We start from the raw sequence: 56,582 nt of genomic DNA on the forward strand, positions 1-56,582 counted from the left end.
TCAGAAGGGCTCTCTCGTTCTACGCCACGCTCATCTCGGCCACACGCCCCGGTGGATCAGGGCTGACCCGGGCTTGGGAATGCCGGGAGATGTGCGACCATTGAAGCCTGCACAGAACCATCTGAGCCCAGGGAGTCACACGATGACCGAGCAGGTCGACACCACCGCGTCGCAGGTCCGCACCGACAGCATCAACATCTCCGATGCCGCTGCCGCGAAGGTCAAGAGCCTTCTCGAACAGGAGGGCCGCGACGACCTCCAGCTCCGCATCGCGGTGCAGCCCGGCGGCTGCTCGGGACTGCGCTACCAGCTGTTCTTCGACGAGCGGAACCTCGACGGCGACATCGTCACCGACTTCAACGGCGTCTCGGTCGTCGTGGACCGGATGAGCTCGCCGTACCTCAACGGTGCGGTGATCGACTTCGTCGACACCATCGAGAAGCAGGGCTTCACGATCGACAACCCCAACGCGACCGGCTCGTGCGCCTGTGGAGACTCCTTCCACTGACCGCGCGCGTGACGACAGCAAGCGGCCCCCACCGTCCGACGGTGGGGGCCGCTAGCTGTTTGTGCGAGAGGCGTCAGTCGAGGTGCAGGTGCAGCGCTGCCCCGAGGCGGGCGGCCGCGTCACTGACCGCGATGGTCGGCTTCTTGACCTCGCGCGGGTAGTCCTCGAACAGGATGCTCGGTGCGGGCTTGGTCGCCGCGGCGGCGGTCCGCTCGGCGACGGTGCGGCGCTGGGGGAGGTGGAGCGCAGCCTCGACTGCGTGGCAGTCGGAGGTCATCTCGGAGGTGGTGGCGGCGTCGTCGTACGCCAGGCGCTGGTAGGTCATGCTCCTCACGCTAGGTGTTACTGACGGGTCGCCCCAGCAGTACCGACGGGTAGTGTTCGCGATGTCCGTGAACCTCCCCACATCCCCCTGAGGTACCCCGTGTCGCTGCTCGTCACCGGCTCCATCGCCACCGATCACCTGATGTCGTTCGGCGGCAGGTTCTCCGACTCGCTGGTGGTCGACCAGCTCGACAAGCTGTCGGTGTCGTTCCTCGTCGACGACCTCGAGGTACGCCGGGGTGGGGTGGCGGCCAACATCTGCTTCGGGCTCGGCTCGCTCGGGCTGCGGCCGGTGCTCGTCGGTGCGGTGGGCGAGGACTTCGCCGACTACCGGTCCTGGCTGGAGCGGCACAACGTGGACTGCGACTCCGTGCACGTCTCCGAGACCAAGCACACCGCCCGGTTCGTCTGCACCAACGACGCGACGATGGCGCAGTTCGCCTCCTTCTACCCCGGCGCGATGAGCGAGGCCCGCGACATCGAGCTCAAGCCGGTCGCCGAGCGTGTCGGCGGCGTCGACTTCGTGCTGGTCGGTCCCAACGACCCCGAGGCGATGCTGCGCCACACCGACGAGTGCCGCGAGCGCGGCTACCCGTTCCTCGCCGACCCCTCGCAGCAGCTGGCCTTCGGCGACGGCGAGATGATCCGCCAGCTGATCGACGGGGCCGAGATCCTGTTCTCCAACGAGTACGAAGCCGCCCTGATCGAGAAGAAGACCGGCTGGTCGGCCGAGGAGATCAGGTCCCGCGTCGGGACCTGGGTGATCACGCTGGGCGCCAACGGGGTTCGGGTCGAGCGCGACGGCGACAAGCCGGTCTACGTGCCCGCCGTGCCCGAGGTGGAGAAGGTCGAGCCCACCGGCGTCGGTGACGCGTTCCGCGCGGGGTTCCTCGCCGGGCTGGCCTGGGACCTCTCCTACGAGCGCGCCGCCCAGCTCGGCTGCCTGCTCGCCGTCCACGTGGTGGAGAAGGTCGGCACCCAGGAGTACACCCTGCACCGTTCCGCCTTCCTGGACCGCTGCGCCGAGGCGTACGGCGCCGAGGCCGCTGCCGAGATCGGTGCGCGGGTCCGGACGCCGAAGCCGTAGCCGGGCCTCAGTGCAGTCGACGGACCCGGTAGCACGGGGTCCCGTCGGCGGCCACGGACTCGCCGAGGTACTCCTGCCGGCGCATCCGGCACCACGCCGGTACGTCGGACCGGGCAGCCGGGTCCTCCGCGACGACGCCCACCGTCTCGCCGACCGCAACCTCGCCGATGCGCTGCGAGAGCCGGATCACCGGCAACGGGCAGCGCAGCCCACGGCAGTCGAGCTCGAGGTCGACGACCTCCGGACCGCTCACGAGACGCCCACCCGGTCCCGCAGCCGGGCCACGACCCCGGGGAGCACCGTGAGGAACCGGTCCACCTCGGCCTCGGTGGTGTCGCGGGTCAGCGAGACCCGGACGTTGCCGTGGGTCAGCGCTCCCATCGCGGCCAGCACGTGCGAGGGGGTCATCGTCGAGGCCGTGCACGCCGAGCCGGAGGCGACCCCGAACCCCTCGCGGTCCAGCTCGGTGACCAGCGCCTCGCCGTCGACGTAGAGGCAGGAGAAGGTCACCAGGTGCGGGACCCGGTCGACCGGGTCGCCGACCACCTCGACGTCGGGCACCGTCGCGGCCACGCGCTCGCGGATCCGGTCCACGAGCGCGTGCTGGCGGGCGTTGACCTCGTCGCGCTCGGCCAGCCGGGCCTGCAGCGCGGCCGCGGCGGCCAGGGCGGCCGGCACGTTCTCGAACCCGCTGGCCCGGGGGTCGGCCCGGTCGTCGACGGGCAGCGGCGGCCGCCAGCGGGCCCCCTTGCGCACCAGCAGCACCCCGACCCCGGCGGGTCCGCCCCACTTGTGACCCGAGGCCGCGGCGACCTCCCAGCCCTCAGGCAGGTCGGCCCGCCCCGCGGAGGCGGCGAAGTCCACGAACACCGGCACTCCGGCGTGGCCGGCCACCGGGAAGATGTCGGCGAGCGGTTGGTTCGTGGCGACCTCGTGGTTCGCGGACTGCACGGCGAGCACGGCGGTGGGCTCGGCGAGGGCGTCGGCCACGTCATCGGGGCTCACCCGGCCGGCGTGGTCGACACCGACCGTGACCGCCGTACCCCCGGACCTGGTGGCCCACCATCGGCCGGCCTGGATCACCGAGGAGTGCTCCACGGCCGAGTGGACCAGCCGGCGCGCCACGCGGGTCCGGCCCTCGAGCAGCCCGAGCAGGCCCAGGTGCACCGCCTGGGTGCCTGAGCCGGTGAACGTGACCTCGTCCTCGCGGACGCCGAGCGCTGCGGCGACGACCGCGCGGGCGTTGTCGAGCAGCAGCCGGGCGTCGCGGCCGGCGTGGTGCAGGCGCAGCGGGTCGGCGTAGCCTGCGTCGAGGGCCGCGAGCAGCACCTCCCGGGCAGCCGGATGCAGCGGCTCGGAGGACGCCGCGTCGAGGTACCCGGTCGTGCCGGCCGCGGGAAGCCCGCCTGGATCGCCCACAGCGTGAACATACCGGTGACCGGCTGCCGCACGCGCGTGCGGCAGTAGTAGGGTTCGGTCTCGACCGTCGTATTTGAGAGAGAGGCTCGTTCGTGGGTCTGCAACTCCCCAAGCGTGGCCAGGGTTTGCGCGCACGCGTCGGCGCCATGCTGCTGGTGCCGGCCGGACTGTTGGTGCTGGGTGCGTGCTCCCAGGAGGACCAGGACCAGATCGCGCGCCTGGCGATGCCCGAGCCGGCCACCGACCGGGCGCCGCTGATCGATGACCTGTGGCGCGGTGGATGGCTCGCCGCCATGATCGTCGGCGTCATCGTCTGGGGCCTGATCCTCTACGCCGCGTTCAAGTTCCGCCGTCGCAGCGACGACGAGATCCCGGTGCAGACGCGCTACAACCTGCCGATCGAGATCCTCTACACGATCGCTCCGGTCGTGATGGTGCTGGTCTTCTTCTACTTCACCGTGCAGACCCAGGACGGCGTGCTCGCCGAGGCGTCCGAGAACGGCGAGACCGACCACACGATCAAGGTGGTCGGGCAGAAGTGGTCGTGGACCTTCAACTACATGGAGGAGGACGCGGTGGACGGCGAGACCGTCCACGTCGTCGGCACTCCGGCGGAGATGCCGACCCTGGTCCTGCCGGTCGACGAGACCGTGACCGTCGAGCTCTCCTCTCCCGACGTGATCCACTCCTTCTGGGTGCCGTCGTTCCTGATGAAGATGGACGTCATCCCCGGTCGGGACAACAGCTTCTCCTTCACACCGACCCGTGAGGGCACCTACGCCGGCAAGTGCGCCGAGCTGTGCGGCACCTACCACTCGCGGATGCTGTTCAACGTCGAGATCGTGAGCGCGGCGGAGTACGACGAGTACCTGCGCGGTCTGCAGGAGCAGGGCGACGTCGGTGTCGTGCTCGGTGGCTCCGACGCCACCACCCCGGCCGGCGGCAACCCGGACGACGTGCACGACGACGAGACTTCTGAGTTGGGAGACCAAGAGTGAGCGGCGCAGCATTCGAGGCGCGCGGGACCTACGCGGAGCGTAAGCCCCTGGGGCAGCAGGTCGTCCGTCTGCTGACGACGACCGACCACAAGCTGATCGGCAAGATGTACCTCGTCACGTCGTTCGTGTGGTTCCTGCTCGGCGGCATCATGGCGCTCGTCATCCGCTCGGAGCTGGCCTTCCCGGGCCAGCAGGTGGTCAACGACGAGACCTACAACCAGCTGTTCACCATGCACGGCACGATCATGCTGCTGCTGTTCGCGACCCCGCTGTTCTTCGGGTTCGCCAACGTGATCATGCCGATCCAGATCGGTGCGCCCGACGTGGCGTTCCCGCGGCTGAACATGTTCAGCTACTGGCTCTACCTGTTCGGCGGGCTGATCGCGGCCTCGGGCTTCCTCACCCCGGAAGGTGCGGCCTCGTTCGGCTGGTTCGCCTACACGCCGCTGTCCAACGAGGTGAACTCGCCCGGCGTCGGTGGCGACCTGTGGATCATGGGCCTGACCCTCGGTGGTTTCGGCACGATCCTGGGCTCGGTCAACTTCATCACCACGATCATCACGATGCGTGCGCCGGGTCTGACCATGTTCCGGATGTCGATCTTCAGCTGGAACACCCTGGTCACCAGCCTGCTCGCCCTGATCGTGTTCCCGATCCTCGCCGGCGCCCTGCTGATGCTCGAGGCCGACCGGCTGCTCGGTGCGCACGTGTACGACGCCGCGAACGGCGGGCCGATCCTGTGGCAGCACCTGTTCTGGTTCTTCGGGCACCCGGAGGTGTACATCATCGCGCTGCCGTTCTTCGGCATCGTCACCGAGATCATCCCGGTGTTCTCCCGCAAGCCGGTGTTCGGCTACGTCGGTCTGGTGGCCGCGACGCTGGCCATCGCGGCGCTGTCGGTGGCGGTCTGGGCGCACCACATGTTCGTCACCGGTGCGGTCGACCTGCCGTTCTTCTCGGCGATGACGTTCCTGATCGCGGTGCCCACGGGTGTGAAGTTCTTCAACTGGATCGGCACGATGTGGGGCGGGTCGATCTCGTTCGACACCCCGATGCTCTGGGTGATCGGCTTCCTGACCACCTTCCTCTTCGGTGGTCTGACCGGTGTCATCCTGGCCTCGCCGCCGCTGGACTTCCACGTCTCGGACTCCTACTTCGTGGTGGCCCACTTCCACTACGTGGTCTTCGGCACGGTGGTGTTCGCGATGTTCGCCGGCTTCTACTTCTGGTGGCCGAAGTTCACCGGCCGGATGCTCGACGAGCAGCTGGGCAAGATCCACTTCTGGCTGCTGTTCATCGGCTTCCACACCACCTTCCTGGTCCAGCACTGGCTGGGTGTCGAGGGCATGCCGCGCCGCTACGCGGACTACCTGCCCGGTGACGGGTTCACGGTGCTCAACCAGGTGTCGACGGTGGGCTCGTTCCTGCTCGCCGCCTCGATGTTCCCCTTCTTCGTCAACGTCTACCGCTCGGCGCGCTCGCCCGAGGTCGGTGTCGACGACCCGTGGGGCTGGGGCCGCTCGCTGGAGTGGGCGACCTCCTCCCCGCCGCCGCGGCACAACTTCGTGCGGCTGCCCCGGATCCGTTCGGAGTCCCCGGCCTTCGACCTCCACCACCCGGAGATCGCGGCCCTGGAGATGGCCGAGAACGAGGCGCTGCGGCACGAGGCCGACGCGGTCGACGCCCCGGACGTCACCGGGCGCAAGGCGCACCTGGAGGAGCAGATGGGTGGCGAGTCCGTCGAGGACGTTGTCGACGACCACAACAAGCGTGACGAGGACGGCCGCTGATGAAGATCGAGACCTACATCTTCGGGATCAACGCGGTCTTCTTCACGCTGGTCGCCCCGGCGTACTGGTTCATCGCGGAGGACCCGACCGGCACCGCCGCGCTGGTGATGACCGCGCTGCTGACCGCGCTGGTGACCTTCTACCTCGGGTTCCACGCCTCCAAGATGGACCCGCGTCCGGAGGACACGGGCACCGCGGAGATCGCCGACGGCGCGGGTGAGCTCGGGTTCTTCCCGCCGTTCAGCTGGTGGCCGTTGTGGGCCGCGGCCACGGCCGCGCTCGCGTTCTACGCGCTCGCCTACGCCGCCTGGTGGCTGTTCGCCATCGCGCTCGGCCTCGCGTCGATCGCGATCTCGGGCTGGATCTACGAGTACTACCGCGGAGAGCACGCGCACTGATCACCCGCTCGTGAGCGGTGGCGTCCCTCGGGGCGCCACCGCTTCGGCGTTTTTCGGGACCGCGCAGTTCTGTTGTTACCGTGGTGGGGCAGTTGCCGTACACCTCACCGGGGGACTCCTTCCATGACCAGGCCCGTCCTGCCTGTCCGACCACGTCACGCAGCCGCCGCCGTGCTGGCCGTGGGTGCGCTGGTGCTCGCCGGCTGCACGAACGACGACGGGGCGACGCAGGCAGCGGGTGACGGGCCCCAGCGGGCCGCTGTCACCGCGCCCGGTGCCGCGGACCCCGAGGTCACCACGAGCGTCGACAAGCTGGCCGGACCGGTCCCGGTGGACGAGCTTCTCGAGGTGTCCGTCGAGGACGGCACCCTCCGCAAGGTGGTCGTGCGCGGCGCTGGACAGCCGCTGGCGGGTGCGCTGACCGCGGACGGCGAACGGTGGGAGGCCACCGACCGGCTCGAGCCGGGGGAGCGCTACCGGATCCGGGCGGTGGTGGAGGGCGCCGGAGGCAGCAGCACCTTCCGTTCGGCGTTCCGCACCCAGGAGCTCTCCCTGGACCAGCAGACCTACCCCTCGATCGCGCCGCTGCAGGGCGAGACCGTGGGTGTCGGCATGCCGGTGATCGTCCAGTTCGACGTGCCCGTCACGGACCGGGCGAGCATCGAGCGGCACCTGACGGTCACGAGCACCCCGCGTCAGGCCGGATCCTGGCACTGGGTCTCGGACACGGAGGTGCACTGGCGTCCGAAGCGCTACTGGGAGCCCGGCACCGAGGTGACCGTCGACGCGGACATCAACTCCGTGCCGGCCGGCGACGGGATCTACGGCCAGGTCAGCCGCACCGTCTCCTTCGAGATCGGTGACTCGGTGATCAGCAAGGTCGACGTGGCCGCGCACCGGATGAAGGTCTTCGTCAACGGTGACCTGGCCCGCACCATGCCGATCAGTGCCGGGAAGCCCGGGTTCATCACCCGCTCCGGCACGAAGGTGATCATCGAGAAGGTGCGCGACAAGGTGATGGACGCCGCCACCCTCGGCATCGCGAAGTCGGACCCGGAGTACTACCGGCTCGACGTCGAGTACGCGATGCGGGTGACCTACTCCGGCGAGTTCCTCCACGCGGCTCCGTGGTCCGCGAGCTCGCAGGGGGTGGCCAACGTGAGCCACGGCTGCGTCGGGATGACCACCGAGAACGCCGCCTGGCTGTTCGGCATCACCAAGCGCGGGGACGTCGTGGAGGTCACCGGCAGCGACCGGCAGATGGGCCTCTACAACGGGTACGGCGACTGGAACGCCTCGTTCGAGGAGTACGCCGAGGGCTCGGCGCTGTAGCCGGAGCGACTCAGGACACGTCGGGATTGTGGCGCGGGAGGATCACCCGCACCGACGTACCGGGCCCGGGACCGCTGGCGATCTCCAGCCGTCCCTCGCAGGCGCGGGCCGCGGCACTGACCACCGAGAGGCCCTGGCCGGTGCCGTGCCCGATCCGGCCGAAGCCGGGGCCGTTGTCGTCGACCTCGATCCACACGGTGTCCCGGGTCGCGCCGAGCCAGACCACGATGTCCCCGTCGTCGCCGGCGGCGCGTACGGCGTTGTCGATCATGTTGTCCACGGCCCGATGCAGCAGGAGCGGGTCGCCGGAGACCAGCGGCGCGTCCTGCACCTGGAGCTCCACGCGGACGCGGTGGCTGAACCCGGCCACCCGCACGCAGTCCTCGACCAGCTGGGACACGTCGAGCACCCAGTGCTGCGGCTTGACATGGACCGTCGCCCGCTCGAGCAGCTCGCCGGCGTGCGTCAGGGTCTGGTGCAACAGCTCCAGCCGGCGCCTGGTCTCCTCGTCGAGGTCACGGTTCTTCGGCATCTGGGTGAGCAGCAGGCCGGCCGTGACGCACTGGCGCAGGTCGTGGCAGAGCGTGGAAAGCTCGTCGGCGGCCTGCTCGTTGTCCCCCGAACGCTGCTCCGGCACGTGGCCCATGTCGTCCCCCCGCATCGTCTCCCACGCGCCCGGCCGCGACGCCGTGCTGCCCTGATGGAACCCCGTCCGGGCACGTTCGGCCCCGGTGTCCTCCTGCGTGCATGCCCCCGCCCAAATCGCTCTCTGCACGGCCGTTCTCCCTCCTGACCGGCGTGAAGCCGGGTGCCAGGTGCTGGCGAGTGTGTAACGACATCTGGTCATCGGACCACGTCCTGTCCTCCCCACAGGACAGTCAGGTTAGGACGCTGCCGCCTCTCCGGGATCGACCATCTTGGGGAGGTTGGTGGGCGACCTGTTGGTGACAGCCGGTGTTGGTGCTCGGGCCGGCATATCGCCAACATGGGGGAAGACCTCGAGGTCACGCGGCAACGACCATGGGGTTCGGGCCGCTGCGCGGTCCCGCAACGGCTCGCCAGTCGCGCGGTGCCGGGGCGTCAAGGTCGGGTGGCGAGTCCACCCGGTCCCCGTTCCCGGTGCCACCCACCCGGTGTCCCGCGCCCCTAGCCCCCCACTTCCGGGCGTGGGTCCGGGACGGGGCGGCTGGCGAGCTTCGCGGCCCATGCCCTTCCCCCATGTCGCTTTCCCCGGTCCTTCGGTCAGCGCTCCGAGCTGACCCGAGCCCCCCAGCCCGCGTCCCTCGCCAGCGCCACCGCGGCGAGCTGGGAGCCCACGCCCAGCTTCGCCAGGATCGACTTGACGTGGGTGCGCACCGTCGCCTCGGAGACGAACGCCTCCCGCGCCACCTCGCGCACCCGCCGGCCCTGCACCAGCTCCCGCAGCACGTAGGCCTCGCGAGGGGTGAGCCGGTCCAGCCGGGAACGCCGCTCCTGGTCGTCGTGCTGCGCCTCGCGCCACAGGGTGATCAGCTGGTCACGGCGCATCCGCGACATCACCGGCAGTCCCTGGGCGACCCGCTCGATCACCTCGATGATCACGTGCAGCGGCGTGGACTTGTTGAGCACCGTCAGCGCCCCTGCCGCCACGCACGCCCCCCAGCGGGCCGGGTCGGTCCAGGCGGTGAGCACCACCACGCGGCAGCCGGACCGGGTCAGCGGCCCGATCAGGGCGCCGCCGTCCCCCGCCTCGCCCAGGTCCAGGTCGAGCAGCACCACCTGCGGCTGGCTGGCCAGCACCGACGCGAGGAGCCCGCCCTGCTCCTCGGGGACGGGGGACAGCGGGACGCTGGTCACCTCGAACCCCTCCGGAGCCAACGAGACCAGCAGTGCCTCGGCCAGCAGGGCGTGGTCCTCCACCAGGGCGACCCTGGTCGCCGCTCTCATCGGCCGTCCCCCGAGTTCCCCCCGGGCGGCCATCGCTCGTTCTCCGGCATCGGCCGGGCCCTCAGATGTAACCCCCACATGTGGTGACGGTACGTCGTCTGTCCCCCGAGATATAGGGGACGAAGCGGCCCTACCGCGAATTGGGTAGTCGATCTACCCGGAGTGAGGGTGGGGGACCACCCAGGGGAGGGGCCAGCAATAGCCCGATGCGGCCCCTGCCTGCTTTGCCGGTCCGGCGCCCGGACCGGCTGGGCCCGTCGCCCCGATGGCAGCCACGGACGATTGTCCCCGACAACACCCAAAACAGGGGACGTCAGGCGCCGCCGGAGTTCTTACGTTGACTGTCAGCTTCACGGTGGAGCAGGCCATGAGAATCCTGGGGAGTCAACGATGGAAGAGATCGACGTCGCCGTCATCGGAGCCGGCCCGCACGGCCTCGGCACGGCAGCAGAGCTGCGCCGCGCCGGCGTGGAGGTCCGCGTCATCGGGGAACCGATGTCGTTCTGGCACGCCATGCCGGAGGGTATGTGGATGCGGTCGCGCCGGAGCGGCAGCTCGATCCTGCGGCCCGAGGGCCCGTTGTCGATGGAGGGCTACGTCGCGGCGACGGGGATCACGGTTCCCCGCCACCCCACGCTGGCCGAGTTCATCGACTACGGCATGTGGTTCCAGCGGCAGGTCGCCCCGGACGTCGACCGCCGGCGCGTCGTACGCCTCGAGCGCGACGCCGAACGTTTCGTGCTCACCTTCGACGAGGGTGAGCGGCTGCGCGCCAACCGTGTGCTGGTCGCCGCCGGCATCGAGCGGTTCGCGCACCGGCCGGCGATGATGAAGGCGCTGCCCAAGGGAACCGCGTCGCACGTGGCCGACCACCGCAAGCTCGACGGCTTCAAGGGGCAGAACGTCCTGGTGATCGGTGGTGGGCAGAGCGCGCTGGAGTCGGCGACCCTGATGCACGAGCAGGGTGCGGACGTCGAGGTGCTCGCCCGGGGCAAGCAGGTCTTCTGGTTGCACGGTGACGGGCTGATGGACTCGCTGGGGCCCTTCGCGCCCCTGTTCTACGCCCCGACCGACGTCGGCCCGATCGGCATCTCGAGGCTCGTGGCGACGCCCGACGTGTTCCGCCACGTGCCGCGCAAGCCGTTCGACGTGATCTCGGCCCGGGCGATCCGTCCAGCGGGCGCCTCCTGGCTCAAGCCGCGGATGACCGAGATCCCGATCACGGCCGGCACGTCGGTGGTGCGGGCGGAGGCCAACGGCGACGGGCTGCGGGTCGAGCTCTCCGACGGAACCCGGCGCAAGGCCGACCACCTGCTGTTCGCGACCGGCTACAAGATCGACGTGAAGAAGTACCCCTTCCTCGAGCGCGACCTGGCCAACAGCATCAGGTGTGTCGACGGTTACCCCGTGCTGCGTCGCGGCATGGAGTCCTCGGTGCCGAAGCTGCACTTCCTCGGCGCCCCGGCCGCACGGGACTTCGGCCCGGTGATGCGGTTCGTGGCCGGCAGCTGGTTCACCTCGGGGGCGGTGACCAAGGTGGTCGTCAAGCGGCGGCAGCGCCGCAGCATCGACCTCGGCCGGCGGGTGCCCGCGGCCGCTGCAGGTGCGTGATGTCGCTGACGCGACCCGCGCGGCGGGCACGGGTGGGGAGCCCGGGCGCGACGGCCGGGGCCCTGGTGATCGGTGGCGACTACCAGGGGCTCGGCATCGCCCGGAGCCTCGGCCGTCGCGGGATCCCCGTCACCGTGCTCGACGACGAGCTCTCGATCGCGGGGGCGTCGCGGTACGTCCAGCGCAGCCACCGGGTCCCGGCGCTTCGGGAGGCCGGCGAGACCGTGGACGCCCTGATGGCGACCGGCGAGCGGCTCGGCCTGCACGGCTGGGTGCTCTTCCCGACGCGGGAGGAGATCGTGGCTGCCATCTCGACGCACCGGGAGCGGCTGAGCAGCATCTACCGGGTGCCGACCCCGCCGTGGGAGACGGTCCGGCGGGCCTGGGACAAGCGCGAGACCTACACGCTGGCCACGGACCTCGGGGTCGCGGTGCCGCGGTGCTGGTTCCCGCGGTCCGTGGCCGACCTCGCCGAGGTGGACACCTCCGCTCCGGTGGTCATCAAGCCGGCGATCAAGGAGAACTTCTTCTACGCCACCAGCGCCAAGGCATGGCGTGCCGACGGCCCCGAGCAGCTGCGTGAGGCCTACGCACGGGCCTGTGAGGTGATCGACCCGGCCGAGATCATCGTCCAGGAGATGGTGCCCGGCGGCGGCGAGGGCCAGCTCGCCTACTGTGCCTTCTTCCGGGCCGGGGAGCCGGTCGCGTCGATGACCGTGCGCCGCCGCAGGCAGCACCCGTCCGACTTCGGCCGGGCGAGCACCTTCGTGGAGACCGTCGAGCTGCCCGAGATCGAGGAGCCGTCGATCCGGTTCCTCCGCGCGATCGACTACTACGGGCTGGTCGAGCTGGAGTACAAGGTGGACCCGCGGGACGGACGCGCCAAGCTGCTCGACGTGAACGCGCGGACCTGGGGCTACCACTCGCTCGGCGCCGCCGCCGGGGTCGACTTCCCGGCGCTGCTGTTCAGTGACCAGGTCGGGGAGCCGGTCGAGCCGGTCCGGTCCCGCGCCGGGGTGCGCTGGATCCGCTGGGCCACCGACCTGCCCAACGCGGTCAAGGACGTGATGCACGGGGACCTGCGGGCCGCCGACTACGTCCGGTCGCTGCGCGGCGTCGACGTCGACGCGGTGTGGTCGGCCCGTGACCCGCTGCCCGCCCTTGCCGAGCTCGGGCTGCTGCCGTACCTCGCCATCCGGCGAGGCCTGTGAGAGAGAGCCGGGATGTTCACCTCGACCGATCCGTTCCCCTTCTTCGACTACTTCCGGGCCCCGTACGAGGTCGCCCGGGACGACGTCGGCGACCTGCCCCGCGGGGTGGGCAGGCTCACCCCCACGGACCGCGGGAGCGGCCCCTTCCCGTCGCTGTACTGGTGGCGGGCGGGGGCCGCACCGCACCAGCCGTGGCGGGTGCGGACCGGCAGGTTCTCCCTCGCCGGGTTCGACCTGGTCTGCCCGGTGCTCCGCGAGCTGCCGGCCGGACTCGCCGAGAGCAGCGGCACCGGCACGCAATGGCAGGTCGTGGAGCCGATCCTCGGTCCTGACGGGGACGTCGTCGCCTCGGTCCGGCGCGACGAGCTGGGCAATGTCTTCCTGCCCTTCGACCCCGGTGAGGCGATGACCTACCTGTGGTCGGAGCGCTACAACCGGCTGGGTGCGGCCCGGTGGACCGGTGCCGCCCGGCGCGTCATGGTGCAGGGCTACTACGCGTTGCGCCCCTTGCTGCCGCGCCGGGTCCAGATCAGGTTGCGTCGGGGGTACGCCGCGCGCGTCGACCTGCCCGAGTTCCCGCGCTGGCCCGTCGAGCACAGCCTGCACGACATGTACGACTGGCTCTGGCGGCTGCTCGCGGACGTCGCCGGTGAGCCGGTGCCGTACCTGAGCCTGTGGCCCGACGGGAAGCAGGCGGCGTTCGTGCTCACCCATGACGTGGAGACCGCCGTCGGACGCGACGCGATCGAGGACCTGCGTGCCCCCGAGCGTGAGCGTGGTCTCAGGTCGTCGTGGAACTTCGTGCCCGAACGGTACGACGTGCCGGACGAGCTCGTCCGCGCCCTGCAGGACGAGGGCTGTGAGATCGGCGTACACGGCCTGCGTCACGACGGACACGACCTCTCGTCGCGGCTCCAGCTCAGGAGGCGGCTGCCGGCGATCCGTGCGGCCGCCGACCGATGGGGGGCAGTCGGGTTCCGGTCACCGGCCACGCAGCGGCGCTGGTCGCTGATGCCGCGGACCGGCTTCGACTACGACTCGACCTACTGCGACACCGCTCCGCACGAGCCGGAGCCGGGCGGGAGCTGCACCTACCTCCCGTTCTTCAACCAGCAGCAGGTGGAGCTGCCGATGACGGTGCCCATGGACCACACGATCTTCGAGATCCTGGGCCACACCGACGGCGAGGTGTGGAGGCGAAAGACCGCCGAGCTTCGGGCGCGCAACGGGATGATCCTGATCCTGACGCACCCCGACTACACCGGTTGTCCCGGGCTGCTCGAGGCGTGGGACGAGCTGCTCGACGACCTGGGCGAGGACCAGACGGTCTGGCAGGCCCTGCCCCGCGAGGTCGCCGTCTGGTGGCGTGACCGAGCCGCGTCTCTGCTGGTCCGCGGAAAGGACGGCTGGCGTGTGGACGGGCCCGCACGGGGCCGCGCCCGGGTGAGCTTCGGGGGCGCCCATGACGACCGACTGCCGGACAGCCGGGCTGGTATCCAGGAGGAGGGGGAGCAGCGTGTGGATCAGCGTGTCGCAGGGTGAGGAGGACGCGGCGAGCGGCCGCCGGCGCCGCCGGGCCGCGCACGTCGCGGTCGTGGTGGAGAACGTGTCGCTGGCCGACGACAACCGGCTGCAGAAGCAGTGCACCGCCCTCGTCGAGGCCGGGCACCGGGTCTCGGTGGTCACCCGCCGGGACCCCGCGAACGAGCCGCTTCGGCACGTCCCCGGGCTCCGGCTCGTGGAGTACCCCGCACCACCGGACGGCGCCTCGACCGTGGGCCACCTCAAGGAGTACGCGATCTCCCTGCTCTGGCAGGTGCCCGCCCTGCTCCGGCTCCAGCTGCTCGACCGCGTGGACGTGCTCCAGATCTGCCAGCCGCCGGATCTCTTCTTCCCCTTTGCCAGGGTGATGCACCTGCTCGGCGGGCGCGTCCTGCTCGACCAGCGGGACCTGATGCCCGAGACGCTGCTCCAGCGGTACGACGACCCACCGGCGGCCGCCATGAAGGTGCTCGGCTGGCTGGAGCGGCAGACCCAGCGCGCGGTCGACCACAGCGTGACCGTCAACGAGCACCTGCGTGCACGGCTCGTCGGGCCGGGAGGGGCTCCCGAACGGGTGTCGCTGGTGTTCAACGGCCCGATGCTGTCACGCGTGGACGAGGCACTGGCCGACCCGATGCCGCAAGAGGGGCACCGCCACTTGGTCTGCTGGGCCGGCAAGATGGGCAAGCAGGACCGGGTCGACCAGGTCCTGCAGGTGGCCTACCACGTCGTGCACGAGCTCGGCCGGCGCGACTGCGGTTTCCTGCTGGTCGGCAACGGCGAGTGCCTCGAGGAGCTCCAGGCGCTCAGCACCGAGCTCGGCCTCGACGAATGGGTGCGCTTCCCCGGCTGGCTCTCGGAGGTTGAGCTCTACCGCTACCTGGCGTCGTGCGACGTCGGCCTGGACACCTCGCTGCAGGAGGAGGTGACCCCGGTGAAGGCGATGGAGTACATGGCCGTGGGGCTGCCGGTGCTGAGCTTCGACGTGGAGCAGACTCGCGCGCTCGTCGGTGATGCCGGCTTGCGGGTCGCCTCCGGTGACGTCGAGGTGATGGCCAAGGAGCTCGTCGCCCTGCTCGACGCGCCCGCAGATCGGCGGCGCATGGGGGAGGCCGGCCGCCGCAAGATCCGTGAGGAGCTCGCCTGGGAGCGGCAGGCCGAGGTGTACCTGTCGGTCGTCGAATCGCTGACCGGCCGACCGGGGCGTGGAGCTAACTGACCGTTCCGCGAACGTCCGACGCGACGGGCCAGGCGCCGGACTGCCGAGTGGCTGTCACAACCGTTCAGATGAGCGATCGTGACAGCCACTCGCGATGAACCGTCCCGGGTCTGGTGCACACCTCCGATGTGAGTGGAGGATGTGTCATGAGCGGTAGGGCGCAGGGCAGCAAGTACAGCCCGCAGACTCGGGAGCGGGTGGTGCGGCTGGTGCTGGAGCAGTCAGATCAGTTCCGCAACGAGTTCCAGGCGTGTGCGGCGGTTGCCGAGAAGTTCGGGATGCATCGCGAGACGGTGCGCCGGTGGGTCCGGGAGGCCCGGGTGGCCGCCGGTGAGCTGCCGGCCCATCCTGATGAGAAGGACCGCCAGATCGCCGAGCTGCGGCGGGAGAACGCCGAGCTGGCGCAGACGGTGGAGATCTTGAAGGCAGCGACGTCTTTCTTCGCGCGGGAGTGCGACCCGCTACCCCCGTCGTCTGCCAGTTCATCGCCGAGCACCGGGACAGGTTCGGAGTCGCACCGATCTGTCGAGCGTTGAGGACCCACCTCGAGCTCCAGATCGCTCCTCGCACCTACTACGCCTGGCTGGGGCGGGGCCCCTCCAAGCGCGCCTTGTGGGAGACAACGATCACCGAGATCCTGGCCGGCTACTACGAGCCCGACGAGCACGGCCGGCGCAAACCGGAGTCGTTGTACGGGTCCTTGAAGATGTGGGCACACCTGCAACGCCAAGGGATCCAGGTGGCGCGGTGCACCGTGGAGCGGCTGATGCGCAAGAACGGCTGGCAGGGCGCGCGCCGCACCAAGAAGGTCCGCACCACCATCGCCGCCGCTGATGCCGGCCGGGCGCCGGACCTGGTGGACCGACAGTTCAGCGTCGAGGCACCGAACCTGCTGTTCGTCGCCGACTTCACCTATGTCCGCGTCCGCGCCGGATTCGTCTACACCGCCTTCGTCGTCGACGCCTTCGCCGGCACCATCGTGGGCTGGGAGGTCGCAGCCAACCCCACCGCGACGATGGTCGAACAAGCACTCGCCGACGCCCTGGAGACCCGGCGCCGCCAACGACGTCCGGTCACTGCCGGTGCGGTGCACCACTCCGACGCCGGAACCCAGTACACCTCGATCGCCTTCGGGCACGCCCTCAACGAAGCCGGCCTGGCGCCCTCGATCGGCAGCATCGGCGACGCCTACGACAACGCCCTGGCAGAGACCACCATCGGGCTGTACAAGACCGAGTGCATCGCACCCCGATCACCGTTCCACCAAGGCCTGGACACCATCGCCGAGGTCGAAGTCGCCACCGCCAACTGGGTGCACTGGTACAACACCAGCCGCCTCATGCACCGACTCGGCCGCCGGCCACCCCTCGAAGCCGAGAACGACTACTACGATCAACCCACCACGGCACCCGCCGAGGTGGCAGTCATATGACCAGGTGCGCATCAAACCCGGGACGCTTCAGCATGTCCGGGCGTCACAACCGTTCAGATGAGCGATGGTGACGGCCACTCGGACGGCCATTCGGCATGCTCGGGCATCACAACAGGTCAGCTGACCCGCTTTGAGCGGGCCCGAACCCTGTCGGGCTGGTTCAGCCGTAGGGCTCGTGGTACTCCTCGCCCCACTCGGGGTCGAGCCAGATTCGGTCGTCGAGCAGCTCGCGGACCCGGGCGATGTACTGGTTGGCCTCGGGGACCTTCCAGGACCCGGCGTACCAGGTGCCGACGCAGCCCCAGATGTCGCCCGGCTCGTAGTCACCGGTGCCCGTGTTGCTCAGCCAGCGCAGCCAGCCCTCCTGGCAGCCGCGGAGGAACCCGCCGATGTAGTCGAGCGCGAAGGCGGTGGAGTCCCGGTTGAACGGGAAGGTGCCGTTCTGGTTGAGCTTCATCTTCCCCCAGGCGGGATCCTGCCAGGACATCACACCGACGATGGAGAAGGTCTTGGGACAGATCCCCGGCGGGTAGTCCTCGGTGTAGTCGTGGCCGTACTTGCTGATCTCCCGGCAGAAGATCCGACCGGCAGGACTGGGCTCGGTGAAGTAGTCGCCACAGCCGCGGGTCTCCACGCAGATGCCGGTGCTCGGGTCGACGACATGGTGGAACCAGGTCGACTCGGTGGCGGCGATCGCGCGCAGCAGGTTGTCGGAGAGCCCCCACTTGCACGCCGCCCACTGGATGTTCTCGTCGGTGGTGCCGGTGTGCTGGCCGTTGACGCGCTGCAACATCCAGGTGTTCCAGCGCTCGTCGTAGCTGCCGTGGGCGCCACGAGGCCGGGCCCGGAAGGCGGCGCTGACCGCCTCGGGGTCCGGCATCGTGTTGTTGGCCCTGCGGTTGCTCGGCCGCGGTTCCCAGTCCGAACGCCGCACACGCTCTGCACAGTCCTCGTCACCGGGGAGGTCCTGCCAGCTGCCTGCAGGCAGCGTCTCGAAGTACCCGTCCCACTTCGGGTGCGCCGGGGCGGGGCCGCCCTCCTCGGCGGCGGGTACGTCGGGTAGGTCGACCTCGAAGCGGACCATCCCGAGCGCCAGCACGGCGCTGAGACCGGCGACCGTCGCGACGGTCATGAGCGGCCGGAGCAGGCGGCGGCGGTGCCGCCGCCGCGCCATCTTGTGACTTCCCATGGACTTGGTCATTGCGCCGGTGCCACCACCTCGGTCGCGGGCTTGACTGCTGCGGGCTTGGTCGCCGCCGCCCGCCGACGGACCCGGGCCGGCTGGTTGGTCACGCAGCCGACGACCTTGTCCGAGACGTGGCTCAGGCAGGCCGCGGCCTCCCGGGCCGAGGCGCGCGAGCCGTGTGCGAGGTCGACGACGAGGACGACCCGGTCGGCGACGTAACCGAGCAGGCCGGCGTGGGCGGAGCTGAGTGCAGCCGGAGCATCGATGATCACGATGGAGTCCGCGGCCAGAGACCAGACCAGCAGCTGCAGGTCGTCGAGGCTCTGCGGGTGAGCGGAGGCCTGGTCCGGCGACGACCCGGCCGTCAGCACCCGCAGCCCCGGTACGGCGGTCTCGTGGAGCGCGTTCTCCGGCACCGCCAGACCCGCGAGCAGGTCGCTGAGCCCGGGGGAGCGGGGCACGCCGAAGCTCTCCTCGATCGAGGAGCTGGCCGGGTCCGCCCCGACCAGGACCACCCGCCGACCCATCCGGGCCAGGGCCACAGCGGTCTGCCGCGCGATGGTCGAGGTGCCGGCGTGCGCGCTCGCCCCGGTGATCAGCACGGTGAACTCCTTGCGGCTCTCGACCAGCCCCGGCACCCGGCTGGCGAGCTGGGCGAACGCCATCGCCATCTCCGGGTCGGCCGCCAGCGTCGAGCGTGCTCGCTGTTTCGACAGGTGCGGCACCGAGGCGAGCACGGGCAGCCCGGTGCGCGCCCCGGCGTCCTCCACCGTGCGCAGCCGGCCGGCCAGCCGGTCCCACCCGAACGCGGCGCCGAACCCGAGGCCGAGCCCGCCGACGACGGCTGCGCCGAGGATCAGCGCGTAGTCGGGGGTCACCGGCTCGTCGGGCAGGGAGGCGGGCGTGATCAGCCGGGCGATCGGCCGCTGCTCCCCGTCGTTGCGGTAGCGGACGTAGGTCTCGCTGAAGGCACGGGCGCCGATGTAGGCCTCACGTGCGGTGGGCGCCGTGTAGGTGAAGTCGAGGACGTTCGCGTCCACCGGGACGGTGACCTCGATGTTCTCCTCGGCATCCGGTGCCGCGATCCCCAGCTGTGCGGCCGCCCGCCGGACCACGAAGCCGGAGCTCGCGACCTCCTGCTCGGTGGGCATCGCGGCACCCAGGATCGAGCCGCTCTGGGTGATGGTCGGGTTCACCACCACCTGGGCGTAGGCCTCGTAGGTGGTCTTCGACATGGTCAGGAGTGAGGCGGCGGCGACGGCGAGCAGCGTGCACACCAGCATCAGCCAGATGTAGGTGCGCACCAGGCCGTGGGAGCGCTGTCCCTTGGAACGACGGATCCTCATGGTCGTGCCTCCTGGGCGATGTCGGCGGCCACGCTCGGGCTCGCGGGTGGGTCGGGCTGGACCAGCGCCAGTCCAAGAACGGCGTACAGGGCGTCGGCGAAGCCCCGGTAGGTGATGTGGGGGTCGAAGACCATCAGCACGACGACCACGACGACGGCGGCGTAGGCGGCCAGCGCGGCCACCGAGCTGTAGGAGCTCAGGGACCGGTTCAACGTCCGCATGGTCCGGAGCGTCACCACGACGAACCAGACGAACGCCCCGGCGAGGAAGACTCCTCCGCCCCAGAGCAGCCACGTGTATCCGCTCTCGATCCACACGAAGCCGAACGCGCCCGGGGCAGGTGCGCGCGCGGACGGCCGGACGCCGAAGATCGGGTTCGTGCCGCTGAACAGGTCGGGCCAGAAGTAGGTCTCGAGGTTGTACCAGCGGACCAGCCAGCTGCGCGGGATGCCGTGCATCGACTGGAACTCCTCGATCCGGTGCTCCACGGTCGGCCAGAGGACGTAGATGACCACCGGCAGGATGAGCACTCCGTAGCGGAGTAGGTCGAGCCGGCCGAGCAGCGCCGCGAGGGTGACCATGGCGATCATCAGGCCGAGCGCGCTGGAGAACTCCGCGGCGGCGAAGACGGCCATGATGTAGACGACCGCTGCCGGCGCCAGGAGCAGCGCAGCCTTGCGGTCCTTCCACCACAGTCCGATCGCGAGACCCAGGTTGAGGATCGTGAAGTCCGCCGTGGCGGCGGGCAGGCCGATCGTGGAGCCGGCGCGGGGGTCGGCGAAGACGTCGGTGTAGCCGAAGCTGGCGTACCAGGGCATCAGCAGCTCGCGGACCCCGAACAGCCCGAGGGACTGGGCGATCGCGATCCCGCCCACGATCGTGGCCACCGAGAGTGAGATGGCGATGCAGATCCTGACCTGCGCCTGCGTGCGGACGGTGTAGCGGACCAGGGCGAAGACCGCCAGCGTCTTCCACATCACCGCCGCATGGGTGATGTCGTCCATCTCGACAGTGCGTCCGCGGACCACCATGAAGACCAGGGGAAGCACCGAGCTGGCCAGTGCCATCGCGAGCAACGTGGTCGCGACCGGACTGAGGGAGAGCCGGGGGATCCGGACGTCGAGGCGCAGGAGCAGGACCGCCCGGGCGACCAGGATCGCGATCAGCAGTCCGAGGAGCGCCTCGTTCGGACGCAGCATCGGCACCAGCCGGTCGCGGTCGATACCGACGACCAGCGGGGTCGCGGCGATCAGCACGTAGGCCGCCGTGACCGGCCGCCAGACCACCACGGCCACGAGCAGCGCGCCCACCACGCCGGCGAGGGCGAGGACGGGGGAGAGTGCGGCCAGCGCACCGATGCCGGTCGCGGCCAGCATCGCCAGGAGCACGACGGACACCCCGCTGAGCCAGGCAGACCGGCGCGACCGGCTCCCGGGGTGTCCCAGGAACAGGGTCGGCGCGGTCACGAGGCTCATGGCTGGTCGCCCTCCACGGCCACGTTGCCGGCTCGCTTCGAGCGCAGCCCCTCGGTGAGCCACGTCAGCTCGGCCGAGCGGAGCAGCACGTGCACGGCACCGTAGACGAGAGCACCGCTCACCGTCCCGGCCAGCACGGCGGTGATCTGTCCAGTGCGGCCGTCGATGGTCGAGGTGGCCAACCGGGACACCAGCGCGACCACGGGGACCATGACGGCGGCCGCTCCCGCGGTGCGCAGGAACGACGGCCAGAACCGGTGGCTCGTCGGACCGCACGAGCGTCGTACGCGCATGAAGAGGTGGGCGCCCCCGATGACGGCGGCCACGGCGTACGCCGCACCGAGGAGGGCGACGACGGGAGCGTCGTCGACCAGCAGCACGGGCGTGGCGAGCACGAGGCACACCGCGGCCTGCAGGGCCATCGACACCAGCGGCACCCCGGCCTGACCGCGGGAGTAGGCGGCCTGCGTGGAGACCACGAACAGGGTCTCGCCGATCAGACCGAGCGCGATCGCGGCGAGCGAGCCCGAGACCATCGACACGCCCTCGGCGGTGCTCATCTGGCCGGCCGCGACCGTCTCGGCGAGCGGGCCGGCGAGGACGACGTACCCGCAGGCGGCCGGGACCACCAGGAACAGCGCGAGGCTGACCGCCCGGCCGAAGGCGTCGGCGAACAGCCGGTCCTGCTCGCCGCCGTTGAGCCGCGCCAGCCGGGGGAGGAGTGCCAGCCCCACCGGGGCGGCGGCCAGTGCCAGCGGCAGGTGGTAGAAGTTCATCGAGATCTGCAGCGCCACCGTGCCGCCGGCGACCCGGCTGGCGAGCACGAGCAGGAGCAGGACCTGCGCGGCGAGCATCCCGGACTGCAGCAGCGCGCGGTTGGCGCGCGAGATGACCGTGCGCACCTCCGGGTCCCGCCAGCCCGCCCGGGGACGGATCGACACCCCGAACCGCCGCGCACCCCACCACTGCAGGGCGGCGTGCACGGCTACGGCTGCGGTCGATCCCAGGCCCAGGACGAGCATCTCGCCGGTGGGCACCGTGGCGCCGCTGCCGTGGTCGACCCCGTAGACCGCCGCCACCGCTCCCAGCACGATGACGACGCCGAGGTTCTCCACCGCGGGGGCGGCCGCGGCCAGCGTGTAGCGCCGGTGCGCGTAGCTGACCGCGGTCGCCGAGGCGATCACGGCGTAGAGGAACACCTGCGGCACCGCGAGCACGAGCAGCAGCCGGGTCTGGGCGACCTGGTCGGCCGCGACCGCGCTCGGCTCACCGAGCGCGGCCAGCTGCAGCAGGAGGGGTACGGCGAGCACCGCGACCGGCGCGGCCACCAGCAGCGCCGTCATGGCGACACCGAGGAACCCGCCGCTCACCCGCGAGGTGTCGCCGGGACGGCCCGAGTCGATGTAGCGCACCAGTGCAGGCACCAGCAGGGACGACAGCAGCGACCCGGCGAGGAACCCGTAGAAGATCAGGTTCGGCACCGAGTTCGTCAGCTGGTAGGCGTTGCCGAAGAAGGTAGGGCCGAGCACCGCGCCGATCATCACCACGCGGATGACACCCGTGGCCCGGCTGACCGACGTCCACAGCCCCACGGTCACCGAGTCGCGTGCGGTGCTCGAGGCGCTGGTCAGCTCGTCGTCGGCTGCCACCGCCTCCAACGGCTCGGATCGAGCGGTCATCGAGCACCGCCACGGAGCAGGGCCGGGACCGTGCGGAGCATGATCACGATGTCACCGAGCAGGGTCGCCTGGTTGACGTACTGCACGTCGAGGTGCAGGCCCTCGGTCATCGTCAGCCGGTTGCGCCCGCTGACCTGCCACAACCCGGTGAGCCCCGGACGCACCGCGTGACGCTGGTGGGCCCAGACGGGGAACATCTCCACCTCCCACGGCAGTGCCGGCCGCGGACCCACCAGCGACATGTCTCCCCGCAGCACGTTGACCAGCTGCGGCAGCTCGTCGATCGACGTACGCCGCAGGAAGGCGCCCACCTTGGTGACGCGCGCGTCGCCGGCGAGCTTGTAGAGCCCCTGCTCCGCCTCCACCTCGCCGGCCAGCAGCCGCGCCACATAGGTGCGGTGCACGTCCTCCGGGCTGCGGTCGTGCATGGTGCGGAACTTGTAGATCTCGAAGGTGCGTCCGCCGGCGCCGACCCGCTCCTGGCGGTAGATACCGGCCCCGGGGCTGGTCGTGCGCACCGCAAGGTAGGCGACCGCGAGAAGCGGGACGAGCAGCACCAGGAGCACGGACGCCGCGAGGACGTCGAGCATGCGCTTGGCAGCGGGGTAGAGGCGCAGACCCCAGGGGAGGGCGAACCCGGCCTGGGTCTCTCGGGCGCTGGTCTCGGTCATGGCACCGGCTCCGCGCGGTGGGCGCCGTTCACGATCGGCCGCTGCTCGGGCAGCTCCTGCTTGAACCGGAACCGGTTGCCGATGTGGGACTGGTTGCCGTCGACCCGGCGCGCGATGTCGGTGAGGTCCTCCACCCGGCCGCGCACGACGGCGGGGTTGCCGTAGGCGACGACACCGGCGGGCAGGTCCCGGGTGACCACGGACCCGGCGCCGACGATGGTGCCGGCGCCGATCCTGACGTAGGGGAGCACCGTGACGTTCACGCCGAGCTGGGCGCCGGGACCGATCCAGGGGCCCGACATCCGCTTGGCGGACTCCTCCTGGCCGGGGTAGAGGTCGTTGGCGATCGTGACCCCGGGAGCGAGGAAGGCCCCGTCGCAGATCTCGGTGAACTGGGCCACGTAGCAGTTGCTGTGCACCTTCACCCCGTCGCCGAGGACGCAGCCGTAGTCGATCACGGTGTTGCTCCAGACCGACACGTCGTCACCGATCAGGCACTCCTCGCGGACCACGACGTTGTGGCCGGACTGGAAGCCGTCACCGATCCGCGTGCCGCCGTAGATGATCGTGCCGCTGCGCAGCCGGGCGTTGCGGCCGAGGGCGGAGTCGGCGTCCACGTCGCGGTCGGGCTGGTAGCCCAGCAGCACGGTCGCGTCGCTGACCAGACCACCGCCGACCGACATCCCGGCCCGCATCAGTCGGCCCTCCGGGGTGCGACCGCGTTCAGCCGCTCACAGACCCGTGCGACGTCGGCGAGGTCGAGGTGGGGGAACATCGGCAGCGAGACGATCTCGTCGGCGGCCGCCTCGGCCACCGGCAGCGGCCCGTCGGCGAAGCCGCGGTAGGCCGGGGTCAGGTGGCACGGGGTCGGGTAGTGCAGCCCCGTGGCGATCCCGGCTGCGGCGAGCTCCTCGCGCACCCGGTCCCGCTCGAGCACGCGGGCCACGGCGAGGTGGACCGCACCCACGGAGCCCGGGGTCTCGGCGAGCAGCGGCGCGACCGTCGGGTCGAGGAGCGCCCGGTACTGGTCGTAGCGCACCCGGCGCGCGGTGTTCCACGCCTCGAGCCGGCGCAGCTTCGCGGACAGAACGACGGCTTGGACCGAGTCGAGCCGGCTGTTGGTGCCGAAGCCCTCGTGCTGGTAGTGGCCCGCCCCGGAACGGCCGTGGTCGCGCAGGCTGCGCAGCCGGGCGTCCACCACCGGGTCGGAGGTCACCACGGCACCGGCGTCCCCGAAGGCGCCGAGGTTCTTGCCGGGGTAGAAGCTGGAGCAGCCGGCGACGCCGTACGACCCGGCGCGGCGTCCCCGCCAGGTGGCGCCCTGCGCCTGTGCGGCGTCCTCGACCACGCGCAGGCCGAGCCGGTCCGTGGTGGCGAGGATCGCGTCCATGTCCGGCATCTGGCCGTAGAGGTGGACCACCATCACCGCCCGGGTCGCCGGGGTGACCGCGGCCTCGATCGCCTCGGCCGTGATCAGCAGCGTGCCCGGGTCCACGTCGACGAACCTCGGCCGGGCGCCGGCGAGGACGACGGCCTCGACGGTGGCCACGAACGTGTTCGTCGGCACGATCACCTCGTCGCCCGGCCCGATGTCCAGGGCACGCAGAGCGAGGTGCAGCGCGTCGGTCCCGTTGGCCACCCCCACGGCGAACCGGGTGCCGCAGAAGGCCGCCCAGTCCTCCTCGAAGCGCGAGACGACCTCGCCGCCGACGTACTGGTTGCTCTTGGTCAGCTGCGCCCACCCCTCGAGAACCTCGTCCCGGACCTCGTCGGTCATCGGGCCGAGGTCGAGGAACGGCAGCTGTGTCACCGTCTGAGTCATGATGCCCCCCTTGTCCTTCACCTGAGTCACAGCGCAAGCCGGTCGGCCGGCCCGGCCTGCCGCGGGATCTTCACCTCGGCCGGAGCGACCGCGAGGCTCTCCCGCAGCTCGTCGATGCGCACGGCCCGCCCCTCGCGCATGGAGATCTGTGCGGCCTCGAGAACCTCGACCACCGCCAGCCCGTTCTCACCATTGGTGAGCGGCTCCATGCCGGTCTGGACGCAGTCGACGAAGTGCTCGTCCTCGACCCGCAGCGGCTCGTTGACCACGAGGTACGGCGCCACGATGTCGCCGTAGCGGTAGGACATGGGCGGCGAGGTCAGGTCCTCCTCGGCCTCCCCGCTGGTCATCGCCTGCACGCCCTTGTCGTGCACCTTGATCCGCTGCTCGGCGTCGAGGTCGTCGAAGACCACCATCTTCTTGCTGCCGACCAGCGTCACCCGGCGCACCTTGCGGGGGTCGAGCCAGCTGACGTTGACGTTGGCGAAGACGCCCGGCTCGTCGTAGTACAGCCGCATGTGCGCGATGTCCTCGAGCCGCGGGTGCGCGTTGCGGGATGCCCAGCACTCGATCGAGGTCGGCTGGGTGCCGAGCACGTAGTTGAGGATCGAGATGTCGTGCGGGGCAAGGTCGAACAGCACGTTGACGTCGTGCTGGTAGAGGCCGAGGTTGAGCCGGGCCGTGTCGAGGTAGTACAGGTCTCCGAGCTCCCCGTCCTGGACCAGGTCCCGCAGGCTCCACACCGCCGAGTGGTACTCGAAGGTGTGCCCGACCATCAGGGTCACCCCGGCGGCCCGAGCGGCGTCGACCATCGCGCGGCCCAGGGCGGTGTTCACCGACAGCGGCTTCTCCACCATCACGTGCTTGCCGTGCCCGATCGCCTGGAGGGCGAGCGGAGCGTGCGTGCTCGGCGGGGTCGCGATCACGACCGCGTCGATGTGGGGCAGCGCCTGCTCCAGCGTCTCGAAACGGCGGATGGTCGGGAAGATGCGAATGATCGCGTCGCCGCGCTCCGCGCTCGGCTCGATGACCGCGACCTGGGCGACCGACTCGAGCGACATGAGGGCACGCACGTGCTTCGAGCCCCAGTAGCCGCATCCCACGACTCCGACGCGGAGTCCCTTCTGCTCTGACATGTCTGTCCCCTTCATCGAGTACGCCGTCACGACGACCGCGCTGAACTTTCCGTCCGGGTGGCCGTCGGTCGGAGATCGGTCCCCCCGGCTCCGCCGACAACGGCAAGGTATGTCGGGGGGATCGGGCGCCACATCACCCAAACTGGGCAGCCGCGGCCTCGAAGTGCGGACACGAAAAGACGAGGGCCCCCGACTCGGATGAGTCAGGGGCCCTCGTCGTGGGCTTCTACCTCAGTGCTTGCGCAGCTCCTCGCCGTGCACCTCGTGGCGGCCGTCGAACTGGTGGCCATCGGCCGAGTGCGCCTCGCCGGCGTGGACCTCGAGCTCGTGCTCGGCGTGGTGACGCGCCGCCTCGAGCTCCTCGCGCGTGGGCTTCTGGACCGCGTCGGCGAACCAGAACCGCGAGAGCCGCGAGCGCAGCCGGTCCTTGCGGGCGCTGGGGGAGGGGATGCCGTTGGCGTCCTCGCCCTGCGGCAGCTCGTAGACCTCGTCGCGGTCACGCGCGGTGAGCGTGTAGGCCTCGGCAGCGTTGATCGGCAGGTGCCGCTCGGTGTACTGGCCCTCCGGCGAGCGCATGATGACACCCGTCTCGTAGCCGTGGAGCAGCTTCTCCTGGTCGTGACGCTGGAGCGAGATCGCCCACCGCCGGGCGATGATGAACGCCAGGATCGGTCCGAGGATCACCGCACCACGCATGAAGTAGGTGATCTGGTTGAGGTTCAGGTTGAAGATCACCGCGATGATGTCGTTGCCGCCCGCGGCCCAGAGCAGGCCGTAGAAGGTCATCAGCGCGACCATGAACGCGGTCCGGTTCGGAGCGTTGCGCGGACGCTGCAGCAGGTGGTGCTCCCGCTTGTCGCCGGTGATCCACTGCTCGATGAACGGGTAGAGCATCACCACGGCCAGCAGCACCACGGGCACGATCGCGCCGGGCAGGAAGACGCTCAGCGGCAGCGTGAACCCGCCGATCTCCCACTCCCACGCAGGCATGATGCGCAGCAGGCCCTCGGCGAAGCCCATGTACCAGTCGGGCTGCGAGCCCGCCGTCACCTCGGCCGGGTTGTAGGGGCCGTACTTCCACACCGGGTTGATGCTCAGCAGCGCACCCATCAGGGCGGTGGTGCCGAACACGATGAAGAAGAAGCCACCGGCCTTGGCGGCGTAGACCGGCATCATCGGGTAGCCGACGACGTTCTGCTCGGTCCGGCCGGGGCCGGGCCACTGGGTGTGCTTGTGGTACACGAGCAGCAGCATGTGGGCACCAATCAGCGCCAGCAGCAGGCCCGGGATCAACAGGATGTGGACCATGTAGAGGCGCGGGATGATGTCGTCGCCGGGGAACTCGCCGCCGAACAGGAAGAACGACAGGTAGGTGCCGATCACCGGGCTCGACTTCATCAGGCCGTCGGCGATGCGAAGACCCGTGCCCGAGAGCAGGTCGTCGGGGAGCGAGTAGCCGGAGAAGCCCTCCAGGATGCCCAGCAGCAGCAGGACCGTGCCGATCACCCAGTTGAGCTCGCGCGGCTTGCGGAAGGCGCCGGTGAAGAACACCCGCAGCAGGTGCACGAACATCGCACCGATGAAGAGGTTCGCGGCCCAGTGGTGCATCTGCCGCATGAGCAGACCGCCGCGGACGTCGAAGGACAGGCCGAGCGTGGAGGCGTAGGCCTCGGACATGTGCAGGCCGCGATACTCCTCGTAGGAGCCCTGGTAGATCACCTCGGCCATGCTCGGCTTGAACCACAGGGTCAGGAAGACACCGGTGAGCAGCAGGACCACGAAGCTCCACAGCGCGATCTCACCGAGCATGAACGACCAGTGGTCGGGGAAGACCTTGCGGAGGTTCTTCTTCGCGGCACCGGCGATCCCGAGGCGCTCGTCGGCCCAGGTCGCGACACCGCCGATCTTCGACGGCTTCTCGGCAGCCGCGGCCGTCTTGGCGTTGGTCTTGATGGCCATCGTCACTCACCACGTTCCCAGTAGCTCGGGCCCACGGGCTCGAGGAAGTCGCTCATCGCGATCAGGTAGCCCTCGTCGTCGACCCCCATCGGCAGCTGCGGGAGCGCGTGGCCGGCGGGGCCGAAGATCACCTTGCCGTTGTCGGCCAGGTCGAAGGTCGACTGGTGGCAGGGGCAGAGCAGGTGATGGGACTGCTGCTCCCACAGCGAGATCGGGCAGCCCACGTGGGTGCAGATCTTGGAGTAGCAGAGGATGCCCTCGACGCCCCAGTTCTCGCGGCCCGCGGCGGGGGTGATGTCCTTGGGCTGCATTCGGACCAGGATCACCGCGGCCTTGGCCTTCTCCGCGATCACCTCGTGGCCGTGCATCACCGGCTCGCCCTCCTCGTCGGTCTCGAAGAAGATGGCGGGCTCGGCGTTGATCAGCTGGCCGATCTCGACCTCGTCGGGGCGGATCGGGGTGCCCGAGACGTCGTTGACGATCCGCATCCCCTTGCGCCACACGGTGCGGGCGAGCGCGTCACCCGGCAGCGGGCCGAGGTCGCGCAGCGCGACGATCGCCGGCAGACCCAGCATGGCGAGCGCGCCGATGAGGGAGTTGCGGATCAGCGGGCGGCGGGTGATGCCGGAGTCGGCGGTGCCCTGCCCGAGGGCCTCGAGGGCGGTGCGGCGGTCCTCCTCCGACGAGCTCGCCGGGTGGCGGTACTCGACGATCTCGACGTCGCTCATCAGCTTGCGCGCCCACTGGATGGCACCGACGCCGATGAGCAGCAGGGCGAGGCCCAGCGAGAGGCCGAGGAACAGCGTCGAGGCGCCCAGACCCAGGAAGGTGTCGGGATCCTCGGCGCCGATGTCGAAGCTGAAGTAGGCGACGACGAACAGGATCGACATCACCGCGGCGAGACCGAACATCGTCGCGACCTGCCGCTCGGCGCGCTTCTCGGCGGCCGGGTCCACATCGGTGGGACGCGGCTCGTGAGGGGGCAGGCCGGGGTTGTCGAGCGGCTCTGCCGGGATCGGGGCGTGCGGGTCGACGACGGCCTCGTCGTTGCCCGGCACCGGCATGTTGCTGCCGTCAGGGGTGTGGGTCACGCCTTCTTCCTCTTCTCGGACTTGGCGGTGTGCGCGGCGATCCAGACGGCGAAGCCGACCAGGCCGCCGATGCCGACGAGCCAGGCGAACAGGCCCTCGCTGACGGGGCCGAGGGCGCCCATCGAGAAGCCGCCGTAACCAGGGTTCTCCTCGAGGCTCTTGAGGTAGGCGATGATGTCGCGCTTCTCCTCGGGCTTGAGCACGTCGTCGGAGAACACCGGCATCTGCTGCGGGCCGGTGAGCATGGCCTCGTAGATGTGCACCTCGTCGACGCCCTTGAGGGTCGGGGCGTACTTGCCGCCCGGGAGGGCGCCACCGGAGCCGTCGAAGTTGTGGCACGCGGTGCAGTTGGTGCGGAAGAACTCACCGCCGCGGACGACGGCCTCCTCACGCTCGTCCTCGGGGATCTCGTTCGGGTCGTACTGCTCGGCGGTCGGGATCGCGGGACCGGGGCCGAGAGAGGCGACGTAGGCGGCGAGCGCGCGGGTCTCCTCCTCGTTGTAGACGCGGTCCTTGCGCGGGGCCTGGACCCCGGGCCGGGCCATCGGCATGCGCCCGGTGGACACCTGGAAGTCGACCGCGGCGGCGCCGACACCGACCAGCGACGGTCCGTACTGGGTGCCGTCCTTGGCGACCAGGCCCTCGGCGTTGCGCCCGTGGCAGGAGGCGCAGCCGACGAGGAACAGCTCACGGCCCTGGTCGACGAGCGACTGGTCGGAGGCGAGCTCGTCGGTGGCCGAGGCGGGGGACAGCACGGCGTACGCGCCACCGGTGAACAGCAGACCCATCAGGAGCACCACGACCCCGGCGAGGGGGCTACGGCGCTTGGCTGAGAGGCGAGCGCTTAGGAATCGCACGAAGAGTCCTCGTCTACTTGATCAGGTAGATGGTCGCGAACAGGCCGATCCACACGACATCGACGAAGTGCCAGTAGTAGGACACGACGATGGCGCTCACGGCCTGCTCGTGGGTGAACTTGCGGGCCATGAACGTGCGGCCCAGCACGAAGAGGAAGGCGATCAGACCGCCGGTGACGTGCAGACCGTGGAAGCCCGTGGTCAGGTAGAACATCGAGCCGTAGGCGGTGGAGGACATCGTCACGCCCTCGTGCACCAGCTCGGCGTACTCCAGCGCCTGGCCGCCGATGAAGATCGCGCCCATGACGTAGGTGAGCACGAACCACTCGCGCAGGCCCCAGCCCTTGATGTTCATCAGGCCGCCGGTGCGACCCACCTGTCCGCGCTCGGCGGCGAACACCCCGAGCTGGCAGGTCACCGAGGACAGCACCAGGATCGTCGTGTTGGCCGTCGCGAACGGCACGTTCAGCTTCTCGACCTCCGCGGCCCACAGATCCGGCGAGACGGCGCGGATCGTGAAGTAGGCAGCAAAGAGCGCCGCGAAGAACATCAGCTCGCTGGAGAGCCAGACGATCGTTCCGACGCTGACCATGCTGGGACGGTCATGGTGCCCGTGCAGACGGGATGCAGGAATCACAGTTGCTGTCGCCACGCGGGACATTATGTCGGTAACCCTCCGCAGAAGACATCCGCCCCCCTTACTTTGGTCCTCCCGTTTCGCGGACCTTGGTCCTGAGCCGCGGTTCTGCTGCCCGTGGTTCGACTCGTCCCGGCGTCCGGACTGCTCCGGGCGGCGCCTAATCTGGTGGCGTGCGTGCCGTCACCGGCGTGGAGGAGCTCTCCGGCCTGCCCCCGTTCGACCTGTCCGCCGTCTTCAGCGAGTGGGGGATGGACCCGTACCTGTTCGTCCTCACGGTCTGGGCCGTCGGGCTCTACCTGTTCGGGGTGTGGACGCTGCACGCGCGCGGCGACTCCTGGCCGCTCGCGCGGACGATCAGCTTCGTCGTGCTCGGCATGGGCAGCTTCTACGTCGCGACGTCCTCGGGGCTCGCGGCGTACGACACGGTCCTGCTGAGCGCGCACATGGTCCAGCACATGATCCTGTCGATGGCGGTGCCGCTGTTCCTGGCTCTGGGCGCACCGGTCACCCTCGCTCTGCGCACGCTTCCCCGGCGGCCACGCGCCTGGTTGCTGGCGGTGCTGCACTCCCGGGTGGCCCGGGTGCTGTCGTTCCCGCCGCTGGCCTTCCTGCTCTTCGTGATCAGCCCGTGGGCGCTGTACTTCACCGGCTGGTACGACGCGTCGCTGCGATCGACGTACGTGCACGAGATGATGCACATCCACCTGGTGCTGGTCGGGTCGCTGTTCTTCTGGCCGCTGGTCGGCGTCGACCCCGTGCCAGGACGCGTGGGCTACCCCTTCCGGCTGCTGATGATCTTCCTCACGCTGCCGTTCCACGCCTTCCTGGGCACCACGATCATGGACCAGACGGAGCTGATCGCGGGGGACTGGTACCGAGCGCTGCCGATGGACTGGCTCCCCGACCCCGCGGACGACCAACACCTGGCCGGCGGGATCCTCTGGGGCTCCGGCGACGTGGTGGGCCTGCTGTTCTTCGGCGTGCTGTTCGTGCAGTGGGTGCGGGAGTCGATGCGGGAGGCCCGGCGCGAGGACCGCCGGCTGGACCGCCTGGAAGCGCAGGGCTCTGCCCCGGGCAGGGGCCACGACGAGTAACATCGGGCGCGTGACCGATGCGACCACCGCCCCCCAGGCTGCCCGTCCCTTGAAGGTCCTCGTCTACAGCGACGACGTGAACACCCGCCAGCAGGTGATCATGGCGCTGGGCAGGCGTCCGCACCCGGACCTCCCCGAGCTGGAGTACGTCGAGGTCGCGACCGAGCCCGTCGCGGTGCAGCAGTTCGACGCCGGCCAGCTCGACCTGGCGATCCTGGACGGTGAGGCGACGCCCGCTGGTGGCATGGGCATCGCCAAGCAGATGAAGGACGAGATCTACCAGTGCCCGCCGATCCTGGTGCTCACCGGCCGCGCCCAGGACGCATGGCTGGCCACCTGGTCGCGCGCGGACGCTGCGGTGCCGCACCCGATCGACCCGATCCTGCTCGCCGAGGTCGTGACGCGCCTGCTGAAGCCGCGTGTCGCCCTGGCGCACTGAGTCCCGGACGGGACCGATGACCGCCGCGCACACCTGGCCCGAGGTCCTCTCCGCCCTGATCGGCCGCCGGGACCTGACCGGTGCTCAGACCACCTGGGCGATGGGGGAGATCCTCTCCGGCGAGGCGACCCCGTCGCAGATCGCCGGTTTCGCGGTCGCGCTGCGGGCCAAGGGGGAGACCGTCGACGAGGTGGAGGGCCTCGTCGAGGCGATGTACGCCCATGCCACCCCGCTGACCGTCCATGGCCGCGTGCTCGACGTCGTCGGCACCGGCGGCGACCGCTCGATGTCGGTGAACATCTCCACGATGGCCGCGATCGTGGCCGCCGGGGCGGGCGTGCCCGTGGTCAAGCACGGCAACCGGTCGGCCTCGTCGAAGGCCGGCAGCGCCGACGTGCTCGAGGCGCTCGGCGTGCGGCTGGACCTGCCGGCGGACAAGGTCGGCCACATGGTGGAGCAGGTCGGGATCACCTTCTGCTTCGCGGCCTCGTTCCACCCGGCGCTGCGCCACGCGGCCGTGCCGCGTCGTGAGCTCGGGGTCGGCACCACCTTCAACTTCCTCGGCCCGCTGGCGCACCCGGCGAAGCCGCAGGCGCAGGCGATCGGCTGTGCCGACGCGGCGATGGCACCGGTGATGGCCGGCGTGTTCGCCAAGCGCGGCGTGGACGCCTGGGTGTTCCGCGGTGACGACGGGCTCGACGAGCTGACCACGACCACCACCTCGCGGATCTGGGCGGTGACCGACGGCACGGTAACCGAGCACGTGCTCGAGCCGCTCGACTTCGGGATCTGGCGCGGCACGGCCGAGGGGCTGCGTGGCAAGGACGCGCGGTTCAACGCCGACGTCGTACGCCGGGTCATGGCTGGCGAGCAGGGACAGGTGCGGGATGCCGTCGTACTCAACGCCGGGGCGGCCCTCGCCGTCCATGCCGCCGAGCCGGGCTCCCTCGAGGAGAGGCTGACGGTCGGGATCCAGCGTGCCCAGGAGTCGATCGACACCGGATGCGCCCGCGACGTCCTGGAGCGCTGGGTCGAGGCGAGCCGGCGCGCCTGACTCGCCGGTTTCATGCCTGGCCCACCGGTGGGTAAGGATGAGCGCGTGACTGGACACAGCTTCGAGCTCCTCGAGCTCGCGCGGGCCCGCGGGGTCGCCACGGAGTACTGGGACTGGCGCGGGAACCACGTGCAGGTCCCCGAGGAGACGATCGTCGCCGTGCTGGCCGCGATGGACGTCGACGCGTCGTCCCCGGCGGCGGCAGCCGCGGCGCTGGAGGCCGAGCGGGAGGCCCGCTGGGCGCGGACGCTGCCGCCGAGCGTGGTGGCGGTGCAGGGCGAGGAATCCACGTTCTGGGTGCACGTCCCGCACGGCTCGCCCGCCGAGGTGTGGATCGAGCTCGAGAGCGGCACGCTGCAGCGCGACCTGCAGCAGGTGGAGAACACCGAGACCCCGCACGAGGTCGCCGGGACCCTGGTCGGCGAGGCGTCGTTCCGGTTGCCGCCGGACCTGCCGCTGGGCTATCACCGGCTGTGGGCACGCTCGGCCGACGAGGAGAGCTCGTGCACGCTGATCGTCACCCCGGCCTGGCTGGGTCTTCCCGAGCAGCTCGGCGACCGTCGCGGCTGGGGCTTCGCCGCGCAGCTCTACAGCGTCCGCTCGGCCGAGTCGTGGGGGGTCGGCGACCTCGTCGACATGACCGACCTCGCCGTGTGGTCGGGGGCCGAGCTGGGTGCGGACTACTTGCTCGTGAACCCGCTGCACGCCGGTGAGCCCACCGCGCCGATGGAACCCTCGCCGTACCTGCCCAAGTCGCGCCGGTTCTTCAACCCGCTCTACCTCCGCGTGGAGCGGATCCCGGAGTACGCCGCGCTGTCGGCCGCCGACCGGGACGAGGTGGACCGGATCGGCGCATCCCTGCGCAAGTCGCTCGACGGGGTCGACGCCATCGAGCGCAACCCCTCCTGGACCGCCAAGCTGGAGGCGCTGCGGCTCGTCCACGCCGCGCCACGCACGGCAGGCCGCGAGGTCGACTATGCATCGTTCTGCCGACGCGAGGGGCACAGCCTCCGGGACTTCGCCCGCTGGAGCGCGCTGGCCGAGGTGCACGGCTTCGACTACCGCGAGTGGCCCGAGGAGCTGCGGCACCCCGCCTCGGAGGCGGTGACGCAGTTCGCCCAGAAGCACGCCGAGCAGGTCGACTTCCACATGTGGCTGCAGTGGGTGATGGACGAGCAGCTCCAGACCGCCCAGGCCAAGGCCGTCGCCGCCGGGATGCGGCTCGGGGTGATGCACGACCTCGCCGTCGGCGTCTATCCCGGTGGTGCCGACGCGTGGCGGTTGCAGGACACCTACGCGACCGGCATCCAGGTCGGCGCGCCCGCCGACGCCTACAACCAGCTCGGCCAGGACTGGGGTCAGCCGCCGTGGCGTCCCGACCGGCTCGCCGAGCTCGGCTACGGCCCGTTCCGGGACCTGATCGCCGCCGTGCTGCGGCACGCCGGTGGGGTCCGGGTCGACCACATCCTCGGTCTGTTCCGGCTGTGGTGGGTGCCCGTGGGCAACTCCCCGCACGAGGGCACCTACGTCTACTACGACCACCGGGCGATGGTCGGGGTGCTCGCGCTCGAGGCGAAGCGGGCCGGCGCCGTGGTGGTCGGTGAGGACCTCGGCACCGTCGAGCCGTCCGCCCGCGACTACCTGCGCCAGCGCGGCATCCTCGGTACGTCGATCCTGTGGTTCGAGAACGGGTCAGACGGCAGGCCGCTGCCCGCCGAGCACTGGCGGGAGTACTGCCTGGCTTCGGTCACCACCCACGACCTGCCGCCGACCGCCGGCTACCTGGCCGCCGAGCACGTCCGGCTGCGTGACTCGCTCGGTCTGTTGACCCGGTCGCTGGAGGAGGAGATCGCCGCCGACGAGGCCGACCGCGGTGCGTGGCTCGACGAGGTCCGCTCCCGGGGGCTGCTCGGGGACGACCCGTCGGTGGAGGACACCGTGCTCGCGCTGCACGAGTACCTCATGCTCACCCCGGCCCGGCTGCTCTCGGTGGCCCTGCCCGACGCGGTCGGTGACCGCCGTACCCAGAACCAGCCGGGGACCACCGATGAGTACCCCAACTGGCGGGTGCCGCTGGCCGGGCCGGCGGGGGAGCCGTTGATGCTCGAGGACGTCCTGCGGTCCTCGCGTGCGACGCGGCTGGCGGACGTCGTACGCCGGAGGGGCTGAGCCCAAGGCGGCACCGAACCGGTGCTCGGCCGGCTAGAGGCGTCACCTACTCGGTGATGTCCGCTTGCGCTCTCTCGGATACCGCTGAACCGGACGGGGACGGCACGCGCTCGGGCAGGATCCTGTGTGCGACGAGAAGACCGGCTGCCACGGCGAGCGTCAACAGGGTGCCGATCAGCAGCGGTGCCTCGCGAAGTGCGAGCCAGAGACTGTTGTCGGTCCACACCTCTGGCAAGTCGACGAAGAGTCCTTCGATGACGGCTCCGATCAGCATCGCGGCCGCCTGCAGCGCGAGGACAGGTGGCAACAGGGCGCGTGCGAGCCTGCCGGCATAGGGGACGGCAAGCACCAGCGCCGGCGTCATCGCGGCGAGCAGCTCGAGGCCGTGCCGGTAGCCGTAGAACCCGACGCCGCCGGCGAAGTGGTTCAGCCGGAGCTGGAAGAACGTGTAGACGACTCCGCCGAGAAGGAGGAACAGGGCCCAGTCCGGGAGGCTTCGTCGTGCCCGCAACAACGCCGGCAGCAGGACGAGGACCACCGGTGTCCACACCAGGAACCCGCGGTCGGCGGACACGAGGAATCCGAGGTAGTTCGAGAGCTGCTCCTGACCTAGCTCGGCTCCGGCACCGGTGGCTGCACGCTCGATGACCGCGTCGGTGTAGGCGCCGCCGAGGGACCACCTTCCGTGCACGGTCCGGTTCCAGACTGCAAGTGCGCCGAGGCTGGCGAGCGTGGGCAGGGCGACCGCCAGTGCAATCTGCCAGCGGCGTCGGGTCCAGGCGACGCCCAAGCCCAGGACGGCAGCGATGAGGGCGACGTGCGGACGTCCCCACATGGCGATGCCGAGGGCCAGACCGGCCCACCACCAGCGGTTGCGTGCAGACGCGTAGGCGGCGCCTACGATCCCGAGCTGGGTGACCGGATGGGTCCACAGACCGTTGGCGGAGACCGTCCAGGTGGGCGTGGCGAAGGCGAAGGCCAGGGCCCCCGCTGATGCCAGGCGGAGACTCGTGCGCGTGCGCAGCGCCAGGAACATCAGGGTGACGGCACCGGCACTCAGGGCGGAGGCTGCAAGTCCACCGGGGAGGAGAGAGAAGTCCGCCTCCGTGGCGCCGTCGGCCAGGATCCAGTAGAAGGGCACCCCGGCGAGGATCGGTCCGGGCATCCGCTGGGCCGTGACGTGACCGTTGGCCGACGGCGAGAGCCACTGCCCGTTGGAGTTGTCACCGTCGAAGTCGGTGTGCGTTCCGTCGATCTGCTCGACGTCGAGTCCGTCGAACCACGGCGTGCCTGCCGTGGCGATCCGCCACGCGCCCGCCGAGGCGGCGTACGCGTCGGTGTTCACGGCCTCGCGCTCGGTGGTGAGGGCGTAGACCGAGAAGGTCCCTAGAAAGAGGAGAAGAGGGAGCAGCAGATGACTCTGCTGTCTCGCCACGCGTCGCAGCTCAGTCAAGGCCGAGGGAGAACGCCGACTCGAGGTCGTGCTGGGAGTAGGTGCGGAACGCGATGTGCGTCTCGGTCTCCAGCACGCCGGGGACCTTGTTGAGCCGGTCGGCCACGACCGCGGCGACGTCCTCGTGCTGGCGGACCCGGACGAGCGCGATCAGGTCGATCTGGCCGGTCACGCTGTAGACCTCGCTGACGCCCTCGAGCGCAGCGATCTGCTCGGCCACCTCGGGGATCCGGGCGACGTCGGCCTTGACGAACACGATGGCGGTGATCATGACCGCCACGCTATCGGACTGTGCGCCGCACATGCCCTGGATCGGGCGGCTGTCACAGGTCGAGGACGAAAACGTCGCCCTCACGGCGGAAGCCGACCTTGTCGTAGTAGGGCGCGACCATGTTGCGCGGGCTGACCACCCGCCGGTAGCCGTCCTCCTTGAGCAGGCCGCTGCGACGCCACACGAACTCGCCGGGGGAGAAGTCGCGGAACCGCGGGGTGACGTAGTCCAGCTCGATCTGGGCTGTTTGCTCACCAGCGTCGCGGACCAGGACGACGCCGACGGTCTCGTCGCCGCGCTGCACGAGGTAGGCGCTGCGGCCGGCGTCGGCGCCGTCCCAGACGAGGTCGGGCTGGTGGGCGAGGATGTCGGCGCTGTGCACGCGCAGGACGTGGCGGAGGTACTCGTCGTTGGGACCGACCTCCAGGACCTCGAAGACCTCCGGGTCGTGGCGGTCAGCGACGAGCCTGCGGATGAACCAGGCGTTGATCCCGGTGAGCACGAGGTTCATCGCCACCATCGGCCAGATGCCTAGCAGCCAGTTGAACACCACCAGGATCGCGCAGGCGATGAGGTTGAGGACCCGGAACCGGAGGACGCGCGCCTGGGCGAGCGAGAAGACCAGTAGGGCCGATCCGGCCCAGCCGAGTGCGTCGAGCCACGTCATCGGGCAAGGCTACAAACCATGACGAACCGACCTCGCACCGGAGCCGCTCACCGCGTCGGCTGGTGCACCGGGCGGAGGGGGCGCCGGTCCTCGAAGGGCACCAGCCCCGCCTTGGACTCGTTGACCGCGTCGTGCAGCCGCAGGTGCTTGCGAGCGCCGCCGAGCGGGCTGCTCCACTCGCCCTCGACGTGGACCAGCCTCACGCCCTCGGACTCCAGCCAACGCAGGATCTTCTCGCTCTCCTCGGCGGTCGTCGCAGGTGTGGGGCCGGGGCCGGGGGTGACCGTCTCCGCGCCGGCACGCAGCTGCTTGACCCACTCGCCCGCGTGCGCGCCGGGCGGGATCACGCCGGCGGCCGCGAGCCGGCCATGGCGGACGACGTGGACGCTCCACCTGCCGTCGTCGTCGCGCCGGGCAGCGACCAGCTCGGCGCAGCGGGTGAGGGCGTGCAGGCGCTGGGTGCGAGCGGCGGACCTGAGGAATGCCGCGAGCCGGTCGCGCACGGTGCCGGCCTCCTCGAAGCGCTCGGTGGTGGCCAGGGCCGTCATCTTCGACGTCAGAGCGGTGATCACCCGATCGGGGCCGGCCACGAGTGCGGTGCGCAGATCGCCGACCACGCCGTCGTACACCTCCGCGGTGACGCTCCCGTCGCACGGGGACAGGCACCTGCCCATCTCCCCGAGCACACAAGAGCTCCGGGACGGCTGCTTGGGCATCCGGCCGCTGCACTGACGGATCGGGAACGTCTCGTGGAGTGCCGCGACGGCGCGCTCGGCGACCTTCTTGGAGCCGAAGGGGCCGAGGTACTCCGCGCCGTCGTCGAGCACCTGCCGGACCAGGGACAGCCGTGGCCAGGGCTCGACGGTGACCTTGACCCAGTGGGCCCGCTCCGGGAACCGGGAGCGGCGGTTGTACTTCGGCTTGTGCTCGGCGATGAGCCTCAGCTCGCGGACCTCCGCCTCGAGCGCCGTCGCACACTCGATGCCGGTGACCGACTCCGCCAGACCGACCATCTCGCCCATCCGGGACCGGGTCTCCGAGGCGGTGAAGTATGACCGGACCCGGGTGCGCAGGTCCTTGGAGGTGCCGACGTAGAGGACCCGGTCGCGGTCGTCGCGGAAGAGGTAGACGCCGGGGGCGTGGGGGAGGGCCTCCGCGAGGTGGCGCTTCTTGCGCTGCGCCTGCGAGACCCGCGAGCTGAAGGTCTGCAGCTCCTCGAGCGTGTGCACCCCGAGACCGCCGAGCCGGGCGAACAGCCCGTGCATCACGTCGACCGTGGCGCGGGCGTCGGAGAGCGCGCGGTGGTTGGGCGTGGTCGATGCGCCGAACAGGGCCGCCAGGGAGCTGAGCTTGCAGTTCGGGGCGTCGTCCCGGGTGATCACCCGGCGGGCCAGCCGGGCGGTGTCGAGCACCTCGAAGGCCGGCCAGGGGCGCTCCTGCTGGGCGGCGAAGTGCTTGAGGAAGCCGACGTCGAACGGGGCGTTGTGGGCGACGAGCACGCAGCCCTGGGCGAACTCCAGGAACTGTGGCAGGACCTGCTCGATGCCGGGCGCGGTCGCCACCATCGAGTCGGTGATGCCCGTCAGCACGGCGATGAACGCCGGGATCGACTGGAACGGGTTGACCAGGGTCTGGAACTCGCCGAGGATCTCGCCGCCGCGGACCTTGACGGCACCGATCTCGGTGATCATCGAGCCGCCGGCGGCCGAGCCACCCGTGGTCTCGAGGTCCACCACGCAGAACGTGATGTCACGCAACGGCCGGCCGAGCTCGTCGAAGCTGCGCTGGCTCTCCCAGCGGGTGGCAGCGGAAGCGGCGGGGGCGACGCTCCCGGGGTGCGACATGGCCGTGCTGCTGCTCATGGTCGTGACGCTAGACGTGGCCACCGACCATTTCGGGCAGGCACGCGCAAGTACGATGGATTGCGCCGGACCAACCGATCTCGTACCTCACCGAGGAGCACCCTGTGGCCGTATCCCTGCCCGACGCGAACACCCGCTGGCGGTGCGGCGGCTGCGGCAACCTGACCAGGTTCGACGTGACGCGCACGCGGCGCACCACCGAGTTCTGGCACTTCGACCTCGCCGGGGAGCACCAGGTGGAGGAGACCAGCACCTTGGGCGAGGACGTCGAGTCGGTGACCTGCCGCTGGTGCGGCCGGTCCGACGCGATCGAGCTCGTCGACCGCACGGAAGCCGACGCACCCACTTCGTGACAGCTGCCGAGGCCAGCGGCTCGCCCGAGGGGAGGGACGACGTCCCGATCACGGAGCTGGAGGAGCCGACCGACAGAGGACTCGAGGGTCCCCTGCCCGACGTCGTGCGCACCCGGGTGATCGCCCTGGCCGCCGACGCTCTCGGCGCGCTGCCCGCCGACCAGCTGCCGGCCTCGCTCAAGCGTGTCGCGTCGTTCGCGCCAGGGCGGCGCGGCAAGCTCGCCGGCACCCAGATCGCCGGGGTTCTCGAGACCGACGAGGGGTTTCGGGAGCGGATCGCCGGCCAGGTCCGCGCGCACGTCCCCGACCTCGCGCAGGCGTTGGACCGGGGGAGCGCCCCGGCAGCTGCCGACCCGGTCGAGCTCGCCGCGGTCGCCTACCTGCTGCGGCCGCCCGGGTGGACGGACGTGGTAGAGCGGGCCGCCGACGTGGCCGACGCCGAGCGGCAGGTCTCCGCCACCCGTGAGGTCGGCAAGCAGGTCGAGCGGCTGCGCCGGCAGCTCGACGACGCCGTGGCCGAGCTGCGGGAGACCCGTGAGCGCAACCGCCAGCAGGTCTCGGTGCTCAAGGCCGAGAACTCCGAGCTGCGGCACAAGCTCGGCGACACTCGCACCAGGCTGAAGGCGGCTGAGCAGGCTGCCCGCGCGGCCGAGGAGTCCGCGGCGCAGGCCACCGGCCAGGCCGCCGCGGCGGTCGGTGGCCTCGACGGTGAGGTACGACGGCTCCGGGCTCGTGTCGAGGAGCTCGAACGCGAGCTCGCTACGGAACGGCGGGCCGGCCGCGCCGAGAAGGGGGAGGCCACCCTGCGTGCCCGCCTCCTGCTCGACACCCTCCTGGACGCCGCTCAAGGACTGCGCCGGGAGCTGGCACTGCCGCCGGTCGAGGGGGCCCCGGCCGACGCGGTCGAGGCCGACGTCGCCGAGCAGGGCGCCCGGACACCGAGCAGCCACGGCTCGCTCGCCGCGGACGACCCGGCTCTGCTCGACCAGCTGCTCGCCCTGCCTCGGGTGCACCTGGTCGTGGACGGCTACAACGTCACGAAGAACGCCTGGCCGGAGTCGACGCTGGAGATCCAGCGGGACCGTCTGCTGAGCGGCCTCGCGCCGTTGGCGGCGCGCACCCAGGCCGAGGTCACCGTGGTGTTCGACGCTGCTGACAAGGTCGAGCGGCCGCTGGTGAAGCGGCCCCGTGGTGTGCGGGTGCTCTACAGCCCCTACGGCGTGATCGCCGACGACGTGATCCGCCAGCTCGTGGCCGCCGAGCCGCCGGGCCGCCCGGTCGTGGTCGTCACCAGCGACCAGGCCGTCGCGGGCGACGTCCGGCGTCGTGGCGCGAGGGTCGTCGGGGCCGTCGTGCTGAGCCGGCTACTTGCCCGTTCCTGAGGCGGCGAGGGCCTGCTCCTGGGAGGGCACGGTCATCGCCTCGGCGTACCTCTTCCCGACCGACAGGTCGTACTGCACCAACCGGTAGTCACGCAGCACTCGCCGGGCCTCGGGCGAGAGCTGGCCCGGCGAGAGCTCGTCGCCCTCGGGGCCGAGCATCCGGCCGTGCTCCATCGCGGTGATGTGCTGCTCGAGCTCGCTGAGCAACGCGTAGTACGGCGTGAGCGGTGCATCCAGCATCCGCAGCAGCCGCGGCATGAAGAAGATCGGGCTGGTCGTCGGCAGCTCCTCCGGCGGGAGGTCCTGGAAGTTCGCGTAGACGAAGAACGGTGTCTCGTGCAGGACCCGGTCGGAGTTTGCCTCGATGACCTCGTCGGGGAGTCCGGCGGGAAGGTGGTCGCCGTACAGCAGGAGGACGGTCTTCTCGTCGGAGCGGGACAGTGTCTTGACGAACCTACTGATCGCGAGGTCTGTGCGCGACAGGCCCTCGGCGTACTGGCCGACCATGTCGGTGCCCTGCGGGCCGAGGCCGGTGACCGGGACCGGCTGCGAGTAGGAGCCGGAGTACGGCGTGTGGTTCTGCATCGTGACCAGGTTCACGAAGACCGGCTCGTCGTGGTCCTCGAGCGTGTCGAGAGTCTGGCGGAACGCCGCGTGGTCGGAGATGAACCGGCCGTCCTCGAGGTGGCCGCGGTAGGTCATGTCGTCGCGCGCCACGAGGTCATCGAACCCCAGGATCGGGTACACCCGGTCGCGCTGGTACATCGTCGGCTCATAGGGGTGGATGGCTGTGGTGGCGTGCCCCAGGCGCTCGAACGTGCGCACGGCCGAGGGGAAGGTGCGGAAGCGAGGCACCAGCATCTGGTACGGCGTGTCCATGGCCGGGTCGAACTGGGCCAGCGACATCCCGGTCAGCGCCTCGAACTCCATGCTGGACGTGCCGCCGCCGATCTTCTGGCTCAGCATGAGCCCGTGCGGGGCCCGCTGCATCAGCGCCCGGGTGCGGGGGAGCGGGTCCTCGGCCAGCGACATCCCCGCCCACCGGGTCGGGTCGCTCAGCGACTCCGAGAGCACCATCACGACGTTGACGTCCTCGACGCTGCCTCGCGCCTGCGAGTTCCACGCCTCGGCGGCGGCGGTGTAGCGGGCGACGATCCGTTGCATCGCCTCGTGTGAGTACCCCGGGGGACGCCGCATCCCGGGGGTGTCGAGGTTGTAGAGGAAGCCACCCAGGAAACCGTTGGCGCGGTAGTTGTTCGGCTGGCTGGCCTTCGCCCAGTCCGCACCGAAGGCTTCGTACGCTCCCCGCCACGGGTTGCCGGGCTGCTGGAACTGCGCCAGCGACGAGAGCAGCAGAAGGCAGGCCGCGGCGGCGCCCGCCCGGCCCACGACCGCGGTCCTCCGCCGGAGTCCTTGCGGGCGTGCCCGGTGCAGCCACATCGAGAACAGGCGGCTCAGCCCCCAGCTCACGGCCGCCAGGAGGGCCAGGCCGAGTCCGGCCTGCCAGAGCACCCGCGGCTCGACCATCTCGATGAGGAAGTCCGGCTGCAGCGCGAACACGAGGTCGCGTGGGTAGAGGGGTTCGCGCTGGGCGACGTACTTGAGGTTGCTGGCCAGACCCACCACCGCCGCGAGGCCGAGCACCACGAGGCCGCTGACCCACATGCGGCCGCTGACAGCGAGCACGAGACCGGCTCCCAACGCCAGGACCACGGCTCCCAGGAGCAGCACTCCGCTCTCTCGGCCGACGAGGTGGAGCACGTAGGCCCAGTTCCAGTCGGTGCGTGCGCTCTCCAGCAGCAGCTCGCCGAGGAGGCCCACGACGAGCGTGAACAAGAGGTAGATGCCGGTCGGTCGTGCGGCACGCGCGAGGTCGGCGCCGGCGCCCCGGCCGGGCTCGGGATCGGTCATCGGCGGCTTCTCGGGCTCGGGGCGGGATCGGTCGTCGTTCATCGGGGCTTGGCACAGATTTTACCGAGCATGGTGCCGGCCCCGGAGCGAGGTGTCGGAATCGTGACCTCGCGGCGGACCCTCGGGCGACCGTTGCGACACGCCGCGCGGAAACTGTCGGAGGTGCCTGGCACCGTCCTGCTCACGATGCGAACGACTTCCCCAGGAGGCGACATGAGCGTGCACATCGACTGCGACACCTGCGTCGTGCGAGGCCCGGCCTGCACCGACTGCGTGGTGACCGTCCTGCTCGGGCCACCGCCCGAGCTCGGGTTCGACGACGACGAGCGACGTGCCCTCGACGTGCTCGCCGGCTCCGGGCTGGTGCCCCCGCTGAGGATGGTGGCGCCACTGTCCGGCCCTGACGTCAACGCCGCCTCCGCTTGACCGGTCGGCCGCGACCCAAACCTGAGGATCCGCAACGTCTGAAAAGTCACAAAATCGGTCCACGCCACATGCCGGAATCGTTTGCGGCGTTCAGGACCTCCGCATAACCTTCAGGAGGCACCTGCGGCAGTTGACCAGACCGGGTCGACTCAGGTGCCGCGCCGAGTCCGGTCCCGAAGGGGAAGTCGTGGCCGGAGCCGGGGAACCACGTTCCTTGGGGTGAATCGTGCGCGCGCAACCACGCGAGTGGCTGCCGCGCTCGTAGGGTCTTCTTTGCCGCCCGAACCCGTCAGCTCACCCGGTAGGCGTCAGGACAAAGAGGAGACCGTCCGCTCGTGCTCGACGGCCGGAAGCGCATCACCAGCGTCATCGCAGCATGCGGCGTCGCCACCCTCGGTGGCTCGTTGCTCGTCGCCGCCCCCAGCCAGGCCGAACCGGACCGCGACGACGTCGCGGCCAAGGTCGAACGGCTCTACCACGAGGCCGAGCAGGCCTCCGAGCGCTACAACGACGCACGGCTGGAGCTGCAGCGGACCAGGGAGAGCCTGCGGACCCTGCGCGCGGACCTCGACCGGCAGCAGGAGCGCGTCGACGCGGTCCGGGAGCAGGTCGCCTCCACCGTGGTCGCGGCCTACCAGGGCCAGGCACTGTCGACCACCACCCAGGTGCTGCTGTCCAAGGACCCGGACGCCTTCCTCGACCAGATCGCCACGGTCTCGGCCTACAACGACCAGCAGGCCCAGCTGATGGCCGAGTTCGCGACCCAGCTCAAGCAGCTGGAGCTGCGCGAGGCCGCCGCCGAGCGGGAGCTCGCTGCCCTGGCGGAGACCGAGGCGCAGCTCGCCGAGGAGAAGGCGGAGGTCGACGAGAAGGCCGCGGAGGCCGAGGCGCTCCTCGACGAGATGGACGCCGCGGCCGCCTCGCGCACCAGCCGGGTCAGCCGCAGTGCCACACGGACCCCGTTGCCCGACGTACCGGTCTCGGGGCGCGCGGGCGCGGCCGTGGAGTACGCGCTCGCGCAGGTCGGCGACGCCTACGTCTACGGCGCAGCCGGCCCCGACGCCTACGACTGCTCCGGTCTCACCATGGCGGCCTGGGCGCAGGCCGGCGTGAGCCTGCCGCACTCCTCGAGCGCCCAGATGAGCATGGGTACGCCGGTCTCCTCCTCCGACCTGCAGCCGGGCGACCTGGTCTTCTACTACAGCCCGGTCAGCCACGTCGGCATCTACATCGGCAACGGCCAGATCGTCGACGCCGCCAACCCGGGCACCGGCGTCCGGATCGCCGGCGTCTTCTCCATGCCGTACTCCGGTGCGCGACGCATCGGCTGACCCCGTCTCCCGAGCCGGCCGCCCACTGCTGTGGGTGGCCGGCTTCGTGCTGCTGGCGGTGCTCGGCACGTTCCTCGTCCTCCGCGTCGCTGACCGGGAGGTCATCACCCCGGCCGAGCCGGCGGAGCCGGCGTCGAGCAACGACCTGCGTGCGGACGGCGCCGCCACGCTGCTGGCGGATCTCGACGACGCGCTGACCGCGGGGACCCGGCGAAGTGCGGTCACCCTGGCCGCGCCCGGAGACCGCGCGGCCCGCCGGAGTCTGGGCTGGATCCACGACAACGTGCGATCCCTCGGGATCGGCGAGCTGGCGTTGCGGTTCGTCGAGGAGTCCGGGGCGCTGCCCGACCCCGTCCGGAGGCAGTACGGCCCGGACGCGTGGGTCGGGAACGTCTCGGTCTCCTGGCGCGTCGAGGGATATGACGAGTCCACGAGCACCATGGAGGTGCCGTTCACGTTCGTCGACACCCCGGAGGGAGTCGCCTTGGGCAGCATCGGAGCCGGTGACGCCCAGCCGGTGCCGCTGTGGCTTCTCGACGACCTCGCGGTGCATCGCTCACCCCGGGCTCTGGTGGTTGCCGCCGACCCCGGCCAGCTCGACCGCTACACCACTTTGGCCGACCAGGCGGTGAAGGACGTCAGGGCCGTGTTGCCCCGCTGGCGTGGCCGGCTGGTCGTCGAGGTCCCGGCTGACGACGACCAGCTCCACCGGATGCTCGACGCAGAGCCGGACACCTACGACTCCATCGCCGCGGTCACGGCGACGGTCGACGGCTCGCTCAGCCCGTCGTCGCCGGTGCACATCCTCATCAACCCCGCGGTCTTCACGAACCTCGGTGAGGACGGCTCCCAGATCGTGATGAGCCACGAGGCCACCCACGTCGCCGTCGACGCCGCCACCTCCACGATGCCGCTGTGGCTCCTCGAAGGGTTCGCGGACTACGTCGCCCTCGCCCGCACCGACCTGCCGGTGGAGGTCACCGCGAGCCAGATCCTGGCCGAGGTCCGGCGCAGCGGCCCGCCCGACGCGCTTCCCGGTCCCGACGAGTTCGACCCGGCCAACAAGCTGCTCGGCACGTCGTACGAGTCGGCCTGGCTGGCCTGCAAGCTCCTGGCCGAGCGGTACGGCGAGCGGGCCCTGGTCCGCCTCTACGACGAGGTCGAGTCCGGCCGCTCGGTGCGGGAGGCCTTCTCCGCTGTCGGCACCACCGAGGGGCAGTTCACGCACAAGTGGCAGGACTACCTCCGCGAGCTGGCCGGATGACCCTCGACCGCCGTACTGCCTGGATCGTCGCGGCACTGTCCGCGCTCGCGTTCCTGGCGCTGGCCGCGGTCCTCGTGCCGTGGGACTGGGTCCCCGGCGGAAGGCTCCGACCCGCTCAACCCCTCGACATCCTCACGTTCGAGCAGGTGGCGAGAGCCGAGGAGTACGCCGGTGTCCGGCGCTACCTCGGCTGGGCGTCCTACGCCGTCTCGCTGGCCGTGGCTGCCTTGCTGGGGTTCACGTCCGTCGGCTCACGGCTGGTCCGGGGCTGGTTCGGCCGACTGCGCTGGTGGCTGGCGGTGCCGACGGGGACCTTGCTGGTCCTCGCGATCGGCCGGGCGGCGACGCTGCCGTTCTCCGTGCTCATCCGGCGCCGCAACCTCACCTACGGGCTCACCGAGCAAGGGTGGGCCGCCTGGGCGGTGGACTACGGCAAGTCCCTGCTCGTCTCCTGGCTCCTCACCTCGCTGGTGCTGCTGGTGCTCGTGCTGGCCGCACGCCGCTCCCCGCGTCGGTGGTTCGCGTGGGCCGGGGGAGCGGCCGCTGCGCTGACGCTGGCCGGCTCGTTCCTCTACCCGGTCCTGCTCGAGCCGATCTTCAACCGGTTCGAGCCGCTCCCGGACGGGCAGCTGCGCAGCGCGGTCCTCGAGCTCGCCGACAGGCAGGGAGTCCAGGTCGACGAGGTGCTCGTGGCGGACGCGTCCCGCCGCACGACCACGCTCAACGCCTACGTGTCGGGGTTCGGTGGCACCAGGCGCGTCGTCCTCTACGACAACCTCGTCGAGGACCTGCCCGAGCCGGAGGCGCTGACCGTGGTCGCCCACGAGCTCGCGCACGCCGAGCACAACGACGTGCTGCTGGGCACGAGTCTCGGTGCGGCCGGCGCGGTGCTCGGTGTCTCGCTGCTGGCGCTGGTCCTCGACTCCTCGCGGGTGCGACGTCGTGCCGGCGTGGAGGGACCGGGCGACCCGGCCGCCGTACCCCTGGTGCTCGCGCTCTCGGCCTTCGCGATGCTGGCGGTCTCCCCGGTGCAGGGCACCATCAGCCGCGCCATCGAGGTGCGCGCGGACCGGGAGGCCATCGTGGCGACAAGGGACTCCGATACGTTCGTGAACATGCAGCGTGAACTGGCCCTGGCCTCGTTGGCCGACCCGACCCCGCCGGCGTGGAGCCAGTTCTGGTTCGGCTCCCACCCCACGCTCCTGCAGCGAGCCGGCCTTCCCGACTCCCTGGCCGAGGCCGGTCTCCTCCCGTGAGCCGGGTGCTGTTCGTCACCAACGACTTCCCGACGCGGCGCGGTGGCATCGAGACGTTCGTGCTCGCGCTGTGCGAACGGATGGACCCCGACGAGGTCGTCGTCTACACCGCGTCGATGCCCGGCGACCTGGAGTACGACGCGAAGCTGCCGTTCCCCGTCTACCGCGACCCGGCCTCGATGCTGCTGCCGACTCCAGCGGTGGCTCGGCGGGTCGTCGAGGTCATGCGGCGGCACGACTGCGACCGGGTAGTGTTCGGCGCCAGCGCACCGCTGGGCCTGCTCGGACGTCGCCTGCGTCGCGCCGGAGCTCGACGGATCGTCGCGCTGACCCATGGTCACGAGGTGTGGTGGGCACGGCTGCCGATGACCCGCCAGCTGCTGCGGCGGATCGGCGACTCCGTCGACGTGATGACCTACGTCAGTCAGTGGTGCCGCGAGCGGATCGCTCCCGCGCTGTCGCCGGCCGCCGCGGCCCGGATGGTGCAGCTCTCTCCCGGCGTGGACACCGACCGGTTCTACCCGGGGTGCGGGGGAACCGAAGTTCGGGAGCGGTTGGGCATTCCGGTTGATGCGCCGGTGGTCGTGTGCACCGCCCGCTTCGTGCGGCGCAAGGGGCAGGACACGCTGGTGCGTGCCTGGCCGGATGTGCTCCGCGAGCTCCCGGACGCTCGGTTGCTGCTGGTCGGCGACGGTCCGGACCGGCGGCGGATCGAGCGGCTCGCGCGGCGACTGGGCGTGAGCGACTCGGTCATCTTCACCGGCAGCGTGCCGTGGGACGAGGTCCCTGCCTACACCGATGCCGGGGATGTGTTCGCTATGCCGGTGCGCAGCCGGCTGTTCGGCCTGGAGGCCGAGGCGTTCGGGATTGTGTTCCTCGAAGCAGCCGCCTGCGGCCTACCGGTGGTCGCGGGTGACTCCGGCGGAGCCCTGGAAGCCGCAAGCCTGACGAAGCAGTGGCTCCCGATCAGGACGCGGGGAGTCCGGAGCAGCAGACTTGGCCACCTTGCGCGTCGCCTACTCGAAGCTCTGTCGGGTGTGTCGAGCAAGTTCGGACCGATCCACAAGGCCGTCCCGGATCCGGCAGAGGTGGGCTGGAATGTAGCGGCGCGATGTCTCCGGACCATATTCGCTCAATGAACAGCGAGGGCGGGGTGCAAATCACACCTCGCCCTCGCTTGTTGCCCGGATCCGTTCACTGGCCGTTGCCATGGCCCCGGCCGCTGTTGCCGCCGTCACCGCCGCTGCCACTCCCGTGACCATTGGCATTGCCATTGTTGCTGCCTCGGCCGACGTCGTGGCCGGCCCCACTGCGCGGGCTGCCAGCGGAGCCTTCGTCAGGCTGTTCGGACAGGCTGGTGGTCACGGTCTGGAAATTGGCATCGAGAGTCCCGCCGACAGTCGCAAAGATCGTCACCAGACTGGCCGCGAGCAGCGCCAGCAGCAAGCCATATTCTACGACGCTCGCACCTTGCTCATTGTCCAGCCTAGTCGCGGACATGCTCGTCTCTCGGGCCACGTGAACTATTTGCTCACCCGGTAGGGTTATCAAGCTTGGTGTTCACGGTAGTGAAGCCTTCGAGGATGTTTTGGCCGAGAAGGGCGACGATCGCCACAATAGCGGCGGCGATGAGGGCCACGAGCAGGCCATACTCTACTGCGGTCGCGCCACGGTCAGTGCGACGCTTGGTGGCCAGACGGATGCGCATGTACTGAAGCATGATATTTCCTCCCAAGTGTGTGCGAGGGCTGTCTCGCACCTGTTCCTCTACTTTGATTGTCGGCATCAGCCGTATGCCTTCTCATCGGGAAACCGGTCAAACGTGGACGACCCTGATGACCAGGTCATATAGCCCGTTCGGGCCATAGCCTCACCCCTGTCGCTCAAACCTCTTCAGTTGACAGCAGCCCCGCGCGTACCGCGACCATAATCGCCTGGGCCCGATTAGCAGCGCCGAGCTTCTCGTAGATCTTGGAGACGTGTGTCTTGGCCGTGGACTCGCTGACATAGATGTTCCGCGCGATCGCCGAGATGCCGAGTCCTTCGGCGAGCAGCGAGAGGACCTCGTGCTCGCGAGGCGAGAGCTGTGGCCCCGAGGGCTGCATCCGGCGCCGCATCGCTTCGCCCAGGTCGGCCGCCGTGAACGAGTTCGGGGAAACAAGTGCGTGCCGAGCCGCGGCGACCACCTCGCCGGCGGGCGCATCCTTGGCAACGAAGGCGGATGCACCCGCTTCCAGCGCGGCGAAGAGCTGCTCGTCGCCGGCATACATGGTGAGCACCACGATTCCTATGGACGGGCGCTCCTTGCGCAGTGCGCGCACGACGTCCAGCCCGGTGCCGTCGGGGAGGCGTACGTCGGTGACCACCACGTCGGGTGAGGTCTGTTGAGCCATTGCCAATCCCTCAGCGACCGACCCTGCCTGCCCGACGACCGTGAAGTCCTCCTGGCGCTCGAAGGCGCGGGTCAGACCCTGGCGGATCAGCTCGTGGTCGTCGACAAGCATGACTCTTGCGATCCCGGTCATCGGACCAGACCCCCCTCTAGTTGGTGCTGGCGGCTCTCGCCGACAGCGACGGTGACACAGGTACCCGGACGCTCCGAGGCGTCGTTAGCGGGACTGATGCTCAGGCCGGCACCGATTCTCGCGGCCCGCTCCTGCATGATCTTCAAGCCATAGGACGAGCTGCGGCCCTTGCCGCGTAGGCCTTGACCGTCGTCGCGGATCTCGACGCGTGCATGTGGTGGGTCGACGCGACAATCGACCCAGAGGTTGTCCGCTGCCGAGTGTTTGCGTGCGTTTGTGATGGCCTCCTGCGCGATCCGGAAGAGCTCTGCCTCGACTGCTGGGGTCAGGCGCGTCGGCGCCTCGTTGAGGGTCAGGTGCACGGTGATGGAGGCTTGACGGCCGATCTTGCGGGCGTATTCGGATAGCGCGGACCCCAGTCCTGCGCTCGTGCCCACGTCGGCCCGCAGGTCGAAGATCGACAGGCGGAGCTCGCTGACGACTCTGCTGAGCTCACGACGGAGGCCCTCGAGCTCCTCGACGACACGCGGGTCGCCGGCGCCGGCGGTGATCCCGTCCACCACGTAACCGAGTGACGCGATCTCCTGCGCCACGCCATCGTGGATCTCGCGTGCGAGGCGCTGGCGCTCGTCCGCGGTGACCAGGCTCCGAACCTCGTCGAAGGCCAGTGCGGTGTCCAGACGCAGAGACAGGTCATCGAGCTCGCGGTTCACCAACTCGAGCTGCCGTTTACCGACGGCGGGTCCGCCTGAAAGGACGACGCCGAGCAGGCCGCCGGCGCCACCACGCAGAGGAAGAGCGGTCCAGGCAGCCTGCCCCGACCCTCCGCCATTCCCGGGCCTCTGCGCCACGGCGGCCGAGGACCAGCAGCGATCGAGCACGGGGTCGTTGGGGTCGACGGCGTCCTGGGCGCTTGGGCCGAGGTACGCAAGCGGGGTGAACGCCCCGCCCTCCGTCCGCGCGAGGACCGCTGAGACCTCAGAGCCGAGGCGAGCCTGCACGGCGGCCAGCAGCTCGTCGGCGATGCCGACCGGATCCAGGCCAGAGGAGAGCTGCCGGGCGAGGCTGCGCAGTTGGCGGAGCAGCCGTCGCGCCGCGACGTAGTTCTCCTCGGCCGCGCTTCCGGAGGGCAGACGGCGGACCTTGCGAGCCCAGGCACCGACCAAACCGGCACTCAGGATCGTCACCCACCAAGGCGCCAACAGGTTGCTCGCCTCAACGACCCCGTTCGGTCCGAGGGACACCATGGAGGCGAGCGCGGAGGCGGTGAACTGGAACACGGCGTTCAGCAGGGCGCCCGGCACTCCCCGGGCCAGACCGCCGACGAGGGGCAGCACCACCAGGTACGGTAGGAGTACGAAGGTCTCCGGCAGGTGCTGTGCGACGACCAGGCTCGCGACGCCAGCCTCGACGGCGACGATCCAGTGGATCGGACGCGTCGAGGACAGCGACAGGAAGACGCCGACTGCGGCGACGACAGCCACCAGAACCGCGGACTGGGCGGCCACCCGGTTGCCCAGCGCCAGCGCCAGACCGAGGACCGCGGCGAGGGTGAACACGCGGCTCGCGATGCCGACCCGAACGAACTCCAGCATCTACATCGCCCCGAACGCGTCCATGATCCCGATCGCAGCGGGGCCGAGCACGACGATGAACAGGCAGGGCAGGATGCACGCCATCAGCGGCAGGAGGATCTTGACCGGCACCTTCTGGGCTTGCTCCTCGGCGCGCTGCCGCCGCTTGACCCGGATCTCGCCGGACTGAACACGGAGCACCTGACCGATCGGGATGCCGAACGCATCCGCCTGCACCATGGCCGAGGTGAACGAGCGCAGGTCTGAGAGAGGGCTGCGGTCGCCGAGCGCGCGCATGGCGGCCGAGCGGCCCAGACCGATCTGCATTTCCTGGAGCACCCGTGCGAACTCCTGCGCCAGCGGTCCGTCCGTGTTGCGGGCCACCTGGGCGAGCGCGGAGTCGAAACCGAGTCCCGCCTCCACCGAGATGGTCAGCAGGTCGAGCGCGTCGGGGAGGGCCTTCTGCATCTCCGCAGTCCTCTCCTCGCCCTTCGAGTGCAGGTAGAGGTTCGGCGCGTTGTAGCCGAGAGCAGCACCGATCGCTGCCGTCGCCAGGGCAGGCCCGATGCCCCAGCCGAGCAGCGCACCGAAGAGCAGGCCGATGACCGGGCCGACGACGAGCCCGACCACTTTCAGGGAAACGACACGGTCGACCGTCCAGTTCGACGGGTTGCCGGCGATGTCGAGCTTCGCGCGGATCCGCTCGCCGTAGTCGCTCGGCGTGATCCGCCGCCCGAGCGCGACGAACTTGTCCAGCAGCGGATTGAGGACTCGCTCCTGGAAGGAGGGCTCGAGCTCCTTCTGCATCGCCTCGGGGGCCGTCGTGAACGCCTCGACCACGGCCAGTGACTTCGAGACGCCGCGAGCTTCGTTGGTGAAGACACCGATAGCGGTGAGAGAGAGCAGGATGGCCAGGAAGATGCCGGCGATCCCGACGACGAGCAGCACGGATGTCGTGGTCATCAGACCTCCACCTTCACGACGCGGCTCATCCAGAACGCGCCGATAGCCATGAGCACGGCGGCGGTGCCGAGCATGATCCAACCGAGGGGAACGCCGAGCATCTGTCCCAGGTACGAAGGGTTGGTCACCATCAGGTACACGAGCATCCCCGGCGGAAGGGCACCGAGGATCCACCCGGACAGGACCCCCTCCGCGGAGAGCGACTTCACCTGGCGGCGGAGGTACTCCCGCTCGCGCATGGTGGCGGCCACCTTCAGCAGCAGCTCGGCGAGATTGCCGCCGACCTCGCGCTGGATGCGAATCGCCATCACCACCCAGGCGAAGTCGTCGCTCTCCATGCGTTGGGCGATGGAGTCGAGCGAGTCCTCGACTTGGACACCCAGGCGTGACTCGACGAGCGCGCGGCGGAACTCTCCTGCGATCGGCTCGCTGCCCTCACGCACCACGGTGTCCAGCGACTGAGCGAGGGAGAGGCCTGCGCTCAAACCACCGGCCACGAGCTGAAGGGTCTCGGGCAGCTGGGCGTTGAACGCCTTGAGCCGCTTGCCCTTCTTGTGGCTCAGGTAGACCCATGGAAGGACGAGTCCGAAGGCGAACAGCAGAAACATGATCAGGAAGCCGCCCGAGCTCAGCAGGAAGCCGAGGACGGCAGCGACCAGGGCCATGCCGGAGTGCACGAGCAGCCACTCGGCCGGCTTGAGCGACATGCCGGCTGCGTCCAGCTTGGATGCCAGAGTCGATTCGAAGCCCTTGTTGCCGGCGAGCGCCTTCTGCGCCACTCCGACGGCGGACTCAGCGACCGAGCGTGCGGGGTCGTGCTGCTGTGCGGCCCGGGCGCGTGCAGCTGCCGCGGCCGCGCCTGCGCGGGTGTAGGCGTTGATGTGGTCGTCGAGCCGGCTCTTGTCACGGCGGCCGAAGGCCCCGAGCGCGGCGGCGAGCACCACCAGCAGGCCAAGACCCAGCGCAACGATGCCGCCGATCAGCATGCTGTCGCTGATCTGGACCGTCGGGGGAGCCACGGCACGCGGGGGAGCGATGGGGGCGGCTGCCGGCTCGGCGTCGGGAGAGCCCAAGGAGACGAAGGCCCGGTCGGCGTAACTCTCGCCGCCGGCGTCGACGGAGACCGCGAGCGAGCCCTCGGCCACCGCAAGGTCGACGGGCAACGGGGCCGAGATCAGCACCTGTCGGGAGAGCGCGGCGGCCTGGTCGTTGAACACTGCGGTGAGTGAGTCTGGGTTCGCGGCCTCGACGACGTGTCCCTCACTGTGCTCCGCCATCTCGAACAGCGGGGCATTCGCCCGCGCGGCGGCGCCGAGCGCGACTGCATCCACACGCAGCTCCGCGGCGTCGATCGCTTCGAGGACCTCGCTCAGCTCGGTTGCGGAGGTGTCCCGGCCGTCGGAGAGCACCAGCACGCTGCGCTGCCCTTCGGTGCCGGCCGCCTCCACAGCGGTGACGACGCCGTCGTAGAGCCGGGTCTGGAAGGTGAGCTCGAGGCCGTCGAGGACGCTCGAGGCCGCACCGCGGTCGAGCGTCGGGGGCTGGACGACCTCGACCTGACCCGCGAACGCGACGATCCCGATGTGGACGTCCTTGGGCGCGGCCGCAAGGAACGCCTTGGCAGCGGCCTTGGCCTGGGTGAACCGGTCGCCCTGCATGCTCTTGCTGGTGTCGATGGCCAGGATCGCCGTACGACGGATCTGCTCCGCGGCGTCGGCTGTCGCTGCCGGTTCGGCGACGGCCTCGAGCACCGTGTCGTTGATGGAGACCGACACGCTGTCCAGGTCCGGCTCGACACCCTCGGCCAGCTCCGGGAGCGAGTACAGGACCCGCAGGCCGCCGTCCTTGCTCTCGGCGTGGTCGATGTTGCCCTCGGCGACAGCGGAGGCAGCAGAACTGGACGCGACAACAAGGCCGAGGGCGGCCACCAGCCCGCTCAAGGCAGTCCGCCAGTGACGAGCCCGCATGGTCAGAAACCGCCGTCCATCGCGAACAGCATCGGGTCGACGTGCACGTTGTTGTGGGCGAGCTTGTCGAGGAACTTCGGTCGCAGCCCGGTGGAGCGCAGCACGCCCTTGCTCCGGCCGTTCTCGTCGAAGCCCATCGAGTGGTCGAAGAGGAAGATGTCCTGGAGGGTGATCACGTCGCCCTCCATGCGCTCCACCTCGGTGACGTGCGTGATCCGGCGTGAGCCGTCGCGGAGCCGTGCCTGGTGCACGATGAGGTCGATCGCGGAGGCCACCTGCTCGCGGATAGCGCGCATCGGCAGGTCCATGCCGGCCATCAGCACCATCGTCTCGATGCGCGACAGCGTGTCGCGGGGGCCGTTGGAGTGGATGGTGCAGATCGAGCCGTCGTGGCCGGTGTTCATCGCCTGAAGCATGTCGAGCGCAGACGCGTCGCGGACCTCGCCGACGATGATCCGGTCGGGCCGCATACGCAGCGAGTTCTTCACGAGGTCGCGGATGTCCACCGCGCCCTTGCCCTCGATGTTCGCCGGCCGCGACTCCAGCCGCAGGACGTGGTCCTGGTGCAGCTGGAGCTCAGCGGCGTCCTCGATCGTGACGATCCGCTCGTCGGGCGGGATGAACGACGACAGCACGTTGAGGGTGGTCGTCTTTCCGGCGCCGGTGCTCCCGGAGACGACGACGTTGAGCTTGCCGCGGACGCACGCCTCCAGGAAGTCAGCGGTGCGCTGCGACATCGACCCGAAGGCGACCAGGTCCGCGACCGTGTAGGGGTCGGCGGAGAACTTACGGATCGTGAGCAGGGACCCGTCTACGGCGAGCGGGGGGATCACCGCGTTCACACGGCTGCCGTCGGGCAGGCGGGCGTCGACCATCGGACTCGACTCGTCGACGCGCCGGCCGATCCGGCCGACGATCTTGTCGATGGTGCGGCGCAGGTGAGCCTCGTCGTTGAACCGGCCCTCCACCTTCACCAGCCGGCCGGCCTTCTCGATCCAGATGTCGTCCGGGCCGTTGACCATGACCTCGCTCAGGTCGGGGTCACGCAGGTAGGGCTCGATCGGGCCGTAGCCCAGGATGTCGTCGGAGATCTCCTGGGTGATCCGGCTGCGGTCGGTCGAGGTGAGCGGTGTCTCCTCGAGCGCCATCACGTCCTGGAGGGCAGCGCGGACCATCTGCTCGAGCTCCGACTGCGGCATCTCGGCGTCGTAGAGCTTCGGCCCCAGCTGCTGAAGAAGCGTGTTGTGCACGTGGGACTTGAGCTTGGCGAAACGGTCCTCGGCAGGAGCGGGCTTCGCCCCCGCCTTCTTGGCGCCGATCGACGGAGGAGTCTCCGTCGGCTTGGCGACCCGGTCCCTGGACGCGGCGGCGAGCCGATCGGTCAAGCTGCTCATGGGCTACCTGCTGTTCCTTCGGAGGAGGCTGCGCTTCGGGGCAGCGGCCCTGCGGCGCTCCTCGGGCGGGTCGACCTCCTCGGTGGAGGTCCCTTCCAGCTCGGCGGCCAGGGCCGAGATCGCCTTGCTCACGATGTGCTTGGGCTGGGCCGCAAGGATCGGGTCGCCGGCGTTGGTGGCGCTGGCGACCTGCGGGGAGGTCGGGATCGAAGCGGCGATCGGCATGCCGAGCGTGCTCTCGACCTTGTCGGCGGTGAGCCCGACCTTCTCGTCGGCGCGGTTGAGCACCAGTCGACGACGCTCCTTGGGGAAGTTGAGCAGGTCCAGCGTCTCGACCGCGATCTTGACGTTCTTCAGCGTGGGCACGTCGAGCGTGGTCACCAGGACCAGTTCGTCGGTCTCGTCGATCGCCTGGAGCACGTGCTCGTCGAAGCTGGGGGCGGTGTCGACCACGACGTAGTCGAACCGGCTCCTCAGCAGTCGCAGCACCTTGCCGACCAGGGCCGCCGGGATGGCGTCCTTCGCGTCCGGCTGGACGGGTGCGACCAGGGTCTGGATGCCGTGCCGG

At 70.3% G+C, this 56,582-nt stretch carries 52 protein-coding genes and 1 riboswitch (1 of these 53 running past the window's edge); of the genes, 22 read left to right on the top strand and 30 right to left on the bottom strand.

All coding sequences use genetic code 11. The features are described 5' to 3' along the window. Window positions 1–142 precede the first annotated feature (142 nt). The gene (gene erpA, locus ACYVIH_RS18910; protein ID WP_460871088.1) at window positions 143–508 is read left to right on the top strand and encodes an iron-sulfur cluster insertion protein ErpA; all 366 of its coding nucleotides are present in this window, start codon (window positions 143–145) and stop codon (window positions 506–508) included. 73 nt (window positions 509–581) lie between these two features. Here erpA and ACYVIH_RS18915 read toward each other — a convergent pair whose 3' ends face one another. Then, on the bottom strand, window positions 582–833 hold the full coding sequence (locus tag ACYVIH_RS18915; protein WP_460871089.1) for a hypothetical protein: 252 nt from the start codon (window positions 831–833) through the stop codon (window positions 582–584). A gap of 99 nt (window positions 834–932) precedes the next feature. On the opposite strand from ACYVIH_RS18915, the gene ACYVIH_RS18920 reads away from it, so the two are divergent. Continuing rightward, window positions 933–1,919 carry a carbohydrate kinase family protein gene (locus tag ACYVIH_RS18920; RefSeq protein WP_460871090.1) on the top strand — a complete coding sequence of 329 codons (987 nt, stop codon included), beginning with the start codon at window positions 933–935 and terminating at the stop codon, window positions 1,917–1,919. Window positions 1,920–1,926: 7 nt separating this feature from the next. Here the strand turns inward: ACYVIH_RS18920 and ACYVIH_RS18925 are convergent, their stop codons facing one another. Beyond that, complete coding sequence (locus ACYVIH_RS18925) at window positions 1,927–2,172, bottom strand: sulfurtransferase TusA family protein (RefSeq protein WP_460871091.1); 246 nt, start codon at window positions 2,170–2,172, stop codon at window positions 1,927–1,929. Then, the gene (locus tag ACYVIH_RS18930; RefSeq protein WP_460871092.1) at window positions 2,169–3,338 is read right to left on the bottom strand and encodes a cysteine desulfurase family protein; all 1,170 of its coding nucleotides are present in this window, start codon (window positions 3,336–3,338) and stop codon (window positions 2,169–2,171) included. The genes ACYVIH_RS18925 and ACYVIH_RS18930 overlap by 4 nt, the downstream gene beginning before the upstream one ends. Before the next feature lie 92 nt (window positions 3,339–3,430). Here ACYVIH_RS18930 and ctaC point away from each other — a divergent pair, with 92 nt between their 5' ends. The 4 genes from ctaC (at window position 3,431) to ACYVIH_RS18950 (ending at window position 7,856) form a co-directional block, all read left to right on the top strand. Next, on the top strand, window positions 3,431–4,336 hold the full coding sequence (ctaC, locus tag ACYVIH_RS18935) for an aa3-type cytochrome oxidase subunit II (protein WP_460871093.1): 906 nt from the start codon (window positions 3,431–3,433) through the stop codon (window positions 4,334–4,336). Then, window positions 4,333–6,126, top strand: a complete 1,794-nt coding sequence (gene ctaD / locus ACYVIH_RS18940; protein WP_460871094.1) for an aa3-type cytochrome oxidase subunit I — start codon at window positions 4,333–4,335, stop codon at window positions 6,124–6,126. Before ctaC ends, ctaD begins: the two co-directional genes overlap by 4 nt. Continuing rightward, the gene (locus tag ACYVIH_RS18945) at window positions 6,126–6,524 is read left to right on the top strand and encodes a cytochrome c oxidase subunit 4 (RefSeq protein ID WP_460871095.1); all 399 of its coding nucleotides are present in this window, start codon (window positions 6,126–6,128) and stop codon (window positions 6,522–6,524) included. Before ctaD ends, ACYVIH_RS18945 begins: the two co-directional genes overlap by 1 nt. Window positions 6,525–6,647: 123 nt before the next feature. Continuing rightward, window positions 6,648–7,856, top strand: coding sequence for a L,D-transpeptidase (locus tag ACYVIH_RS18950; protein WP_460871096.1), 1,209 nt, complete (start codon window positions 6,648–6,650; stop codon window positions 7,854–7,856). A gap of 10 nt (window positions 7,857–7,866) precedes the next feature. On the opposite strand, the gene ACYVIH_RS18955 is transcribed toward ACYVIH_RS18950, so the two are convergent. Both ACYVIH_RS18955 and ACYVIH_RS18960 read right to left on the bottom strand, forming a co-directional pair. Further along, window positions 7,867–8,517, bottom strand: coding sequence for a sensor histidine kinase (locus tag ACYVIH_RS18955; RefSeq protein WP_460871097.1), 651 nt, complete (start codon window positions 8,515–8,517; stop codon window positions 7,867–7,869). A 581-nt stretch (window positions 8,518–9,098) separates the two neighbouring features. Then, window positions 9,099–9,782: a LuxR C-terminal-related transcriptional regulator gene (locus tag ACYVIH_RS18960; protein ID WP_460871098.1), complete on the bottom strand. Its 684-nt coding sequence runs from the start codon at window positions 9,780–9,782 to the stop codon at window positions 9,099–9,101. 390 nt (window positions 9,783–10,172) lie between these two features. Between ACYVIH_RS18960 and ACYVIH_RS18965 the strand changes: the two genes are divergently transcribed. The 5 genes from ACYVIH_RS18965 to ACYVIH_RS18985 all read left to right on the top strand — a co-directional run bounded on the left by ACYVIH_RS18965 (window position 10,173) and on the right by ACYVIH_RS18985 (window position 16,797). Then, window positions 10,173–11,393, top strand: coding sequence for an FAD-dependent oxidoreductase (locus ACYVIH_RS18965; RefSeq protein WP_460871099.1), 1,221 nt, complete (start codon window positions 10,173–10,175; stop codon window positions 11,391–11,393). Then, window positions 11,393–12,604: a carboxylate--amine ligase gene (locus tag ACYVIH_RS18970; protein ID WP_460871100.1), complete on the top strand. Its 1,212-nt coding sequence runs from the start codon at window positions 11,393–11,395 to the stop codon at window positions 12,602–12,604. Before ACYVIH_RS18965 ends, ACYVIH_RS18970 begins: the two co-directional genes overlap by 1 nt. A gap of 12 nt (window positions 12,605–12,616) precedes the next feature. Further along, window positions 12,617–14,146, top strand: coding sequence for a polysaccharide deacetylase family protein (locus ACYVIH_RS18975; protein WP_460871101.1), 1,530 nt, complete (start codon window positions 12,617–12,619; stop codon window positions 14,144–14,146). Beyond that, a complete protein-coding gene (locus tag ACYVIH_RS18980) occupies window positions 14,121–15,365 on the top strand; it encodes a glycosyltransferase family 4 protein (protein ID WP_460871102.1) in 1,245 nt (414 codons plus the stop codon). The genes ACYVIH_RS18975 and ACYVIH_RS18980 overlap by 26 nt, the downstream gene beginning before the upstream one ends. 146 nt (window positions 15,366–15,511) lie before the next feature. Further along, window positions 15,512–16,797 (top strand): IS3 family transposase gene (locus ACYVIH_RS18985; RefSeq protein WP_460871103.1). Its coding sequence is split into 2 segments (ribosomal slippage): window positions 15,512–15,800 and window positions 15,800–16,797, totalling 1,287 coding nucleotides; the frame shifts between segments, so codons are not numbered across the junction. A 160-nt stretch (window positions 16,798–16,957) separates the two neighbouring features. On the opposite strand, the gene ACYVIH_RS18990 is transcribed toward ACYVIH_RS18985, so the two are convergent. From ACYVIH_RS18990 to ctaE, 12 genes are all read right to left on the bottom strand, one after another. Further along, window positions 16,958–17,986 carry a hypothetical protein gene (locus ACYVIH_RS18990; RefSeq protein WP_460871104.1) on the bottom strand — a complete coding sequence of 343 codons (1,029 nt, stop codon included), beginning with the start codon at window positions 17,984–17,986 and terminating at the stop codon, window positions 16,958–16,960. An 8-nt stretch (window positions 17,987–17,994) separates the two neighbouring features. Continuing rightward, the gene (locus ACYVIH_RS18995) at window positions 17,995–19,329 is read right to left on the bottom strand and encodes a hypothetical protein (protein WP_460871105.1); all 1,335 of its coding nucleotides are present in this window, start codon (window positions 19,327–19,329) and stop codon (window positions 17,995–17,997) included. Continuing rightward, window positions 19,326–20,804 (bottom strand): hypothetical protein, encoded by a 1,479-nt coding sequence (locus ACYVIH_RS19000; RefSeq protein WP_460871106.1) that lies wholly within the window; start codon window positions 20,802–20,804, stop codon window positions 19,326–19,328. The genes ACYVIH_RS18995 and ACYVIH_RS19000 overlap by 4 nt, the downstream gene beginning before the upstream one ends. Next, window positions 20,801–22,483 carry a murein biosynthesis integral membrane protein MurJ gene (gene murJ / locus ACYVIH_RS19005; RefSeq protein ID WP_460871107.1) on the bottom strand — a complete coding sequence of 561 codons (1,683 nt, stop codon included), beginning with the start codon at window positions 22,481–22,483 and terminating at the stop codon, window positions 20,801–20,803. Before murJ ends, ACYVIH_RS19000 begins: the two co-directional genes overlap by 4 nt. After that, the gene (locus tag ACYVIH_RS19010) at window positions 22,480–23,154 is read right to left on the bottom strand and encodes a sugar transferase (RefSeq protein WP_460871108.1); all 675 of its coding nucleotides are present in this window, start codon (window positions 23,152–23,154) and stop codon (window positions 22,480–22,482) included. Before ACYVIH_RS19010 ends, murJ begins: the two co-directional genes overlap by 4 nt. Then, window positions 23,151–23,849, bottom strand: coding sequence for an acyltransferase (locus tag ACYVIH_RS19015; protein ID WP_460871109.1), 699 nt, complete (start codon window positions 23,847–23,849; stop codon window positions 23,151–23,153). Before ACYVIH_RS19015 ends, ACYVIH_RS19010 begins: the two co-directional genes overlap by 4 nt. Next, window positions 23,849–24,976, bottom strand: coding sequence for a DegT/DnrJ/EryC1/StrS family aminotransferase (locus ACYVIH_RS19020; protein ID WP_460871110.1), 1,128 nt, complete (start codon window positions 24,974–24,976; stop codon window positions 23,849–23,851). Before ACYVIH_RS19020 ends, ACYVIH_RS19015 begins: the two co-directional genes overlap by 1 nt. A 26-nt stretch (window positions 24,977–25,002) precedes the next feature. Beyond that, entirely contained in the window at window positions 25,003–26,112 is a 1,110-nt protein-coding gene (locus ACYVIH_RS19025; RefSeq protein ID WP_460871111.1) for a Gfo/Idh/MocA family protein, read from the bottom strand. A gap of 231 nt (window positions 26,113–26,343) precedes the next feature. Further along, window positions 26,344–28,071, bottom strand: a complete 1,728-nt coding sequence (gene qcrB / locus ACYVIH_RS19030; protein ID WP_460871112.1) for a cytochrome bc1 complex cytochrome b subunit — start codon at window positions 28,069–28,071, stop codon at window positions 26,344–26,346. 2 nt (window positions 28,072–28,073) lie between these two features. Continuing rightward, entirely contained in the window at window positions 28,074–29,135 is a 1,062-nt protein-coding gene (gene qcrA / locus ACYVIH_RS19035; RefSeq protein WP_460871183.1) for a cytochrome bc1 complex Rieske iron-sulfur subunit, read from the bottom strand. Window positions 29,136–29,158: 23 nt separating this feature from the next. After that, a complete protein-coding gene (qcrC, locus tag ACYVIH_RS19040) occupies window positions 29,159–30,019 on the bottom strand; it encodes a cytochrome bc1 complex diheme cytochrome c subunit (protein ID WP_460871113.1) in 861 nt (286 codons plus the stop codon). Window positions 30,020–30,032: 13 nt separating this feature from the next. After that, on the bottom strand, window positions 30,033–30,680 hold the full coding sequence (ctaE, locus tag ACYVIH_RS19045; protein ID WP_460871114.1) for an aa3-type cytochrome oxidase subunit III: 648 nt from the start codon (window positions 30,678–30,680) through the stop codon (window positions 30,033–30,035). 149 nt (window positions 30,681–30,829) lie between these two features. Here ctaE and ACYVIH_RS19050 point away from each other — a divergent pair, with 149 nt between their 5' ends. The 4 genes from ACYVIH_RS19050 to malQ are packed head-to-tail and all read left to right on the top strand — an operon-like array spanning window position 30,830 to window position 35,415. Further along, window positions 30,830–31,753 carry a cytochrome c oxidase assembly protein gene (locus ACYVIH_RS19050; protein WP_460871115.1) on the top strand — a complete coding sequence of 308 codons (924 nt, stop codon included), beginning with the start codon at window positions 30,830–30,832 and terminating at the stop codon, window positions 31,751–31,753. Between the two features lie 10 nt (window positions 31,754–31,763). Then, complete coding sequence (locus tag ACYVIH_RS19055; RefSeq protein ID WP_460871116.1) at window positions 31,764–32,192, top strand: Rv3143 family two-component system response regulator; 429 nt, start codon at window positions 31,764–31,766, stop codon at window positions 32,190–32,192. Window positions 32,193–32,208: 16 nt separating this feature from the next. Continuing rightward, the gene (trpD, locus tag ACYVIH_RS19060; protein ID WP_460871117.1) at window positions 32,209–33,246 is read left to right on the top strand and encodes an anthranilate phosphoribosyltransferase; all 1,038 of its coding nucleotides are present in this window, start codon (window positions 32,209–32,211) and stop codon (window positions 33,244–33,246) included. Window positions 33,247–33,291: 45 nt separating this feature from the next. Beyond that, window positions 33,292–35,415: a 4-alpha-glucanotransferase gene (malQ, locus tag ACYVIH_RS19065; protein ID WP_460871118.1), complete on the top strand. Its 2,124-nt coding sequence runs from the start codon at window positions 33,292–33,294 to the stop codon at window positions 35,413–35,415. 46 nt (window positions 35,416–35,461) lie between these two features. On the opposite strand, the gene ACYVIH_RS19070 is transcribed toward malQ, so the two are convergent. The 4 genes from ACYVIH_RS19070 to ACYVIH_RS19085 are packed head-to-tail and all read right to left on the bottom strand — an operon-like array spanning window position 35,462 to window position 39,668. Beyond that, on the bottom strand, window positions 35,462–36,850 hold the full coding sequence (locus ACYVIH_RS19070) for a hypothetical protein (protein ID WP_460871119.1): 1,389 nt from the start codon (window positions 36,848–36,850) through the stop codon (window positions 35,462–35,464). Window positions 36,851–36,860: 10 nt separating this feature from the next. After that, on the bottom strand, window positions 36,861–37,139 hold the full coding sequence (locus tag ACYVIH_RS19075) for an Lrp/AsnC family transcriptional regulator (protein WP_460871120.1): 279 nt from the start codon (window positions 37,137–37,139) through the stop codon (window positions 36,861–36,863). 52 nt (window positions 37,140–37,191) lie between these two features. Then, on the bottom strand, window positions 37,192–37,806 hold the full coding sequence (locus tag ACYVIH_RS19080) for a hypothetical protein (RefSeq protein WP_460871121.1): 615 nt from the start codon (window positions 37,804–37,806) through the stop codon (window positions 37,192–37,194). Between the two features lie 47 nt (window positions 37,807–37,853). Continuing rightward, window positions 37,854–39,668 (bottom strand): DEDD exonuclease domain-containing protein, encoded by a 1,815-nt coding sequence (locus tag ACYVIH_RS19085; RefSeq protein WP_460871122.1) that lies wholly within the window; start codon window positions 39,666–39,668, stop codon window positions 37,854–37,856. A 104-nt stretch (window positions 39,669–39,772) separates the two neighbouring features. Here ACYVIH_RS19085 and ACYVIH_RS19090 point away from each other — a divergent pair, with 104 nt between their 5' ends. Both ACYVIH_RS19090 and ACYVIH_RS19095 read left to right on the top strand, forming a co-directional pair. Next, window positions 39,773–40,021, top strand: coding sequence for a hypothetical protein (locus tag ACYVIH_RS19090; RefSeq protein WP_460871123.1), 249 nt, complete (start codon window positions 39,773–39,775; stop codon window positions 40,019–40,021). Next, a complete protein-coding gene (locus ACYVIH_RS19095) occupies window positions 40,018–41,403 on the top strand; it encodes an NYN domain-containing protein (protein WP_460871124.1) in 1,386 nt (461 codons plus the stop codon). The genes ACYVIH_RS19090 and ACYVIH_RS19095 overlap by 4 nt, the downstream gene beginning before the upstream one ends. Here ACYVIH_RS19095 and ACYVIH_RS19100 read toward each other — a convergent pair. Beyond that, a complete protein-coding gene (locus ACYVIH_RS19100; RefSeq protein WP_460871125.1) occupies window positions 41,386–43,356 on the bottom strand; it encodes an LTA synthase family protein in 1,971 nt (656 codons plus the stop codon). The two genes, ACYVIH_RS19095 and ACYVIH_RS19100, sit on opposite strands and share 18 nt — an antisense overlap. Window positions 43,357–43,527: 171 nt before the next feature. Here ACYVIH_RS19100 and ACYVIH_RS19105 point away from each other — a divergent pair, with 171 nt between their 5' ends. The 5 genes from ACYVIH_RS19105 (at window position 43,528) to ACYVIH_RS19125 (ending at window position 48,730) form a co-directional block, all read left to right on the top strand. Then, the gene (locus ACYVIH_RS19105; protein WP_460871126.1) at window positions 43,528–43,740 is read left to right on the top strand and encodes a hypothetical protein; all 213 of its coding nucleotides are present in this window, start codon (window positions 43,528–43,530) and stop codon (window positions 43,738–43,740) included. Between the two features lie 149 nt (window positions 43,741–43,889). Next, a riboswitch (cyclic di-AMP (ydaO/yuaA leader) is annotated at window positions 43,890–44,063 on the top strand. A 12-nt stretch (window positions 44,064–44,075) separates the two neighbouring features. Beyond that, a complete protein-coding gene (locus ACYVIH_RS19110; protein ID WP_460871127.1) occupies window positions 44,076–45,071 on the top strand; it encodes a C40 family peptidase in 996 nt (331 codons plus the stop codon). Continuing rightward, window positions 45,052–46,335 (top strand): hypothetical protein, encoded by a 1,284-nt coding sequence (locus ACYVIH_RS19115; protein WP_460871128.1) that lies wholly within the window; start codon window positions 45,052–45,054, stop codon window positions 46,333–46,335. Before ACYVIH_RS19110 ends, ACYVIH_RS19115 begins: the two co-directional genes overlap by 20 nt. Then, window positions 46,332–47,591 carry a M48 family metallopeptidase gene (locus ACYVIH_RS19120; protein ID WP_460871129.1) on the top strand — a complete coding sequence of 420 codons (1,260 nt, stop codon included), beginning with the start codon at window positions 46,332–46,334 and terminating at the stop codon, window positions 47,589–47,591. The genes ACYVIH_RS19115 and ACYVIH_RS19120 overlap by 4 nt, the downstream gene beginning before the upstream one ends. Next, the gene (locus tag ACYVIH_RS19125; protein ID WP_460871130.1) at window positions 47,588–48,730 is read left to right on the top strand and encodes a glycosyltransferase family 4 protein; all 1,143 of its coding nucleotides are present in this window, start codon (window positions 47,588–47,590) and stop codon (window positions 48,728–48,730) included. The genes ACYVIH_RS19120 and ACYVIH_RS19125 overlap by 4 nt, the downstream gene beginning before the upstream one ends. A 55-nt stretch (window positions 48,731–48,785) precedes the next feature. Here the strand turns inward: ACYVIH_RS19125 and ACYVIH_RS19130 are convergent, their stop codons facing one another. The 8 genes from ACYVIH_RS19130 to ACYVIH_RS19165 all read right to left on the bottom strand — a co-directional run. Further along, window positions 48,786–49,091 (bottom strand): Flp family type IVb pilin, encoded by a 306-nt coding sequence (locus ACYVIH_RS19130; protein ID WP_460871131.1) that lies wholly within the window; start codon window positions 49,089–49,091, stop codon window positions 48,786–48,788. Between the two features lie 31 nt (window positions 49,092–49,122). After that, window positions 49,123–49,311 (bottom strand): Flp family type IVb pilin, encoded by a 189-nt coding sequence (locus ACYVIH_RS19135; RefSeq protein ID WP_460871132.1) that lies wholly within the window; start codon window positions 49,309–49,311, stop codon window positions 49,123–49,125. A 163-nt stretch (window positions 49,312–49,474) separates the two neighbouring features. Then, window positions 49,475–50,116: a response regulator transcription factor gene (locus ACYVIH_RS19140; RefSeq protein ID WP_460871133.1), complete on the bottom strand. Its 642-nt coding sequence runs from the start codon at window positions 50,114–50,116 to the stop codon at window positions 49,475–49,477. After that, complete coding sequence (locus ACYVIH_RS19145; protein WP_460871134.1) at window positions 50,113–51,711, bottom strand: sensor histidine kinase; 1,599 nt, start codon at window positions 51,709–51,711, stop codon at window positions 50,113–50,115. Before ACYVIH_RS19145 ends, ACYVIH_RS19140 begins: the two co-directional genes overlap by 4 nt. Beyond that, entirely contained in the window at window positions 51,712–52,653 is a 942-nt protein-coding gene (locus tag ACYVIH_RS19150; protein WP_460871135.1) for a type II secretion system F family protein, read from the bottom strand. Continuing rightward, on the bottom strand, window positions 52,653–54,593 hold the full coding sequence (locus tag ACYVIH_RS19155; protein ID WP_460871136.1) for a type II secretion system F family protein: 1,941 nt from the start codon (window positions 54,591–54,593) through the stop codon (window positions 52,653–52,655). The genes ACYVIH_RS19150 and ACYVIH_RS19155 overlap by 1 nt, the downstream gene beginning before the upstream one ends. A gap of 29 nt (window positions 54,594–54,622) precedes the next feature. Beyond that, complete coding sequence (locus tag ACYVIH_RS19160) at window positions 54,623–56,014, bottom strand: CpaF family protein (RefSeq protein WP_460871137.1); 1,392 nt, start codon at window positions 56,012–56,014, stop codon at window positions 54,623–54,625. Between the two features lie 3 nt (window positions 56,015–56,017). Continuing rightward, window positions 56,018–56,582, bottom strand: the end of a protein-coding gene (locus ACYVIH_RS19165; RefSeq protein ID WP_460871138.1) for an AAA family ATPase. The gene runs 623 nt beyond the window's last position; only the last 565 of its 1,188 coding nucleotides appear in the window; its start codon lies off the right edge, out of view — the gene reads right to left on this strand; its stop codon occupies window positions 56,018–56,020.

This window comes from Nocardioides pakistanensis, assembly GCF_054781215.1.

What these genes read in the sequence shown, in the direction of transcription:
- erpA (WP_460871088.1), top strand. Translation starts at nt 143, where the DNA reads ATGACCGAGCAGGTCGACACCACCGCGTCGCAGGTCCGCACCGACAGC.
- ACYVIH_RS18915 (WP_460871089.1), bottom strand. Translation starts at nt 833, where the DNA reads ATGACCTACCAGCGCCTGGCGTACGACGACGCCGCCACCACCTCCGAG.
- ACYVIH_RS18945 (WP_460871095.1), top strand. Translation starts at nt 6,126, where the DNA reads ATGAAGATCGAGACCTACATCTTCGGGATCAACGCGGTCTTCTTCACG.
- ACYVIH_RS18950 (WP_460871096.1), top strand. Translation starts at nt 6,648, where the DNA reads ATGACCAGGCCCGTCCTGCCTGTCCGACCACGTCACGCAGCCGCCGCC.
- ACYVIH_RS18955 (WP_460871097.1), bottom strand. Translation starts at nt 8,517, where the DNA reads ATGCGGGGGGACGACATGGGCCACGTGCCGGAGCAGCGTTCGGGGGAC.
- ACYVIH_RS18960 (WP_460871098.1), bottom strand. Translation starts at nt 9,782, where the DNA reads ATGAGAGCGGCGACCAGGGTCGCCCTGGTGGAGGACCACGCCCTGCTG.
- ACYVIH_RS18965 (WP_460871099.1), top strand. Translation starts at nt 10,173, where the DNA reads ATGGAAGAGATCGACGTCGCCGTCATCGGAGCCGGCCCGCACGGCCTC.
- ACYVIH_RS18970 (WP_460871100.1), top strand. Translation starts at nt 11,393, where the DNA reads ATGTCGCTGACGCGACCCGCGCGGCGGGCACGGGTGGGGAGCCCGGGC.
- ACYVIH_RS18975 (WP_460871101.1), top strand. Translation starts at nt 12,617, where the DNA reads ATGTTCACCTCGACCGATCCGTTCCCCTTCTTCGACTACTTCCGGGCC.
- ACYVIH_RS18990 (WP_460871104.1), bottom strand. Translation starts at nt 17,986, where the DNA reads ATGGGAAGTCACAAGATGGCGCGGCGGCGGCACCGCCGCCGCCTGCTC.
- ACYVIH_RS18995 (WP_460871105.1), bottom strand. Translation starts at nt 19,329, where the DNA reads ATGAGGATCCGTCGTTCCAAGGGACAGCGCTCCCACGGCCTGGTGCGC.
- ACYVIH_RS19000 (WP_460871106.1), bottom strand. Translation starts at nt 20,804, where the DNA reads ATGAGCCTCGTGACCGCGCCGACCCTGTTCCTGGGACACCCCGGGAGC.
- murJ (WP_460871107.1), bottom strand. Translation starts at nt 22,483, where the DNA reads ATGACCGCTCGATCCGAGCCGTTGGAGGCGGTGGCAGCCGACGACGAG.
- ACYVIH_RS19010 (WP_460871108.1), bottom strand. Translation starts at nt 23,154, where the DNA reads ATGACCGAGACCAGCGCCCGAGAGACCCAGGCCGGGTTCGCCCTCCCC.
- ACYVIH_RS19015 (WP_460871109.1), bottom strand. Translation starts at nt 23,849, where the DNA reads ATGCGGGCCGGGATGTCGGTCGGCGGTGGTCTGGTCAGCGACGCGACC.
- ACYVIH_RS19020 (WP_460871110.1), bottom strand. Translation starts at nt 24,976, where the DNA reads ATGACTCAGACGGTGACACAGCTGCCGTTCCTCGACCTCGGCCCGATG.
- ACYVIH_RS19025 (WP_460871111.1), bottom strand. Translation starts at nt 26,112, where the DNA reads ATGTCAGAGCAGAAGGGACTCCGCGTCGGAGTCGTGGGATGCGGCTAC.
- qcrB (WP_460871112.1), bottom strand. Translation starts at nt 28,071, where the DNA reads ATGGCCATCAAGACCAACGCCAAGACGGCCGCGGCTGCCGAGAAGCCG.
- qcrA (WP_460871183.1), bottom strand. Translation starts at nt 29,135, where the DNA reads ATGCCGGTGCCGGGCAACGACGAGGCCGTCGTCGACCCGCACGCCCCG.
- ctaE (WP_460871114.1), bottom strand. Translation starts at nt 30,680, where the DNA reads ATGTCCCGCGTGGCGACAGCAACTGTGATTCCTGCATCCCGTCTGCAC.
- trpD (WP_460871117.1), top strand. Translation starts at nt 32,209, where the DNA reads ATGACCGCCGCGCACACCTGGCCCGAGGTCCTCTCCGCCCTGATCGGC.
- ACYVIH_RS19075 (WP_460871120.1), bottom strand. Translation starts at nt 37,139, where the DNA reads ATGATCACCGCCATCGTGTTCGTCAAGGCCGACGTCGCCCGGATCCCC.
- ACYVIH_RS19080 (WP_460871121.1), bottom strand. Translation starts at nt 37,806, where the DNA reads ATGACGTGGCTCGACGCACTCGGCTGGGCCGGATCGGCCCTACTGGTC.
- ACYVIH_RS19085 (WP_460871122.1), bottom strand. Translation starts at nt 39,668, where the DNA reads ATGAGCAGCAGCACGGCCATGTCGCACCCCGGGAGCGTCGCCCCCGCC.
- ACYVIH_RS19100 (WP_460871125.1), bottom strand. Translation starts at nt 43,356, where the DNA reads ATGAACGACGACCGATCCCGCCCCGAGCCCGAGAAGCCGCCGATGACC.
- ACYVIH_RS19105 (WP_460871126.1), top strand. Translation starts at nt 43,528, where the DNA reads ATGAGCGTGCACATCGACTGCGACACCTGCGTCGTGCGAGGCCCGGCC.
- ACYVIH_RS19120 (WP_460871129.1), top strand. Translation starts at nt 46,332, where the DNA reads ATGACCCTCGACCGCCGTACTGCCTGGATCGTCGCGGCACTGTCCGCG.
- ACYVIH_RS19130 (WP_460871131.1), bottom strand. Translation starts at nt 49,091, where the DNA reads ATGTCCGCGACTAGGCTGGACAATGAGCAAGGTGCGAGCGTCGTAGAA.
- ACYVIH_RS19135 (WP_460871132.1), bottom strand. Translation starts at nt 49,311, where the DNA reads ATGCTTCAGTACATGCGCATCCGTCTGGCCACCAAGCGTCGCACTGAC.
- ACYVIH_RS19140 (WP_460871133.1), bottom strand. Translation starts at nt 50,116, where the DNA reads ATGACCGGGATCGCAAGAGTCATGCTTGTCGACGACCACGAGCTGATC.
- ACYVIH_RS19145 (WP_460871134.1), bottom strand. Translation starts at nt 51,711, where the DNA reads ATGCTGGAGTTCGTTCGGGTCGGCATCGCGAGCCGCGTGTTCACCCTC.
- ACYVIH_RS19150 (WP_460871135.1), bottom strand. Translation starts at nt 52,653, where the DNA reads ATGACCACGACATCCGTGCTGCTCGTCGTCGGGATCGCCGGCATCTTC.
- ACYVIH_RS19160 (WP_460871137.1), bottom strand. Translation starts at nt 56,014, where the DNA reads ATGAGCAGCTTGACCGATCGGCTCGCCGCCGCGTCCAGGGACCGGGTC.